This window comes from Pseudomonas fluorescens, assembly GCF_003732425.1.
GTDB classification, from domain to species: domain Bacteria; phylum Pseudomonadota; class Gammaproteobacteria; order Pseudomonadales; family Pseudomonadaceae; genus Aquipseudomonas; species Aquipseudomonas fluorescens_BE.
The window spans coordinates 1-56974 of the sequence record NZ_MOBX01000010.1 but is presented as its reverse complement, the minus strand read 5'-3'; the positions used below and the strand labels follow the sequence as shown (position 1 = coordinate 56974).

General features: G+C 59.3%; 53 protein-coding genes and 1 riboswitch (1 of these 54 cut by a window edge). Of the genes, 14 read left to right on the top strand and 39 right to left on the bottom strand.

Features of this window, described 5'->3' with window-relative positions; translation table 11 throughout:
• Both BK670_RS10310 and BK670_RS10305 read left to right on the top strand, forming a co-directional pair.
• A protein-coding gene (locus BK670_RS10310; protein WP_095124955.1) for a TetR/AcrR family transcriptional regulator crosses the window boundary here: on the top strand, positions 1 to 525 show its 3' portion. Its footprint begins 18 nt before the window's first position; 525 of the gene's 543 nt are visible here — the last part of the coding sequence; the start codon falls outside the window, past its left edge; it ends in the stop codon at positions 523 to 525.
• A gap of 258 nt (positions 526 to 783) precedes the next feature.
• Positions 784 to 4254: a hybrid sensor histidine kinase/response regulator gene (locus BK670_RS10305; protein WP_123449676.1), complete on the top strand. Its 3471-nt coding sequence runs from the start codon at positions 784 to 786 to the stop codon at positions 4252 to 4254.
• A gap of 153 nt (positions 4255 to 4407) precedes the next feature.
• On the opposite strand, the gene BK670_RS10300 is transcribed toward BK670_RS10305, so the two are convergent.
• Together BK670_RS10300 and BK670_RS10295 are read right to left on the bottom strand one after the other, a co-directional pair.
• Positions 4408 to 5772, bottom strand: coding sequence for a DNA recombination protein RmuC (locus tag BK670_RS10300; protein ID WP_162483043.1), 1365 nt, complete (start codon positions 5770 to 5772; stop codon positions 4408 to 4410).
• A gap of 175 nt (positions 5773 to 5947) precedes the next feature.
• Complete coding sequence (locus BK670_RS10295) at positions 5948 to 6271, bottom strand: SEL1-like repeat protein (RefSeq protein WP_123449675.1); 324 nt, start codon at positions 6269 to 6271, stop codon at positions 5948 to 5950.
• 962 nt (positions 6272 to 7233) lie between these two features.
• On the opposite strand from BK670_RS10295, the gene BK670_RS10285 reads away from it, so the two are divergent.
• The 3 genes from BK670_RS10285 (at position 7234) to BK670_RS10275 (ending at position 9634) form a co-directional block, all read left to right on the top strand.
• Positions 7234 to 7458, top strand: coding sequence for a hypothetical protein (locus BK670_RS10285; RefSeq protein ID WP_123449674.1), 225 nt, complete (start codon positions 7234 to 7236; stop codon positions 7456 to 7458).
• Between the two features lie 275 nt (positions 7459 to 7733).
• A complete protein-coding gene (locus BK670_RS10280) occupies positions 7734 to 8216 on the top strand; it encodes a hypothetical protein (RefSeq protein ID WP_123449673.1) in 483 nt (160 codons plus the stop codon).
• A 146-nt stretch (positions 8217 to 8362) separates the two neighbouring features.
• A complete protein-coding gene (locus BK670_RS10275; RefSeq protein ID WP_123449672.1) occupies positions 8363 to 9634 on the top strand; it encodes an OmpP1/FadL family transporter in 1272 nt (423 codons plus the stop codon).
• A 213-nt stretch (positions 9635 to 9847) separates the two neighbouring features.
• On the opposite strand, the gene BK670_RS10270 is transcribed toward BK670_RS10275, so the two are convergent.
• From BK670_RS10270 to cobO, 14 genes are all read right to left on the bottom strand, one after another.
• On the bottom strand, positions 9848 to 10408 hold the full coding sequence (locus tag BK670_RS10270) for a glutathione peroxidase (protein WP_123449671.1): 561 nt from the start codon (positions 10406 to 10408) through the stop codon (positions 9848 to 9850).
• A 55-nt stretch (positions 10409 to 10463) separates the two neighbouring features.
• Positions 10464 to 10586, bottom strand: a complete 123-nt coding sequence (locus tag BK670_RS29870) for a hypothetical protein (protein ID WP_259697546.1) — start codon at positions 10584 to 10586, stop codon at positions 10464 to 10466.
• A complete protein-coding gene (locus BK670_RS10265) occupies positions 10583 to 11791 on the bottom strand; it encodes an MFS transporter (protein WP_123449670.1) in 1209 nt (402 codons plus the stop codon). Before BK670_RS10265 ends, BK670_RS29870 begins: the two co-directional genes overlap by 4 nt.
• A gap of 53 nt (positions 11792 to 11844) precedes the next feature.
• Complete coding sequence (locus BK670_RS10260) at positions 11845 to 12249, bottom strand: MarR family winged helix-turn-helix transcriptional regulator (RefSeq protein ID WP_007919794.1); 405 nt, start codon at positions 12247 to 12249, stop codon at positions 11845 to 11847.
• Positions 12250 to 12426: 177 nt separating this feature from the next.
• Entirely contained in the window at positions 12427 to 13158 is a 732-nt protein-coding gene (locus BK670_RS10255; RefSeq protein WP_123449669.1) for an adenosylcobinamide-GDP ribazoletransferase, read from the bottom strand.
• Between the two features lies 1 nt (position 13159).
• On the bottom strand, positions 13160 to 13735 hold the full coding sequence (cobC, locus tag BK670_RS10250; protein WP_123449668.1) for an alpha-ribazole phosphatase family protein: 576 nt from the start codon (positions 13733 to 13735) through the stop codon (positions 13160 to 13162).
• On the bottom strand, positions 13732 to 14787 hold the full coding sequence (gene cobT / locus BK670_RS10245; RefSeq protein WP_123449667.1) for a nicotinate-nucleotide--dimethylbenzimidazole phosphoribosyltransferase: 1056 nt from the start codon (positions 14785 to 14787) through the stop codon (positions 13732 to 13734). Before cobT ends, cobC begins: the two co-directional genes overlap by 4 nt.
• A complete protein-coding gene (gene cobU, locus BK670_RS10240) occupies positions 14784 to 15305 on the bottom strand; it encodes a bifunctional adenosylcobinamide kinase/adenosylcobinamide-phosphate guanylyltransferase (RefSeq protein ID WP_123449666.1) in 522 nt (173 codons plus the stop codon). The genes cobT and cobU overlap by 4 nt, the downstream gene beginning before the upstream one ends.
• Positions 15306 to 15454: 149 nt before the next feature.
• Positions 15455 to 16906 (bottom strand): cobyric acid synthase, encoded by a 1452-nt coding sequence (locus tag BK670_RS10235; protein WP_123449665.1) that lies wholly within the window; start codon positions 16904 to 16906, stop codon positions 15455 to 15457.
• Positions 16903 to 17895 (bottom strand): threonine-phosphate decarboxylase CobD, encoded by a 993-nt coding sequence (cobD, locus tag BK670_RS10230; protein ID WP_123449664.1) that lies wholly within the window; start codon positions 17893 to 17895, stop codon positions 16903 to 16905. Before cobD ends, BK670_RS10235 begins: the two co-directional genes overlap by 4 nt.
• Complete coding sequence (gene cbiB, locus BK670_RS10225; protein ID WP_123449663.1) at positions 17888 to 18796, bottom strand: adenosylcobinamide-phosphate synthase CbiB; 909 nt, start codon at positions 18794 to 18796, stop codon at positions 17888 to 17890. Before cbiB ends, cobD begins: the two co-directional genes overlap by 8 nt.
• Positions 18793 to 19443, bottom strand: coding sequence for a 5,6-dimethylbenzimidazole synthase (gene bluB / locus BK670_RS10220; RefSeq protein WP_123449662.1), 651 nt, complete (start codon positions 19441 to 19443; stop codon positions 18793 to 18795). The genes cbiB and bluB overlap by 4 nt, the downstream gene beginning before the upstream one ends.
• The gene (locus BK670_RS10215; RefSeq protein ID WP_123449661.1) at positions 19440 to 20840 is read right to left on the bottom strand and encodes a cobyrinic acid a,c-diamide synthase CobB; all 1401 of its coding nucleotides are present in this window, start codon (positions 20838 to 20840) and stop codon (positions 19440 to 19442) included. Before BK670_RS10215 ends, bluB begins: the two co-directional genes overlap by 4 nt.
• Entirely contained in the window at positions 20837 to 21448 is a 612-nt protein-coding gene (cobO, locus tag BK670_RS10210) for a cob(I)yrinic acid a,c-diamide adenosyltransferase (protein WP_123449660.1), read from the bottom strand. The genes BK670_RS10215 and cobO overlap by 4 nt, the downstream gene beginning before the upstream one ends.
• A gap of 81 nt (positions 21449 to 21529) precedes the next feature.
• Positions 21530 to 21755, bottom strand: a riboswitch (cobalamin riboswitch).
• Between the two features lie 163 nt (positions 21756 to 21918).
• On the opposite strand from cobO, the gene BK670_RS10205 reads away from it, so the two are divergent.
• Both BK670_RS10205 and BK670_RS10200 read left to right on the top strand, forming a co-directional pair.
• Positions 21919 to 22503: a hypothetical protein gene (locus BK670_RS10205; protein WP_123449659.1), complete on the top strand. Its 585-nt coding sequence runs from the start codon at positions 21919 to 21921 to the stop codon at positions 22501 to 22503.
• Between the two features lie 66 nt (positions 22504 to 22569).
• Positions 22570 to 23883 carry a PQQ-dependent sugar dehydrogenase gene (locus tag BK670_RS10200; RefSeq protein WP_123449658.1) on the top strand — a complete coding sequence of 438 codons (1314 nt, stop codon included), beginning with the start codon at positions 22570 to 22572 and terminating at the stop codon, positions 23881 to 23883.
• A 136-nt stretch (positions 23884 to 24019) separates the two neighbouring features.
• Here BK670_RS10200 and BK670_RS10195 read toward each other — a convergent pair whose 3' ends face one another.
• The 5 genes from BK670_RS10195 to BK670_RS10175 form a co-directional block, all read right to left on the bottom strand.
• Positions 24020 to 24556 (bottom strand): C40 family peptidase, encoded by a 537-nt coding sequence (locus BK670_RS10195; RefSeq protein ID WP_123449657.1) that lies wholly within the window; start codon positions 24554 to 24556, stop codon positions 24020 to 24022.
• A gap of 220 nt (positions 24557 to 24776) precedes the next feature.
• The gene (locus BK670_RS10190; protein WP_007919826.1) at positions 24777 to 25394 is read right to left on the bottom strand and encodes a C40 family peptidase; all 618 of its coding nucleotides are present in this window, start codon (positions 25392 to 25394) and stop codon (positions 24777 to 24779) included.
• 214 nt (positions 25395 to 25608) lie between these two features.
• Positions 25609 to 26313, bottom strand: coding sequence for a DnaA regulatory inactivator Hda (gene hda, locus BK670_RS10185; protein WP_007919828.1), 705 nt, complete (start codon positions 26311 to 26313; stop codon positions 25609 to 25611).
• A 206-nt stretch (positions 26314 to 26519) separates the two neighbouring features.
• The gene (locus BK670_RS10180; RefSeq protein ID WP_123449656.1) at positions 26520 to 27593 is read right to left on the bottom strand and encodes an AI-2E family transporter; all 1074 of its coding nucleotides are present in this window, start codon (positions 27591 to 27593) and stop codon (positions 26520 to 26522) included.
• Between the two features lie 31 nt (positions 27594 to 27624).
• A complete protein-coding gene (locus tag BK670_RS10175; RefSeq protein WP_123449655.1) occupies positions 27625 to 28683 on the bottom strand; it encodes a DUF2066 domain-containing protein in 1059 nt (352 codons plus the stop codon).
• Positions 28684 to 29056: 373 nt separating this feature from the next.
• Here BK670_RS10175 and purM point away from each other — a divergent pair, with 373 nt between their 5' ends.
• The 3 genes from purM to BK670_RS10160 are packed head-to-tail and all read left to right on the top strand — an operon-like array spanning position 29057 to position 31487.
• On the top strand, positions 29057 to 30115 hold the full coding sequence (purM, locus tag BK670_RS10170; protein ID WP_034156237.1) for a phosphoribosylformylglycinamidine cyclo-ligase: 1059 nt from the start codon (positions 29057 to 29059) through the stop codon (positions 30113 to 30115).
• Entirely contained in the window at positions 30115 to 30765 is a 651-nt protein-coding gene (purN, locus tag BK670_RS10165) for a phosphoribosylglycinamide formyltransferase (RefSeq protein ID WP_123449654.1), read from the top strand. Before purM ends, purN begins: the two co-directional genes overlap by 1 nt.
• Positions 30766 to 30773: 8 nt before the next feature.
• On the top strand, positions 30774 to 31487 hold the full coding sequence (locus tag BK670_RS10160) for a DUF3108 domain-containing protein (RefSeq protein ID WP_102900814.1): 714 nt from the start codon (positions 30774 to 30776) through the stop codon (positions 31485 to 31487).
• A gap of 278 nt (positions 31488 to 31765) precedes the next feature.
• Here the strand turns inward: BK670_RS10160 and BK670_RS10155 are convergent, their stop codons facing one another.
• Positions 31766 to 33391 carry a methyl-accepting chemotaxis protein gene (locus tag BK670_RS10155; RefSeq protein WP_123449653.1) on the bottom strand — a complete coding sequence of 542 codons (1626 nt, stop codon included), beginning with the start codon at positions 33389 to 33391 and terminating at the stop codon, positions 31766 to 31768.
• Positions 33392 to 33521: 130 nt separating this feature from the next.
• On the bottom strand, positions 33522 to 34577 hold the full coding sequence (locus tag BK670_RS10150; RefSeq protein ID WP_123449652.1) for an amidohydrolase family protein: 1056 nt from the start codon (positions 34575 to 34577) through the stop codon (positions 33522 to 33524).
• A 129-nt stretch (positions 34578 to 34706) separates the two neighbouring features.
• Here BK670_RS10150 and BK670_RS10145 point away from each other — a divergent pair, with 129 nt between their 5' ends.
• The gene (locus BK670_RS10145) at positions 34707 to 35123 is read left to right on the top strand and encodes an OsmC family protein (protein WP_008082948.1); all 417 of its coding nucleotides are present in this window, start codon (positions 34707 to 34709) and stop codon (positions 35121 to 35123) included.
• A gap of 61 nt (positions 35124 to 35184) precedes the next feature.
• Positions 35185 to 36048 (top strand): pirin family protein, encoded by an 864-nt coding sequence (locus BK670_RS10140; protein ID WP_123449651.1) that lies wholly within the window; start codon positions 35185 to 35187, stop codon positions 36046 to 36048.
• A gap of 161 nt (positions 36049 to 36209) precedes the next feature.
• Here the strand turns inward: BK670_RS10140 and BK670_RS10135 are convergent, their stop codons facing one another.
• The 4 genes from BK670_RS10135 to BK670_RS10120 all read right to left on the bottom strand — a co-directional run bounded on the left by BK670_RS10135 (position 36210) and on the right by BK670_RS10120 (position 39919).
• Positions 36210 to 36938 (bottom strand): dienelactone hydrolase family protein, encoded by a 729-nt coding sequence (locus BK670_RS10135; protein WP_123449650.1) that lies wholly within the window; start codon positions 36936 to 36938, stop codon positions 36210 to 36212.
• Between the two features lie 68 nt (positions 36939 to 37006).
• On the bottom strand, positions 37007 to 38911 hold the full coding sequence (htpG, locus tag BK670_RS10130) for a molecular chaperone HtpG (RefSeq protein ID WP_123449687.1): 1905 nt from the start codon (positions 38909 to 38911) through the stop codon (positions 37007 to 37009).
• A gap of 82 nt (positions 38912 to 38993) precedes the next feature.
• The gene (locus BK670_RS10125; protein WP_123449649.1) at positions 38994 to 39446 is read right to left on the bottom strand and encodes a PaaI family thioesterase; all 453 of its coding nucleotides are present in this window, start codon (positions 39444 to 39446) and stop codon (positions 38994 to 38996) included.
• Positions 39443 to 39919 carry a PaaI family thioesterase gene (locus BK670_RS10120; protein WP_123449648.1) on the bottom strand — a complete coding sequence of 159 codons (477 nt, stop codon included), beginning with the start codon at positions 39917 to 39919 and terminating at the stop codon, positions 39443 to 39445. The genes BK670_RS10125 and BK670_RS10120 overlap by 4 nt, the downstream gene beginning before the upstream one ends.
• 158 nt (positions 39920 to 40077) lie before the next feature.
• Between BK670_RS10120 and BK670_RS10115 the strand changes: the two genes are divergently transcribed.
• Entirely contained in the window at positions 40078 to 40314 is a 237-nt protein-coding gene (locus BK670_RS10115; protein WP_007959016.1) for a hypothetical protein, read from the top strand.
• A gap of 78 nt (positions 40315 to 40392) precedes the next feature.
• Here BK670_RS10115 and BK670_RS10110 read toward each other — a convergent pair whose 3' ends face one another.
• From BK670_RS10110 to sdhC, 12 genes are all read right to left on the bottom strand, one after another.
• Entirely contained in the window at positions 40393 to 40794 is a 402-nt protein-coding gene (locus tag BK670_RS10110) for an MAPEG family protein (RefSeq protein WP_123449647.1), read from the bottom strand.
• Complete coding sequence (locus BK670_RS10105) at positions 40794 to 41531, bottom strand: DUF599 domain-containing protein (RefSeq protein WP_123449646.1); 738 nt, start codon at positions 41529 to 41531, stop codon at positions 40794 to 40796. Before BK670_RS10105 ends, BK670_RS10110 begins: the two co-directional genes overlap by 1 nt.
• Positions 41532 to 41797: 266 nt before the next feature.
• Entirely contained in the window at positions 41798 to 43111 is a 1314-nt protein-coding gene (gene brnQ, locus BK670_RS10100) for a branched-chain amino acid transport system II carrier protein (RefSeq protein WP_123449645.1), read from the bottom strand.
• Positions 43112 to 43473: 362 nt separating this feature from the next.
• Positions 43474 to 44355, bottom strand: coding sequence for a succinate--CoA ligase subunit alpha (gene sucD / locus BK670_RS10095; protein WP_007919877.1), 882 nt, complete (start codon positions 44353 to 44355; stop codon positions 43474 to 43476).
• Entirely contained in the window at positions 44355 to 45521 is a 1167-nt protein-coding gene (gene sucC / locus BK670_RS10090; RefSeq protein ID WP_007919879.1) for an ADP-forming succinate--CoA ligase subunit beta, read from the bottom strand. Before sucC ends, sucD begins: the two co-directional genes overlap by 1 nt.
• 199 nt (positions 45522 to 45720) lie before the next feature.
• Entirely contained in the window at positions 45721 to 47157 is a 1437-nt protein-coding gene (lpdA, locus tag BK670_RS10085; protein WP_007919881.1) for a dihydrolipoyl dehydrogenase, read from the bottom strand.
• A gap of 97 nt (positions 47158 to 47254) precedes the next feature.
• Complete coding sequence (gene odhB / locus BK670_RS10080; protein WP_123449644.1) at positions 47255 to 48472, bottom strand: 2-oxoglutarate dehydrogenase complex dihydrolipoyllysine-residue succinyltransferase; 1218 nt, start codon at positions 48470 to 48472, stop codon at positions 47255 to 47257.
• A 44-nt stretch (positions 48473 to 48516) separates the two neighbouring features.
• On the bottom strand, positions 48517 to 51348 hold the full coding sequence (locus tag BK670_RS10075; RefSeq protein WP_123449643.1) for a 2-oxoglutarate dehydrogenase E1 component: 2832 nt from the start codon (positions 51346 to 51348) through the stop codon (positions 48517 to 48519).
• 251 nt (positions 51349 to 51599) lie between these two features.
• Positions 51600 to 52304 (bottom strand): succinate dehydrogenase iron-sulfur subunit, encoded by a 705-nt coding sequence (locus tag BK670_RS10070; RefSeq protein WP_038364054.1) that lies wholly within the window; start codon positions 52302 to 52304, stop codon positions 51600 to 51602.
• Positions 52305 to 52315: 11 nt separating this feature from the next.
• Complete coding sequence (gene sdhA, locus BK670_RS10065; RefSeq protein WP_123449642.1) at positions 52316 to 54088, bottom strand: succinate dehydrogenase flavoprotein subunit; 1773 nt, start codon at positions 54086 to 54088, stop codon at positions 52316 to 52318.
• Between the two features lie 3 nt (positions 54089 to 54091).
• Positions 54092 to 54460: a succinate dehydrogenase, hydrophobic membrane anchor protein gene (gene sdhD, locus BK670_RS10060; RefSeq protein ID WP_007919900.1), complete on the bottom strand. Its 369-nt coding sequence runs from the start codon at positions 54458 to 54460 to the stop codon at positions 54092 to 54094.
• Positions 54454 to 54828, bottom strand: coding sequence for a succinate dehydrogenase, cytochrome b556 subunit (gene sdhC / locus BK670_RS10055; protein ID WP_038363944.1), 375 nt, complete (start codon positions 54826 to 54828; stop codon positions 54454 to 54456). Before sdhC ends, sdhD begins: the two co-directional genes overlap by 7 nt.
• Before the next feature lie 362 nt (positions 54829 to 55190).
• Between sdhC and gltA the strand changes: the two genes are divergently transcribed.
• Positions 55191 to 56480, top strand: a complete 1290-nt coding sequence (gene gltA, locus BK670_RS10050) for a citrate synthase (protein WP_003222994.1) — start codon at positions 55191 to 55193, stop codon at positions 56478 to 56480.
• The last annotated feature ends 494 nt before the right edge of the window (positions 56481 to 56974 follow it).

The following is a 56974-nucleotide window of genomic DNA, read 5'->3' as shown; positions in this document are numbered from 1 at the left end:
TTACGCCCCGGCGGCCGCAGTGCCCGGGTGCAAGATGCAATTCATTCGGCAGTCCGTGCACTCCTGCAAGAACAGGAGCGCTCGAGCGTGACCGTCCCGCAGATCGCCGCGCGTGCAGGCGTTACACCGTCGACGATTTATCGGCGCTGGGGCGATCTGTCGGCGTTATTGGCCGACGTCGCCCTCGCCCGCATGCGCCCGGACAGCGAACCGGCGCAAACCGGCAGCTTGCGCAGTGATATTCGTGCGTGGGCCGAACAGTATCTCGACGAGATGAGTTCCGAGCCCGGGCGCAACATGATGCGCGATGTGCAGGCCAGTGCTACGCCGGGCTATTGCGTGACGATCATTGGCGCGCAATTGCAGACGATCATTGAGCGGCATCCGGATGAAGCGGCACCGAGTGTCGATCGGCTGATCAATCTGGTGGTGGCGCCGGTGGTGTTCCGGATTCTGTTTTCGGCGGCGGCGCTGGAGGTGGATGAGCTGCATCGGCTGATCGATATTGCGCTGCGTCAGGACTGACACCGATATTCATGTAGGAGCTGCGGCACGCTGCGATCTTTTGAACTTGATTTGAAAAGTCAAAAGATCGCAGCCTCGTTTCACTCGACAGCTCCTACAGGGTTTGATGCCTGGCAATGTCAACGCACAACCCCACCCATTCAAACCTGCGACACCCCGCCACGCCACGACCTTGGTCGACACTGACTAACCGCCCCGCGCATGCGAGACTGTCCGCCCGGGCAGGATTGCCGGGGAGTCTTTTGTCGGGAGTGTTGCATGTCGCTGTCCACCGGGCTGATCGCCGCCGTCGCCCTGGCCTATATGGCCATCATGTTCGCCATCGCCTTCTACGGCGACCGCCGCAGCACGCCGTTGCCGCCGCGCGTGCGTGCCTGGGTATACAGCCTGTCGCTGGCGGTTTATTGCACCAGCTGGACGTTCTTCGGCGCTGTCGGTCAAGCCGCCGAGCAATTGTGGTCATTCCTGCCGATTTACCTCGGACCGATTCTGCTGCTGGTCGGCGCGCCGTGGGTCCTGCAGAAAATGGTGATGATCAGCAAACAGGAGAACATCACCTCCATCGCTGACTTTATCGCCGCGCGCTACGGCAAATCGCAATCGCTGGCGGTGGTCGTGGCACTGATCTGCCTGGTCGGCGTCCTCCCCTATATCGCCCTGCAACTCAAAGGCATCGTCCTCGGCGTGAACCTGTTGATCGGCGCCGGTGCCGACGCCATGGGCACCCGCGCCCAGGACACCGCGCTGATCGTGTCGCTGGTGCTGGCGTTGTTCACCATTGTTTTCGGTACGCGCAACCTCGATGCCACCGAGCACCACCGCGGCATGGTGCTGGCGATTGCTTTCGAATCGCTGGTCAAACTGTTCGCCTTTCTCGCCGTCGGCGCCTTCGTCACTTTTGGCCTGTATGACGGTTTCGATGACCTGTTCAACCAGGCCATGCTCGCCCCGCGCCTTGAGGAGTACTGGAAAGAAACCATCAACTGGCCGTCGATGGTGGTGCAGACCGGTGTGGCGATGATGGCGATCATCTGTCTGCCCCGGCAGTTCCATGTCACCGTGGTGGAAAACATCGACCCGCAAGATCTGCGCCTGGCCAAATGGGTGTTTCCGGCCTATCTGGCCTTGGCCGCGCTGTTTGTAGTGCCGATCGCTCTGGCCGGTCAGATGATGCTGCCGAGCGACGTACTGCCCGACTCCTTCGTGATCAGCCTGCCACTGGCTCAGGCGCATCCGGCGCTGGCGATGCTGGCGTTTATCGGTGGCGCGTCGGCGGCGACCGGCATGGTGATTGTCGCCAGTGTGGCGTTGTCGACCATGGTCTCCAACGACATGCTGTTGCCGTGGCTGCTGCGGCGCAATAACGCCGAGCGCCCGTTCGAAGTGTTCCGCCAGTGGATGCTCTCGGTGCGCCGCGTCAGCATCGTGGTCATTCTGTTGCTGGCCTACGTCAGCTATCGCTTGCTCGGCTCGACCGCGAGTCTGGCGACCATCGGTCAGATCGCGTTCGCTGCCGTGACCCAATTGGCGCCTGCCATGCTCGGCGCGCTGTACTGGAAACAGGCCAACCGTCGCGGTGTTTTCGCTGGTTTGGCCGCCGGTACTTTCCTGTGGTTCTACACGTTGATCCTGCCGATCGCCGCGCACAGCCTTGGCTGGTCGCTAAGCAGTTTCCCGGGGCTGGCGTGGCTGCACAGCAATCCGCTGAACCTGCCGATCACCCCGCTGACCCAAGGCGTGGTGCTGTCGCTGGCGGGTAACTTCACCCTGTTCGCCTGGGTTTCGGTGTTATCCCGCACGCGCGTGTCGGAACACTGGCAGGCCGGGCGTTTCATTGGTCAGGAAATCAGTGCACGACCGAGTGCGCGCTCAATGCTGGCGGTGCAGATCGACGATTTGCTGCAACTGGCCGCGCGCTTTGTCGGTGAAGAGCGAGCGCGGCAGAGCTTTATCCGCTTCGCCTATCGTCAAGGCAAAGGCTTCAACCCGAACCAGAATGCCGATGGCGAATGGATCGCCCATACCGAGCGTTTGCTGGCCGGTGTGCTCGGTGCTTCCTCGACCCGCGCGGTGGTAAAAGCCGCGATCGAAGGCCGGGAGATGCAACTGGAGGACGTCGTCCGCATCGCCGACGAAGCCTCGGAGGTGCTGCAGTTCAACCGCGCCTTGCTGCAAGGCGCGATCGAGAACATCACCCAAGGCATCAGCGTGGTCGATCAGTCGCTGAAACTGGTGGCCTGGAACCGGCGGTATCTGGAGCTGTTCAACTACCCGGACGGCCTGATCAGCGTCGGTCGACCGATTGCCGACATTATTCGCTACAACGCCGAACGTGGTTTGTGTGGCCCCGGCGAAGCGGAAGTCCACGTTGCCCGGCGTTTGCACTGGATGCGTCAGGGCCGCGCGCACACCTCTGAACGGCTGTTTCCCAACGGCCGGGTGATCGAGCTGATCGGCAACCCGATGCCCGGTGGCGGCTTCGTCATGAGTTTCACCGACATTACCGCGTTCCGCGAGGCCGAGCAGGCACTGACTGAAGCCAATGAAGGACTGGAACAACGGGTCAGCGAGCGCACCCAGGAACTGTCGCAACTCAACGTCGCGCTGACCGAAGCCAAGGGCACTGCCGAAGCCGCCAACCAATCGAAAACCCGCTTTCTCGCGGCGGTCAGCCATGACTTGATGCAGCCGTTGAACGCCGCCCGGCTGTTCTCCGCCGCCCTCTCCCATCAGGACGACGGCTTGAGCAGCGAGGCGCAGAAACTGGTGCAGCACCTCGACAGCTCACTGCGTTCGGCTGAGGACTTGATCAGCGATCTGCTGGACATTTCCCGCCTGGAAAACGGCAAGATCAACCCCGATCGCAAGCCGTTTGCGGTCAATGAGCTGTTCGACACTCTCGGTGCCGAGTTCAAGGCGCTGGCCCAGGAACAAGGCTTGACCTTCCGTGTGCGCGGCAGTCATTTGAGCATCGACAGCGACATCAAATTGCTGCGGCGGATTCTGCAGAACTTCCTCACCAACGCCTTCCGTTATGCCAAGGGCCCGGTGTTGCTCGGTGTGCGTCGACGTGGCGGCGAACTGTGCCTGGAGGTGTGGGATCGCGGGCCGGGGATTCCGGAAGATAAACAGCAAGTGATTTTCGAAGAGTTCAAACGCCTCGACAGTCATCAGACCCGCGCTGAAAAAGGCCTCGGCCTGGGTTTGGCAATTGCCGATGGTTTGTGCCGGGTGCTCGGTCACACCCTGCGGGTGCGCTCGTGGCCGGGTCGCGGCAGTGTGTTCAGCGTCAGCGTGCCGCTCGCCCGCTCGCAGGCCCAGCCGGCAAATGCTGCCGCCGAAATGAATGGCAAGTTGCCAAGCGGCGCGCGGGTGCTGTGCATCGACAATGAAGACAGCATTCTGATCGGCATGAACAGCCTGCTCAGTCGCTGGGGTTGTCAGGTGTGGACAGCGCGCAATCGCGAAGAATGTGCTGTGCTGTTAAATGACGGCGTGCGGCCGCAACTGGCGTTGGTCGACTATCACCTCGACCACGGCGATACCGGGACGGAGCTGATGGCGTGGTTGCGCACAAGCCTCGGTGAGCCGGTGCCGGGGGTGGTGATCAGTGCTGACGGGCGACCGGAGATGGTTGCGCAGGTGCATGCGGCGGGGCTGGATTATCTGGCCAAACCGGTGAAGCCGGCAGCGTTGCGGGCGTTGTTGAGTCGGTATTTGCCGCTGTAACAATCCCCCCCTGTGGCGAGGGAGCTTGCTCCCGCTCGACTGCGCAGCAGTCGCCAATCCATTTAACGCGGTGTATCAGGCACATCTGGATTTAAGGTTTTGGGGGCGCTTCGCCCCCCAGCGGGAGCAAGCTCCCTCGCCACAGAACCGGGTTTATTCAGGGAGTTCGACGAGGCCATCGACGTCGGTCATCGCCCGCTCCAGCAAGTCCGCCGGCAGGCTCTTGCTCGCCCGTGCGCCGAGCAATTTGAGCTGCTCACTGCGACTGACCAGATTACCGCGCCCTTCTGTCAGCTTGTTGCGCGCTGAACTGTAGGCTTTGTCCAGCTGCTGCAGGCGATTGCCGACCTCATCCAGATCCTGAATGAACAGCACGAACTTGTCGTACAGCCAACCGGCGCGCTCGGCGATTTCCCGGGCGTTCTGGCTCTGGCGCTCCTGCTTCCACAGACTGTCGATCACCCGCAAAGTCGCCAGCAACGTCGTCGGGCTGACGATGACGATGTTGCGGTCGAAGGCGTCCTGAAACAGGCTCGGCTCAGCCTGCAACGCCGCCGAAAACGCCGCTTCGATCGGCACGAAGAGCAAAACGAAGTCGAGGCTGTGCAGCCCTTCCAGACGCTTGTAATCCTTGCCGGCCAGGCCTTTGACGTGATTGCGCAACGACAATACATGCTGCTTGATCGCGATCTGCCCGAGGGTGTCGTCGTCGGCCGCAACGTATTGCTGATAGGCGGTGAGACTCACCTTGGAGTCCACCACCACTTGCTTGTCACCCGGCAGGTAAATGATCACGTCAGGCTGGAAGCGCTCGCCATCCGGGCCTTTGAGATTGACCTGGGTCTGGTACTCGCGACCCTTCTCCAGACCGGCGTGTTCGAGCACACGCTCAAGAATCAGCTCACCCCAGTTGCCTTGGGTTTTCTGGCCTTTGAGGGCGCGGGTCAGGTTGGTGGCTTCGTCGCTCAGGCGCAGGTTGAGCGCCTGCAAGCGCTCCAGCTCCTTGGCCAGCGAGAAGCGCTCGCGGGCCTCGGCCTGATAACTTTCTTCCACCCGTTTTTCGAAGGATTGAATGCGTTCTTTCAGCGGATCGAGCAGTTGACCGAGCCGTTGCTGACTGGTCTCGGCAAAGCGCTGCTCGCGCTCATCGAAGATCTTTCCGGCCAGCTCGGCAAACTGCGCACGCAGTTCATCGCGCGAGCCTTGCAGGTCGTTAAGGCGTTGCTGGTGGCTTTCCTGTTGCTCGCGCAGTTCGGCGTTCAGTGAAGCAGCCTGGGCGTCGAGGCGACGCAGCTCAGCTTCCTTGTTCGCCCGTTCGAGGTTCCAGGCGTGGGAGGCATCGCGGGCGTCATCACGCTCGATCTGCAGCAGTTCGACTTCCCGACGCAGTGCTGCCAGGTCAGCCTGCTTGGCGGCATTGGCCTGGCCGAGATCGGCGATTTCATCGCGGCTGGCATCGAGCTGCGCGTTGAGTCCGTCCTGTGCCAGTTGCGCCATGGCCAGCCGCTCTTCGAGCAAGGCGACCTCGGCCTGGCCATTGCTCGCCCGGCGTTGCAGTTGCCAGGCCAGCGCCAGCAGCGGCAAGCCCGCCCCTGCAAGCCCCAGCAATACGCTGGTCAAGTCCATCGCCATAGCCACTCCCGCCGATCTTAGAAAGCCTGAAGGTTAACCAAGGTGTCAGGTCTTGGACAGCTCAGTCTTCGAGCAGACCGAGTTCCTGCTGCGCCCGACGGTCACCGGCACGGGCGGCCTGGCGCAGCAGGTCCTGACCGATGCGACGATCCCGGGCATTACCGCACTCGCGGCACATCAACTGGCCGAGACGGCTTTGCGCAGCCACCACGCCTTCACGCGCCGGTTGCTTGAGCAGGCGGCCAGCGAGGTGTTTGGCATTATGACTGTCGCTCAGGCGCGGGCTGTCGAGCAGCCATTCTGCCACGCGAACGGAAAATCGCTTGGGCGGGATAACAGGAGAAGGTTGTGAGGTAACAGCGTCTGATACTGAGCGAAACTTCATAAAGCACTGTGGGACGAATCGGAAGGCGCGCCACTCTACTCTCTTTTTCTTACAGGTAAAGTCGAAAAACAACCCGGCACGCCCGTCCTAGAGCAAGCGCTCGGGACAATCCACAGAAGCTGTGGATAACTCAGTGGACAACCGCCCTCCAACCGTCGCAAAGCCTTATGGAATGGGGCTCGCAGTCAAACTGACGATTTTTTCACCAACAAAAAAAAGCGATGTTTTTCATTGACTTAAACTTTCGATGCAGGCAGCCAGTGGAGTCAGGATCGGTATGACAGTGCCGTTACAACTTGCGCAACTAATGTGCACAAGTACCTGTTACCCGGTTATATCGATGCGCTTTTTCGAGTCGTTTTGCTAACCGGTCTGGGGATAAACCGGTCTGGCGCGCGGCTTGATGAACAAATCTTCACCGATCGACGGTCAATAGCTGTGCTAAATGCGGGCGATTCTGCGAACCCCAAAGCAGACTCAATCGGCGCCTGCAATCTTTTTCTACACGAAGTTTGCTTTACCCGTTTCGATCCGTTACTATCCGCGGCGTTAGTACCAAGCTGAAAGTCAATTCCGGTCGAACACATCCCCACGGTCAGCCTTCTTCCAAGAAGCCCTACCGAAAAAAGCGGGAACGACCCCTCGATGGTTTCCAGGTAAATCTTGCGCCAACACGGCCTTCCAATGATGTGAAGGGTGTTGCGAAGAACACTTACTCTGACCGAACCAACCTGCAAATTGATCAGGATCTTCACCCCGGGCCCAGAACCTTTGCCCTCGTTGTGATGCCTGCCCTCCTAAGTACCTACCTGCCAGCCCAAGCGCGCCAATTTAATTGCGCTTCAAACTGGCTGCTTTGTTCCAGTCGGGTTCTTCGTTCGACCAATGGTGGTCGACGTTACTGGAACGTTTTAACGTTGCACGGTTCTTATCCGTGTCATTTGTAGGAACACCTAATAACTATGTCTACTCAAATCCACACTCAGGATGCCATTCGCACCCTAACCAACGCTTTTGCACCAATGAACTGCCTGATCATGGCCGCTCGCAAAGGCTGCTTCAGCTTCACCATCGTCAATGAACACGGGATCGCCCGCCACAGCGAGCGTCTGTACCCCGATCAATACTCCAGCGCCGAACCGCTGCAGGCCGTGATCGACCGTACCCGTCAGGCATTGATTGCCTGAGAGCCGAAAAGGCTGCAAAAGCAAAAGCCCCGCACACAATGCGGGGCTTTTTATTGCCTGATGTTTCACTTTTGGCCGCCAGCGCTTAAGCACCAACCGATATAACGGTTATAACTCGAAGCCGGAAATATTTTAAAAACAGGCCTTTACGTCGCGAATATGACACTACACTTCAACTCAAGCGGCGTGATCCGCTTGCGGCGAGCCTGAACCGATCCACTGCTGCCAAGCCCCCCCTTCAGGACTCGCCATTAATAACAAGAACCGAGGGTTTTATGGGTATCGCTGCCAGCGAACTGTGCCGCTACGTGATCCGTCCTACGCTGATCTACCTGGGACGCCACAGCGCAACTGCCGAATCTCTGCTGCTGGGCATTGCCGCCAGCCAGTCAGCCCTGGGCTCCGCCCTGCATGACCGCCGTGGTCACGGCCTCTACCGCATTGCCGAACAACGCCACCAGGCCCTTTGGGATGATTATCTGGCGCTCGACCCGGAACGCGCCAGCCTGGTTCGTGGCCTCGCCAGCCAGCATGCTTTCCTGACCGGCCCGCACCTGGAACTGACGGTCAATCTGCGTTACGCCACAGCCATTGCCTGGCTGCTGGTAGAAGAACAAAACCCCACACTCCCCGATTCCAGCGATTTGCTGGGAATGGCGCGCATCTGGCGCCAGACCTTCCAACCCCAAGGTCGTCTGCGCGACTTCACTTACGCCTGGCACACCTGTGTTTCAACGGTGAATCAGGTCGCTTGCTGACCGTCTGGTTTCAAAAGATCTGCCAACAGGTCGCGAATCTGGTCGGATTGTCCTACAAAACCGCTCTAAATCAAGGCATACGAGCTATAGCGCTAGGGCGAAAATGTTGGTAATTTTCGCCCCGGTGATCACCAGGAGTTCTAATAATGAAAAAAGTCATGCTCAAAACCACCCTTAGCCTCGCCGTTACCATGGCATCCACCCAGATCTTCGCAGCTGGCTTTGCCATCAACGAACACAGCATCAGCGGGATGGGCACTGGTTACGCTGGGCGATCTTCTTCTGCCGACGACGCAAGCACTGTTTATGGCAACCCTGCCGGCATGTCGCGCCTCAAGCGCGAACAAGTCACTGGCGGCGTTGCATTCCTCGATGCAAAAACCGATATCAGCGATGCCAGCTCCAGCCCTAACGGCGGCAGCAACAAAGGCGACATGGTGCCCTTCACCTCCGTACCTATGGGCTTCTACGTCAAACCGATCGATGATCATTGGGCATTCGGCCTGGGCGTGTACGTGCCGTTCGGCCTGATTACCGACTACGAAAAAGGCTTTGCCGGCCGTTACTTCGGCAGCAAGTCCGAAGTACAAGTGATCACCTTCCAGCCAACCGTCAGCTACGCCTTCAACGACAAGGTGTCGATCGGTTTTGGTCCGACCATCAACCGCATCGACGGTACGCTGGAATCCAACCTGTCGATCACACAGGCCCTGCCGGACGGCAAGGTCAAGATCAAGGGTGACGACACTGCACTGGGCTACAACGTCGGCCTGCTGGTACAGGCCACCGACACCACTCGCGTCGGCCTGACGTACCACTCGAAAGTCGACTACAAGCTCGAAGGCGACACCAAGGTCAACTACGGCGCGCTCGCCGCAGTCGGTCTGGGCGCCAACCAGAAGTACGACGCTTCGCTGAAGATCACCACACCTGAATCGGTCGACCTCTCGGTCACCCAGGCGATCAACGACCGCTGGAACGTGTATGCCGGTACCACCTGGACCCGCTGGAGCCAGCTGGAAAAAATCACCGTGAAGAACTCCGGTGTCCAGCCGCTGCTGGCCGGTCAGTTCGGCGAAATCACCGAAGACCAGAACTGGCACGACTCCTGGGCTTACGCCGTGGGTACTTCGTATCAGTTGAACAAGGAATGGGTACTGCGTACCGGTCTGACCTTCGACCAGTCGCCGACCAACAACGTCGACCGTTCGCCACGTATTCCTACCGGCGACCGGACCATCTTCAGCATCGGTGCCGGCTGGAGCCCGACCGAAGACCTGACCATCGACGTTGCCTACTCCTACCTGAAGGAAGAGTCGGTCAAGATCCGCAACGAAAACAATCGTGGCCAGACCTACGACGCCAAGTATGAAAACTCGGCAAACGGTTTCGGTGTCGGCGCGACCTACCGCTTCTGATGCTGCACGGCGAGGCTAACCCCTCGCCCACAAAAAAGCCCCGCTCTCTTTGCAGAAAGCGGGGCTTTTTATTGCCTTGAGTTTGCTCACCACCACAACACAATTCCCATGTGGGAGCGAGCCTGCTCGCGAAGGCGGTGTATCGATCAATACACATGTCGACTGGCAGACCGCTTTCGCGAGCAGGCTCGCTCCCACAAAAAGTTCAGCGCATCAGGGTTTCAGCGGTTTCGAGGCAATAGCCTTCTCGATCGCGGCGATAAACTCAGGATCATCCGGCTTGGTCAGGCTGGAGAAGTTGGCGACAACCTTGCCCTGGCGATCGACCACGTATTTGTAGAAATTCCACTTCGGCGCACTGCTCTGTGCAGCCAGCACCTGAAACAGATGCGTAGCGTCATCACCACGAACCTTTTGCGGCTCGGTCATATTGAACGTCACGCCGTAGTTGGCGTAGCAGACCTTGGCGGTCTCGGCGCTGTCCTTGGACTCCTGCTTGAAGTCGTTAGAGGGCACGCCAAGCATTTCCAGCCCCTGCCCTTCATAACGCTTATGCAGTGCCTCCAGGCCTTCAAACTGTGGCGCGAACCCGCAGAAGCTCGCGGTATTAACCACCACCAACGGTTTGTCGGCGTACTGCTTGCACAGATCGATGGATTCCTTGGCTCGCAACTTGGGTAGCGAGCCTTGCAGCAATTCGGGACAGTCGGCGGCCTGAGCCAGGCCAGTCAACGCCATCAGCAACGCGGGAACAGCACACCAGCGCATCAGCATGTCGAGCATCCTTGAGCAGTCGTTCAGAATTCGACGTTACTCGTCATGCCCGCTTCTAGCAAATGCTCATGCCCAACTGCATCAAGGCCAGGCCGCCCTGCTGCCAGCCCCACCACACCAGCGCCAGCACAGCCGCGCCGAGTGCAGTGATGGCCAATCGTGGCCAGAGCCCACTCATGCGGCGCTCGCTGCGGCTTGCAGACGTGCGACCGGTCGCTCGCGCACCGGCCAGTTCAGCGCGGCCGCCAACAGGCTCAGCAGAACTGCCACTTGCCAGATCAAGTCATAACTCCCGGTTCGGTCATACACCACCCCGCCCAGCCAGCCGCCGAGGAACGATCCCAACTGATGGAAGAGGAACACGATGCCCCCGAGCATGGACAGGTTTCGCACCCCGAACAAGGTCGCCACCGTACCGTTGGTCAACGGCACCGTCGACAGCCACAGGAAGCCCATGGCCATGCCAAACAGGTACGCCGACGTAGTCGTCACCGGCAGCCACAGGAACAGCACGATCACCACCGCGCGCAACAGGTACAAGCCCGTCAGCAAGCGTGGCTTGGACATGCGCCCGCCAAGCCAGCCGGCGGTGTAGGTGCCAAAGATATTGAACAGCCCGATCAACGCCAGCACTGTGGTACCGACACTGGCCGGCAGATGCTGATCGACCAGATAGGCCGGCAGGTGCACACCGATGAACACCACCTGAAAACCGCAGACGAAAAAGCCAAACGCCAGCAGCCAGAACCCGGAATGCGAGCAGGCTTCGCGCAGCGCTTCGGACAGGGTTTGTTCATGGCCAAGCACCGGCAGCGGCTTGTCCTTGAGCATGCTCACCAGCGGCACGATTAGCGCCACCAGCAAGCCCAAGACCAACAGCGCCGCCGACCAGCCGAGCCAGCCAATCAAGCCGAGGGTGCCCGGCAACATGGCGAATTGGCCGAAAGAGCCGGCGGCGCTGGCAATGCCCATGCCCATGCTGCGTTTCTCCGGCGGCACCGCGCGGCCGACGACGCCGAGGATCACCGAGAACGAGGTGCCGGACAGACCGATACCGATCAGCAGACCGGCGCTCAGCGACAGCGTCACCGCCGAATCGGACAAGCCCATGCACACCAGGCCCAGCGCATACAGCACGCCGCCGATCAGCACCACTTTGGCTGCACCGAAGCGGTCAGCGAGTGCCCCGGTGAACGGCTGCGCCAAGCCCCAGATCAGGTTCTGCAAGGCAATGGCGAAGGCAAACACCTCGCGCCCCCAGCCAAACTGCGCGCTCATCGGTGACAGAAACAACCCGAAGCCGTGCCGCACGCCCAATGACAACGCCAGGATCAGCGCACTCCCCAGCAACACCCAACCGCACGTACGCCACATCGATGTCATTGTTATTCTCCGCTTGCGGGTATATACCCGCTTGAGTTTGGAAAAAACCGGCCTCAGGCCAGTTCATCCAGCAATCTGAGCAAGGTTTCACGCTTCTCGGCGCCCAGTCGGTCGATCAACCGCTGCTGCGCCGCTTCCCAGGCCGGCAGTGCCGCTGCCAGGCGTTGCACGCCGGTCTCGGTGAGTTTGACGATGCGGTTGCGCATGTCCTCGCCTTCGGCAAGCGCCACCAGCCCCTCGCCTTCCAATACCCGCAGATTGCGCCCGAGGGTGCTGCGGTCCAGGCCCATGGCTTCGGCCAGTTCGGAAATGCTCGGCTGATCCAGACGCTGCAGATTGCACAGCAAAGAATACTGGGCAACGTTGATCCCGAAGCCGTCGAGAGCGCCGTCGTAATGCCTGCTGACGCCACGAGCGGCGCGACGCAGGTTGGTGCACAAACACTGAGAAGGAAGCATGATGCGTGTATATACCCGTGACTGTGTTAAATCAAGTTACAGATGAGTTTACCCATAACATTTGTACTGCCTCTGACAAACCGCTTTCGCGAGCAGGCTCGCTCCCACATTTGCAATACGATCCCCTGTGGGAGCGAGCCTGCTCGCGAAGAGGCCAGCACAGACAATCCAAAACTGTCAGACCAAAACCAATCCAGCCAACACCACCATCTCCAGCAATTCCAGCAACGCCCCCGCCGTATCGCCGGTCGTTCCGCCCAACCGCCGCATCATTACCTGCCGCAACCAGACAAACACAACAACCGAAATCACCAACGCAACAACTGCGCCAAATCCGGCGATCAGCAAGCAGGCCAGCGCACTACCGCCCAACACCCACCACCCGGCCTTGCGCGGCAAATGATCCGCCAACGCCTGCCCCAACCCACCCGCACGCACATACGGCGTGGTCAGAAACAACCCCAACAGCGCCGCCCGCCCGAGCAGCGGCACGATGATCAACGCCAGCCCGTGCCCTTGCTCAATCAAAGCCAGCAATGCCGCAAACTTGAGTAGCAACACCAACACCAGCGTCACTACCGCAATCGGCCCGCTGCGCGGGTCTTTCATGATCGTCAGCGTACGCTCGCGATCACCAAAACCGCCGAGCCAGGCATCGGCGCTGTCGGCCAGACCATCCAGGTGAAGTGCCCCGCTGAGCAACACCCACACCGTCAGCAGCAACGCCGCATGCAGCAGCAACGGCGCCCCCGCCAACGCCAGATTCAGCGCCCAAAGAATGACGCCGAACAGCAACCCCACCAGCGGATAAAACAGCAGCGACCGCCCCAACTGTTCCGGCTCAGGCATTCCCGGCAAACGAATCGGCAGGCTGCTGAGAAATTGCAGGGCGATCCACAGCGGCAACATGTCAGTGACCTTCCTTGAGCGAACCATCAGCCTGGATCGTCAGCGCAAACAACGCGCCGTGAGCGACTTCGACATTGAGCAGTTGCTCACGCGGCAACCCTCGCGCCTGCGCCAACAACAAGCGCATCACACCGCCGTGACTGATCAGCAACACCCGCTCACCGACATAGGCGCGGTGCAGGCGTGCAACCGCTGCCAACACCCGAGCGGAAAACTCGCTGACCGGCTCACCCTGCGGCGGCGTGAACGAATACGGATCAGCCCAGAACAGCCCCAAGGCCTCGGCATCCGTTTCCATCAACGCCGCTGCGCTCTGCCCCTCCCATGCGCCGAAATGCAGCTCCTGCAGATTCTTGTCCAGTTGCACCGGAAGATTCAGCTGTTCGCCCAGTTCGGCGGCGAAGCGTGCACAACGCTGCAACGGCGAACTGACAATCCGCTGCCACGGCCCACCCTCGACCACCGCCGCACGCATCTGCGCCCAACCCTGTTCGGTCAGTGCATCGTCAAGGCTGCCGCGCAGGCCACCGCCCAACTCCGTCTCACCGTGGCGCAGCAGGTCCAGATGCAAGGTCATGCCGGACGATCCGCCACCGCCGCTTCGGCGAACGTCGCCATCTGCCCGTGCAGATCGCAAGCCAGACGCAACAGCGGCACCGCCAACGCGGCGCCACTGCCCTCGCCCAGACGCAGACCGAGTTCGAGCAACGGCTCAGCCTTCAGCGTTTCCAGCACATGGCGATGGCCCGGCTCGGCGCCCCGGTGACCGAACAGCAACCACTCGCGGCAGTCCGGATTCAAGCGCACCGCAACCAGCGCAGCGACCGTGCAGATAAAACCGTCGACCAGCACTGCAAGGCCTTCTTGAGCCGCCGCCAGATACGCGCCGACCAGCGCAGCGATTTCAAAACCACCGAGATTGAACAGGGTCTGCAAGGCATCACCGCGCTGCGCGGCGTGCAACGCCAATGCGCGCTCGATCACTTGCGCTTTATGGCTGACGCCTTCGGCATTCAATCCAGTACCGGGGCCCGTCAGATGCGCCACCGGGCAATCGAGCAAGGCACAGGCCAAGGCGCTCGCGGCGGTGGTGTTACCGATGCCCATTTCGCCACCGATGAACAACTGCGCGCCTGTGGCCTTCGCCCGCAACAGACTGTCGCGACCGGCCTGCAATGCCAGCTCGCCTTGAGCCTGAGTCATCGCCGCGCCCTGCACGAAGTTGGCCGTGCCCGGGCCGATGTTCAAGTGGCGCACACCTGCAAGGTTCAGCACTGGATTCACCGTGCCCAGATCAACCACTTCCAGCTGCGCACCGAGCTGCCGCGCCAGCACGCTGATCGCCGCGCCACCGCTGACAAAGTTGAGCAGCATCTGCCCGGTGACTTCCTGCGGGAATGCCGAAACACCTTCAGCGACCACGCCGTGATCGCCGGCAAAAATCGCGATCCAGACCTGCGCCAGCGTCGGTTTGACCTGACCTTGCAGACCCGCCAGTTGCACTGCGACCGATTCCAGACGCCCCAGCGAACCCGCCGGTTTGGTCAGTTGCTGTTGCCGTGCCGTCGCTTGTTCAACGACGTTGAGATCGACCGGTTTGCACGGGTTCAGCCACCAGGTTTGAGTCATAACGCAGGTCCTTTCAAAGTCAGGGGCAGGCCGGCGACAGTCAGCACGACACGCTGACAGCGCTCAGCCAGAGCTTGATGCAGCCAACCGGCTTCATCGACGTAGCGGCGAGTCAATTCGCCCAGCGGCACGACACCCATTCCGGTCTCGTTGCTGACAAAAATGATTTCACCCGGCAAGGACGCCAGGCAGTCGAGCAAGGCTTCGCGCTCGGCGGCGAGGCGTTCGGCGTCATCGAGCATCAGCAAGTTGGTCAGCCACAGGGTCAGGCAATCGACCAGCAGGCAACGCTCGGCGCTGGCGGATTCGCGCAGGACGCGCGCCAGTTCCAGTGGTTCTTCGATGAGTGCCCATTCGGCGGGACGGCGCGCGCGGTGATGGGCGACGCGGTCGCTCATCTCACCATCGAGGGGTTGGCTGGTGGCGATGTAGGTCACGGCCAGACCGCTATCGCTGGCGAGCTTTTCCGCCAAGCGACTTTTGCCGGAGCGGGCGCCGCCGAGGATCAGTTGGAGCATGGGTTCATCCAGGAAAATGTCTAGTGAGGCGGCCGCCGCCTTCGCGAGCAGGCTGGCTCCCACAGGGTTATGAGTGGTGCTCAAATTTTATGGCTAACCGCATTCACTGTGGGAGCGAGCCTGCTCGCGAAGAGGCCCATACAGCCACCTCAAATCCCACAGAGCTGACGCAATAAGCCGGTATCCAGATGCTTTTCCACCAGATCCGCCAAGCGCTCGATATCGCGCTCGCGCAAGCCGTGATAATCCACCGCCTGCACATCGCTCAACCCGGCCCAGCGCAGCAACGCCGCACTCGCCGCCGGCGATTCGAACAAGCCATGCAGATAGGTGCCAAACACCTGCCCGTCAGCACTCTGCGCACCGTCGCAACGACCGTCATCAAGATGCACCGCTGCGTTCTCCAGCGCCGCTCCCGTGGTCACGCCCGCATGAATTTCATAGCCACTGACTTCGGCATCTTCCAGCGCCAGCCGTCCACGCACATTGCGCAACTGCTTCTCGGCTTCAAGCGTGGTGTCGAACGCCAGCAAGCCCAAACCGGCACTCGTGCCCGGCGCACCTTCGAGGCCAAGCGGGTCATGCACCTGCTCACCGAGCATCTGCAGACCTCCGCAAATCCCCAGCACTTTACCGCCGTAACGCAGATGCCGATTGATCGCGGCATCCCAGCCATTGGCACGTAAATAAGCCAGATCACTGCGCACGCTTTTCGAGCCCGGCAGGATGATCAGATCGGCCGCCGGGATCGCCTGCCCCGGGCCGACGAATTGCAGATCAACCTGCGGATGCAGGCGCAGCGGATCGAAGTCGGTGTGGTTGCTGATGCGCGGCAGCACCGGCACCACCACTTTCAGCACTCGTTCGGCCTTGTCGGTCTGGCGCTGATCGATGCCGTCCTCGGCCTCCAGATGCAGATCCATCACGTAGGGCAACACACCCACCACCGGTTTGCCGGTGCGCTGTTCGAGCCAGTCGAGGCCCGGTTGCAACAAGGCGATGTCGCCGCGAAAACGGTTGATGATGAAGCCTTTGACCCGCGCCTGTTCACTCGGCGCCAGCAACTCCAGCGTGCCGACCAGATGGGCAAAAACCCCACCGCGATTGATGTCGGCAATCAGCAAGACCGGGCAATCCACCGCCTCGGCGAAGCCCATGTTGGCGATATCGCCGGCACGCAGATTGATCTCGGCGGGTGAACCCGCACCTTCGACCATCACCAGCGGATACGCGGCGCTGAGTCGTTGATGAGAGGCCAGCACGGCTTGCATCGCGATGGCTTTGTAGTCGTGATAGGCAACCGCGTTCATCGTGGTGACGGCACGGCCATGGATGATCACTTGCGCGCCAGTGTCGCTGTTCGGCTTGAGCAGCACCGGGTTCATGTCGGTGTGTGGTTCAAGCTTCGCAGCTTGCGCCTGCACCGCTTGCGCGCGGCCAATTTCACCGCCATCAGCGGTCACGGCACTGTTGAGCGCCATGTTCTGCGGTTTGAACGGTACGACCGCCACGCCCTGACGAGTCGCCCAGCGGCACAGTGCCGTCACCAGTGTGCTTTTGCCGGCGTCGGAAGTGGTGCCTTGCACCATCAGGGTGGTCATGGGTGGTCCTTGGTGAAGGCGATCAAAGCCTGTTCGAGACGCGCCTCTTCAGCCGCATCGGCGGGCAGGCCAAAACGCAGACTGCTGTTGTCGGTGAAGAGCCGCAGGAGGATGCCGCGACGGGCCATGAACTCATGCAGCGTTTCGGCATGCTCGGTGATCAGCCACTGGAACAGCGCGCAACCGCCCTGCGGTTTGAAACCGTATCGCTCCAACAATGCCGCCAGTCGCTCACTGGCTTCATCGCTGCGAATCCGTTGGCGGGTGTGCCCTTCGGTGTCTTGCAGACACGCTTGGCCCAGCACTCGGGTTGGCCCGCTCACCGCCCATGGCCCGACCTGTTCGGCGAGTAGTTTGAGCAACTTGCGCTCGGCCAGGACAAAGCCCAGACGCACCCCGGCCAGACCGAAAAACTTGCCGAACGAGCGCAACACAATCAGCCCGACTTGATGCGCATGGGGTGCCAGGCTCAACTGCGGCGTGTTGTCCATAAAGGCCTCATCGACCACCAGCCAGCCACCGCGCCGGGTAAGCCGCGCGTGCCAGTCAAGCAATCGTGCCGGGGTCAGGCTCAGGCCGGTCGGGTTGTTCGGATTGACCACCACCAGCACGTCGAGGCTGTCGAGAAAGAAGTCGACTTCCTGCTCCAGCACTTCGCGCACGATATAGCCGCTGCGCCGCCATGCCTCAGCATGTTCGGCATAACACGGGGACAACACGCCGACCTTGCCGGCCCGGCGCAAACGCGGCAGCAACTGAATGGCCATCTGCGAACCGGCCACCGGCAGCACTTGCACAGCGCCGTAGTAATCGCACGCGGCTTGCTCCAGACCGTCATCGGCTTCCGGCAGGCGCGCCCAGGCGCGCAGCGGGATTTCCGGGATCGGGAACGGCCAAGGCGCGAGGCCGCTGGACAGGTCGAGCCAATCCGCTTCGGCGATGTTGTAATCGAGTGCCGCCTTGCGCAGCCGGCCACCGTGCTCAAGCATAGAACTCAGCCCCCACGCAAAGAATCAGCAGCCATAACCATACCCCGCGCTGGACCAATTGCCAGCCGCGATCGATGGAATCTGCGTCAGCCGCTGCGCCTTCGCCGAGCTGAGGACGGTCGTGAAGCTCACCGTGATAGATCGCCGGCCCACCCAATTCCACGCCCAGCGCACCGGCCCCGGCAGCCATCACCGGGCCAGCGTTGGGGCTGTCCCACTTCGGCGCCTGTTTGCGCCAGCACTTCAACGCGAGTCGGGTTTTGCCCAGCAGCGCGTAGGTCAACGCCACCAGACGCGCAGGAATGTAATTCAACACGTCGTCGATTTTCGCCGCCGCCCAACCGAAACGCTCAAAGCGTTCGTTGCGATAACCCCACATCGCATCCAGCGTGTTGCTCAAGCGGTAGAGCACCACGCCCGGTGCGCCGGCCACGACAAACCAGAACAGCGCGGCAAACACCGCATCGCTGCCGTTTTCCAGCACCGACTCAGTGGCGGCGCGGGCGACGGCAGTGCTGTCGAGTTCATCGGTCTGGCGGCTGACCAGATAGCCGACACGCTTGCGCGCCTCGTCCAGATCATCCGCGCGCAACGCGGCGGCGACCGGCGCGACATGCTCGCCGAGGCTACGCATGCCAAGGGCGCAATACAGCGCGAGAATCTCGACGACCCAGCCCACGTATGGCGCCCAGGAAAACGCCGTGGCGAGCAAGGTCAGCGGCAGCACCGCGATCACCCACGCGGTGACGCCATGGCTGCGCCAGCCTCGGCCACCGGCGTTGAAACGTTGCTCGATGCGCCCGGCGAAATTACCGAACGCCACCAGCGGATGCCAGCGTTTCGGTTCACCCAACAGCGCATCCAGCGCCACTGCGGCGACACTCAACAACGCCACACTCATTGACTCACTCCCCAATAATTCTCAAACAGCAACTCATTGAGCGGACGCGCCTGCGCCCACCCTTCGAGTACCAGCATCGGCGCCGGATAGAATTCCTTGACCGGGCCCAGGCATAAAACCGCCAGCGGCTTGGCGCCTTCGGGCAGCTTCAGCAGATCCGCCAACGCTTGCGGCTCGAACAGCGAGACCCAACCCATGCCCAGGCCTTCGGCGCGCGAAGCCAGCCACAGATTCTGGATTGCGCAGGACAGCGAGGCCATGTCCATTTCCGGCAATGTGCGGCGACCGAAAATGTGCTTTTCGCGATCGTCCATCAGCGCGGCGACCAGTACTTCGGCGCAATCATTGATGCCTTCGACTTTAAGTTTCATGAACTCGTCGCTGCGCTCGCCGAGGGCTTCGGCTGTACGGACGCGTTCTTCTTCCACGAGGTTCTGGATCTGCCCGCGTAAAGTTCGGTCGCTGATACGGATGAAGCGCCATGGCTGCATGAGGCCGACGCTTGGGGCCTGGTGGGCGGCTTCCAATAGGCGGCGCAGCAGTTCCGGCTCGACGGTGCCACCGATGAAGTGGCGCATGTCGCGGCGTTCAGCGATGGCTCTATAAACCGCTTCGCGTTCGGCTTCGGAGAATGTGTTGTCGGTCATGGCCCTTTCGCGAGCAGGCTCGCTCCCACAGGGGATTGCATTGCTTCAGTCACCACCGTTTCAACCGTGGGAGCGAGCCTGCTCGCGAAGGCGCCTTCGGAGTCAGGTGCAAACAGTGCAGCGACAGCCGCAGGATTCGACGGAAAATAAAAGTGCACATAAGAAGCCGTCATCCGCCCATCGCGATAAACCGCCTCAGCCCCGCGCCCGCCATTCGGGCTCAAGCCACGGGCAATCGGCGTCAATTCGGTGGCGGTCAGGGAATGGTGATAAGTGTGCCCACGCAACGAACCTTCCGGCAGATCCACCGCTTGCAACGCCAGTGCCGCCAGACGCTTTTGCATGACCGCATCGCCCTTAAGCAGCCCGACCAGCTCGGCGCGGGTGCCTTCCACGTCAGTCAAGGAATCGAGCAGATAGAGCATGCCGCCACACTCGGCGAGCAACGGCTTGCCCGCCGCATGGTGCGCGCGAATCGCCTCCCGCATCGCGGTGTTCTGGGCCAGCGCAACGTGGTGCAGTTCCGGATAGCCACCGGGCAGATACAGACTGTCAGCGTCAGGCAATTGCGTGTCACGGATCGGCGAGAAGAAACTCAACTCCGCGCCCATCGCGCGCAACAGATCGAGACTCGCGCCGTAGGTGAAGGCAAACGCTTCATCACGGGCGACGGCAATTCGCACATCTTTCAGCAGCGGCTCGACGGCAATCACGTCCGGCGCGGCGAATTCCACGGCCGGTGGCAGCGCTACTTCGCAACTGCTGGCGAGGGCATCGGCGGCGGCGTCGAGGCGTACATCAAGGTCATTCAATTCACTGGCCTGAACCAGACCGAGATGGCGACTCGGCAGTTCGATACCGGTCTCGCGGGACAGCGCGCCGTACCAGCGCAGGCCTTCGGTGAGACTGCCTTCGAGCAATTGCGCATGACGCAAGGTGCCGACACGATTGGCCAACACGCCGGCAAACGGCAGGTCCGGTTGATACTTGGCCAGGCCCAGCGCCAACGCGCCGAAGGTCTGCGCCATGGCTGTGCCGTCAATCACCCCGAGCACCGGCACACCAAAATGCCGCGCCAGATCGGCGCTGGAAGGCGTGCCATCGAACAGGCCCATTACGCCTTCGATCAGAATCAAATCCGCCTCGGCGGCGGCTTCCCACAACAGACGACGACTTTCCTGTTCGCCGACCATCCACATGTCCAGTTGATACACCGGCGCACCGCTGGCGCGCTCGAGAATCATCGGATCGAGAAAGTCCGGACCGCATTTGAACACGCGCACCTTGCGCCCCTGATTGCGATGCAAACGGGCGAGCGCGGCGGTGACGGTGGTCTTGCCCTGACCGGAGGCCGGCGCGGCGATGAGGACCGCCGGGCAGTGACGTGGTTGATTCAAAGTTCGACGCCTTTCTGCGCTTTGATGCCAGCCTGGAAGGCGTGCTTGAGCATGCCCATTTCGGTGACCGTGTCGCCCATCTCGATCATTTCCGGCTTGGCCGCACGACCGGTGACGATCACGTGCTGCATCGGCGGACGCGCCTGCAAATCGCTGAGCACCTGATCGAGATCAAGGTAGTCGTGCTTGAGGGCGATGTTCAGTTCGTCGAGCACCACCAGACCGATCGACGGATCGCGCAGCAGTTCGCGGGAGACGGCCCACGCGGCTTCGGCGGCGGCGATGTCACGCTGACGATCCTGGGTCTCCCAAGTGAAACCCTCGCCCATCACGTGAAAACGCACTTGCTCGGGGAAGCGGCGGAAGAACAGCTCTTCACCGGTGCTGTTGCGGCCCTTGATGAACTGCACCACGCCGCACTGCATACCGTGGCCCATGGCACGGGCGAGCATGCCGAACGCCGAGCTGCTTTTGCCTTTGCCGTTGCCGGTCAGCACCAGCACCAGGCCGCACTCGTCAGGCGAGTTGGCGATGCGTTCGTCGATCACGGCTTTTTTGCGCTGCATACGCGCCAGATGGCGTTCGTCGCGCTCGGGGGAATCAGTCATGGGGGAGCTCTCCGTTGAGGCTGGATAACGGCGGGCAGGCACAAGAATAGACGGCAAAAAGCCTGGCATCGCCCACCGTGATGCCGCTGGATGGATCAGGCCGGTCTCCGGGCTCATGAGCGGCGTATGCCTGACTGCGCGCCTTCCCGCTGTTGAGCAGTGGCATTCGACGCAGTTTTCACTCATTTACCGTTGCGGGGGCAGCGCCGGGATCGTGGTGGTTCTTCGCTTGAAGACAACCCTCACCGGCTTCCCTGTTTCACTCTGTCGACACCGGTCACAGAGCACCTGAAACAAGCCGCGAAGGTTAGAGGGTTGGGGGTGGAGCGTCAATTAAAGAGGGGGCCATCGGGCGAATAACTGCCGTCGATCAATTATCTGACGCCAATCTTGTGCCACACTGATACAAATGATATCAAAGAGCCATGCTTTTCTCGAAAAGCCCACGACAACAATAAAGGATGATGACGATGCAAGGCATGATCATCAGCAACCCGCGCCTGGAATTCCTGCGCCCGGTGCTTGAACGCTGGTTTGACTGTATCGACCGCTACAACGCCGTGCGCGGCGACAGCGACACCCCTTACTGGCATGACGAGAAAGCCAATCTCGGATTGCTCTCGGCTGCGGCCTGGATGGCCGAGCTGGTCACTTTGAACGAGACTGCCACCCGCAAGCAGAATGAAGAAGGCGAACGCAACGCTCGCGCCGACTTGTTCCTCGCTGGTGCCGAAGACCGCGCCTTCATTCAGGCCACGCAACGCTGGCCACGGGTGACGAATCTCAATCTGACCCAAGCGCTGCTTGACATCACCAACGACGCCAAACGCATCAGCTACGCCAGCGATCTCAAGCTCGGCTGCCTGTTTGTCGCGCCGCAAAAAGCCCAGCAAAGCGCCAGCCCTGAAGAACTGCAAGACATGGTCGACGACCTGCAAAAGGAACACACCTGCGCCGTCGCCTGGTATTTCCCCTATGCCTACCGCAAATTACGCAGCGAAGCCGGCAACTATCACCCGGGCATCGCCGTGTTGTTCAAGGAAGCCCGCGGCTGAGCAGTTGAACCATCGGGCTTGCGCCCTCCTCTATGATTAGGAATGCATTCATAGGGAAGATCAGTAATGCGCAAGCCCCAGCTCGTTTTTGTCATCGCCTTCGCCGGAGGGCTCGCCGCCTGTGGTGAATCCTCCAGCCTGCAAGTCACCGACGGCACTGGCCCGTCACCCAAGCTGCCCGAACCGAACAAGACCCTGATCCCGACGGTGAACATCGCCCCGGCGATCGGCTGGCCCGAGGGCGGCAAACCGACCGCGGTGGCCGGCACCCAGGTCGCGGCATTCGCCGAAGGCCTCGATCATCCACGCTGGCTCTATGTGCTGCCCAACGGCGATGTGCTGGTGGCGGAAACCAACGCCCCGCCAAAACCCGACGACAGCACAGGCATTCGCGGCTGGGTGATGAAGAAAGTCATGGGCAAAGCCGGCGCCGGCGTGCCAAGCCCAAACCGCATCACTTTGCTGCGGGATGCCGACCACGATGGCGTGGCCGAGACCCGCACGGTGTTTCTGCAGAACCTCAACTCGCCGTTCGGCATGACCCTGGTCGGCAACGATCTTTACGTCGCAGACACCGACCGCCTGCTGCGCTTTAACTACGAACCGGGCGCGACCGAGATCAAGTCGCAGCCGATCAAAGTTGTCGACCTGCCGGGCGGGACGCTGAATCACCACTGGACCAAAAACGTCATTGCCAGCAAAGACGGCAGCAAACTGTACGTCACGGTCGGCTCGAACAGTAATGTCGGCGAAAATGGTCTGGACAAAGAAGAAGGTCGCGCGGCGATCTGGGAAGTCGATCGGGCTACCGGCAATCATCGCATCTTCGCCTCAGGCATCCGCAACCCCAACGGCCTGGCCTGGGAGCCCACCAGCGGCGCGTTGTGGACAGCGGTCAACGAGCGCGACGAGATCGGCAGCGATCTGGTGCCGGACTACATTACTTCCGTGAAGGACGGTGGCTTTTATGGCTGGCCGTTCAGTTATTACGGTCAGCATGTCGATGTGCGCGTTACACCGCAAAACCCGGAGCTGGTGGCTAAAGCCATTGCCCCGGATTATGCAGTCGGGCCGCACACCGCCTCGTTGGGCCTGAGCTTTGCCGAGGGCAACGCCCTGCCGGCGCAGTTCAAGGAAGGCGCATTCATTGGTCAGCACGGCTCGTGGAACCGCAAGCCACACAGTGGCTATAAAGTGATTTTCGTACCGTTTACTGCTGGCAAGCCGAGTGGCAAACCGGTGGACGTGCTGACCGGGTTCCTCGACAAGGACGAGAATGCATTAGGCCGCCCGGTAGGCGTTGTGATCGATCAGCAAGGTGGCTTGCTGGTGGCGGATGATGTCGGCAATAAGGTGTGGCGGGTGTCGGCCAGCAAATAATGTTTGCCTGACCTAAAACAACTGTAGGAGTGAGCCTGCTCGCGATAGCGCCATATCAGTCGACATCATCGTTGACTGAATGACCGTTATCGCGAGCAGGCTCACTCCTACATTATTGGATTGTGTGCGGCTTGAATTACGGGTTATGCGCCAGATGCTCCGGCTGCAACACCCGCTTGGCACTCAGATAAGCTTTCTGCCAATACGCCTTCGACAGGCTGTCCAGCTTCACCGTGCCGCCCGTGGCCGGTGCATGTACAAAGCGCCCCTCCCCGACGTAAATCCCTGCATGACTGACCTGCGAGCCGCCATTGGTGGCGAAGAAGATCAGGTCGCCGGTCTGCAAGCCTTCTTTACCGACGTTCGGTGCCTGCATCACGATCAACTCGCGCGTAGAGCGCGGCAGCGAAATCCCTGCCGCATCACGATAGACAAAACCAATCAGCCCGCTGCAATCAAACCCCGAATCCGGCGTGTTGCCGCCCCAGCGATACGGCGTGCCCACCAGGCCAAGCGCGCGGAACAGCACGTCTTCAGCAGCAGGCGAGAAAGATTGCGAAGGGCCGAACACGACCGGAGCGCGAACCACCGGCGCAGGTGGCGGTGTGCGACTCGCGCAGGCGCTGAGCAGCGCTGCGAAGAGCATCAATGTGAGGCGGGCCGACATCGTCATAAGCAGAACATCCTGATCTGGCTGCGGCTTTTTCTGCCGGTGGACAGAAAACAAAACCGCCTGCGTAAGCACGCAGGCGGTTTGCCATCAATATAGATTCAGGATTCTAGCGGCTACGCGGCAAACTTCAAGTAAGACTTTAACTTCACCTTGTAAAGTCTAGGTCTACTCCGTTGCCGGGAGCCTGATTGTCGCCGCGAACGCAGCGACATCGGGGGATTTACTTGCGAGCCGTGACTACCGTCGGAGCGTTGGCCAGAGCGCGTTTCGCTTCGATGAAGGTCTTGCTCCAGTAGCTGTCACCCAGGCTGTCGATGCGAACACCGCCACTGCGACGACTGCTGGAGTGAATGAACTGGTTGTCACCGAGGTAGATCCCGGCGTGACTGACACGACCGCGACGACCATTGGTGGCGAAGAACAACAGATCGCCCGGCTCAAGATTGCTGCGCGAAACCAGCGGCGCATCGACGTTGATCATTTCGCGGGTTGAGCGTGGCAGATTCATGCCGGCTTCTTCGCGGAACAGATAACCGATGAAACCGCTGCAATCGAAACCGGCTTCAGAGGTACCGCCGAAACGGTAACGGGTACCGATCAGGGACATGCCGCGTTCGAGGATACTATCGGCCAGAACAGGAAGCTGATAAGGCTTCTTGCCATTGAATTCGTTGAGTTCTTTTTCGGTGTCCAACTCTTCCTGGTAAATAACGGAAGACTGGGCCGTGGCAGAATTTTTAACCTGTTGAGGCTGCTCTTGAACTGGAGAATGAGCAGCACAACCGTACAACAGGGTGACGAGTGCGAGAGGCACGAGGGGTGCGAAGCGCTTTAGCATGGGCACGACCGTGGCTGATAGTTGTAAAGAAGCCGAGACTATGCCCGCTATCAGCCTCATTTGCAAATTCAATCGATCTTTTTGTGACTTCTCGGTTTCTCGTTTACATCTAAGCGCTTAAGCCCATTTGAACCGATACGCGGCCTGCACACCGTGCAGGAAAGCGGATTTCCTGGCGCCTGAAATATGCCGAAACACGCTGAAAGCCGCGCCGCTACCAGCCCAGCGTTTCTTTCAGGAAGGGAATGGTCAGCTTGCGCTGAGCCTGCAACGAGGCCTGATCGAGCTGTTCGAGCAAGTCAAACAGCGCACTCATGCTGCGGGTGCCGCGAGTCAAAATAAAATGCCCGACTTCATCGGTCAGGTGCAGACCGCGACGCGACGCACGCAATTGCAAGGCGCGCAATTTGTCTTCATCGGAGAGTGGGCGCATCTGGAAAATCAGCGCCAGAGTCAGGCGCGACTTCAAGTCAGCCAGTTTGACCGGCAATTCACGCGGAGAGGTGGAAGCGGCGATCAGCAGACGCCGACCGCTGTCCCGCAGACGGTTGAACAGATGAAACATCGCCTCTTCCCAGTCGGCCTTGCCGGCAATCACCTGCAAGTCGTCCAGGCAAACCAGTTCGTACTGTTCGAGGTTGTCGAGGATCTCGACGCCGCGATCCATCAACTCTGCCAGCGGCAGGTACACCGCGGGTTCACCCATCTGCTCGAATCGCAGACACGCCGCCTGCAACAGATGCGTACGCCCTACGCCGTGTTTGCCCCACAGGTAGATCAGGCTTTCTGTCCAGCCGGCGTCGGCTTCGCATAGACGCTCGACATAGCCGAGTGCAGCGGCATTGGCGCCTGGGTAGTAGTTGATGAAGGTGGCGTCGTCACGCAGACGCACACCTAGGGGCAGCTGAATCGGTTTCATGCTGACTGAACAGTTCTCAAGGAACCGTTAGTGGCCTCTGTGTAAAGTTTGCGAAGTTTATACCCGTGAAGCTGAGCGCACAATGCGACAGAGTCCAAGCAAAATCAAAGGTTTGCGTTAACACGCTGGTTTTATGACAGATTCTTTGGCGCCAGCGCCTGCAGGACACGGGCCAACCCGGCTATTCGCCGGGCCGCCCTGCTCCATTACAACTCCGGCTCGTCCACACCACTATAGATATCAGAGTCCTTGTACAAATCGTGGACATGGCGCACCAGCACCATGATCACCGCTGCCACCGGCAACGCCAACAGCACACCCGTGAAACCGAACAACTCGCCACCCGCCAGAATCGCAAAGATCACAGCCACCGGGTGCAGACCGATGCGATCGCCCACCAGCAGCGGCGTCAGCACCATGCCTTCCAGCGCCTGACCGACCATGAACACCGCGACAATGCCGACCATCGGGTACAGATCGCCACCGAACTGGAATAACCCGGCAATCAGCGCCGCGCCAATACCAATCACGAAGCCCATGTACGGCACGATCGCCGCCAGCCCTGCGATCAGACCGATCAACAGCCCCAGTTCCAGGCCGACAATCATCAAGCCCGCCGCATAAATCACGCCCAGCGCCAGCATCACCAGCAACTGCCCGCGAACGAACGCACCCAGCACTTCATGACATTCGCCGGCCAGCGCGACTACACGCTCCTCACGATCACGCGGCAGCAGACTGCGGATCTTGGCCATCATCACGTCCCAGTCGCGCAGCAGGTAGAAACTCACTACCGGGATCAGCACCAGATTGGCCAGCCAGCCGATCAGCGCCAGACTCGATGCGGTCGCCTGACTCAGCACCACACTGACAATATCCGTGGTCTGGCCCATGTGCTCGCTGATCGCGGCCTTGACCTTATCGAACTTCCAGAAGCCGTCCGAAAGACCCAACTTCGCCTGCGCCCACGGCAGCGCGGTGTGCTGCAGCCAGTCGAGCATTTGCGGCGCCAGCTCGTACAACCGCAGCAACTGCTTGGCGAGCATCGGCACCAACACCAGCAACAGCGCGGTGACGATCAAGGTGAACAGCGCAAACACCGCGATCACACCCCACGTGCGCGACAAACCGAGCCGCTCCAGACGATCCACCAGTGGATCGAACAGATAAGCCAGCAACAGCGCCACCAGAAACGGCGTGAGGATCGGGTGCAGCAACCAGACAAACGCGCAAAGCAGGACTACCCCACCGAGCCAGAACCAACGCCGCGTATCGGCCATTTACCACTCCTGCTTCTATATAAGGAAAGACTTACCAGCGAAACCGTAGCGACGGCGCTGTCGGTGTCGGGGCCGGTGCAGCGACAGGTGCTACACCGCCAGCTACCGGCTGTGGTGCTGCCACCGGAGCGGGCGCCTCGGCCGGCAGCTCCTGCAACTTCGCCAGCGACAACTGCGCACGCATCTGATCGGCACTGCCATTGACCCGATAGACGATACGATCGCCATCAACACTTTGCAGACGCACGCCAAACGGCTCGAGTAACCGCAACAGCGCCGCGTAATGCTCCAGATTCATACCCTGCACTTCCAGAGTCTGCTGCCCAGAAGCACCGGGCTTGGCCACAAATCGTGGCGCCAGACGCTCGGCCACCGCCAGCATCACCGCATCAGCGACAGCGGCCTGATCAGCGCCCTGCACACTGCCCGCCTCTTTCTGATCACCCAGCCACAAGTGCCACTTGGCTTGCCACTGCCCGCCTTCTTCGCGGGCATGCACCGCCAGCAAGGCGTCAGCGTTGTAGCGTTCGGAGGCACCGCGCAACGGCGCCGGATCCGTGCCTTCCAGCGCTGGCGCCGTGGCAACCAGTTGCTCGCTCAAGTCCGCCAGCGGCAAACGCAACGGCAATCCGCGATGTTGCGCCGCCGTACGCAACGGCGCCGCAGCAGCCTGACCATCACCGACCAGACTCGAACCTTCGGCCGAATCGTTCAGCCACCAACTCAGGATCGACGGGCGACTGGCGCCCCACAACGACAAGCCGGCCCGACGCAGCGCCTGCTCGGTGGTCGCTGGATCGAAATCGACCTTCAGCACCTCCGGCGGCCCGGCGTCGAAACCGAACTGACTGATAATTTGCTGCGGATCCTTGCGAATCGCCGCCAGCCCTGGATTCTGCGGGGCTTTCGGGTCACCGGTGAGGCGCAACACCAGCGTATCGAGCGCCGCCTGCGTGGCGCGATCACGCTCTTCCGGTGCCTGGCCATGGACCGGCTCACGCACTTGATAAAGGCCTTTGAGGTTTTCGGCGTGACTCGCCAGGCTGACCAGAGATAAACAACCCACAAACAACAATTTACACAAACGCATGGAAAATTCCCGTCGACAGGAGCGGCTGGAACAGGCCGCGTGAACCGGTTAAGCAAGGCTGTGACAATCTGCCAGCACCAAACATTCACACGACAGCGGTAAGTTTTTGCACAGTGATAACGATAGACGGTTAATCGCCACACCTTATACAGGCGTTCATAAGGCTCAATTGCAAAAAATTTCCGTGGATATGGCCCTGCCCGTCGGTGCGAGGATGGCCGCTGCCCCTCAAGCCTGATAAAATCGCGCGCCTTCGCAGACCGGCAACAGCCGGGCACCTCGAAACTCGCGTGAGGCCATCGCCCCCTCGATTTCGAAGTTCCCGCTGAACTCGGTCGTTACCCCTGAATCCCCTCCCCTAAAGGCCTGGATCATGAGCAAGCAACCCTCCCTGAGCTACAAGGACGCCGGTGTAGACATCGACGCCGGTGAAGCATTGGTCGAACGCATCAAGAGCGTCGCCAAGCGCACTGCGCGCCCGGAAGTCATGGGCGGCCTGGGCGGTTTCGGCGCCCTCTGCGAAATCCCGGCCGGCTACAAGCAGCCAGTGCTGGTGTCCGGCACCGACGGCGTCGGCACCAAGCTGCGTCTGGCGCTGAACCTGAACAAGCACGACAGCATCGGTATCGACCTGGTTGCCATGTGCGTGAACGACCTCGTCGTTTGCGGCGCTGAGCCACTGTTCTTCCTCGACTACTACGCCACAGGCAAACTCAATGTCGACACCGCTGCCCAGGTGGTAACCGGCATCGGCGCTGGCTGCGAACTGTCGGGTTGCTCGCTGGTTGGCGGCGAAACCGCTGAAATGCCAGGCATGTACGAAGGCGAAGACTACGACCTGGCCGGCTTCTGCGTCGGCGTCGTGGAAAAATCGGAAATCATCGACGGCTCGAAAGTCGCCACCGGTGACGCGCTGATCGCGCTGCCATCGTCCGGCCCGCACTCCAACGGCTACTCGCTGATCCGCAAGATCATCGAAGTCTCCGGCGCCGACATCGAAAACACCCAGCTCGACGGCAAACCGCTGACCGACCTGCTGATGGCCCCGACCCGCATCTACGTGAAGCCGCTGCTCAAGCTGATCAAAGACACCGGCGCCGTCAAAGCCATGGCCCACATCACCGGTGGTGGCCTGCTCGACAACATCCCGCGCGTTCTGCCAAAAGGCGCACAGGCCGTGGTTGACGTAGCTAGCTGGACTCGCCCTGCCGTGTTCGACTGGCTGCAAGAAAAAGGCAACGTTGACGAGACCGAGATGCACCGCGTGCTGAACTGCGGCGTTGGCATGGTTATCTGCGTGGCTCAGGAACACGTAGAAGTTGCGCTGAACACCCTGCGTGACGCCGGCGAACAGCCTTGGGTCATCGGTCAGATCGCTGCCGCTGCCGAAGGCGCTGCTCAGGTTGATCTGCAGAACCTTAAGGCTCATTAATGTCCGCAACCTGTGATGTCGTGGTGCTGTTGTCCGGCACCGGCAGTAACTTGCAGGCTCTGATCGACAGCACGCGGACCGGCGATAGCCCGGTCCGCATCGCTGCAGTGATTTCCAATCGCGCCGACGCCTACGGCCTGCAACGCGCCAGCGACGCGGGTATCGCCACCCGCTCGCTGGATCACAAGGCATTCGAAGGTCGCGAGGCCTTCGATGCTGCTCTGATCGAACTGATCGACGAATTCCAACCGAAACTCGTGGTGCTGGCCGGCTTCATGCGCATTCTCAGCGCTGATTTCGTTCGCCACTATCAGGGTCGCCTGCTCAACATCCACCCGTCGCTGCTGCCCAAATACAAAGGGTTACACACTCATCAGCGCGCGCTGGAGGCCGGCGACACGGAGCACGGCTGCTCCGTGCACTTCGTCACCGAGGAACTCGATGGCGGACCACTGGTCGTACAGGCAGTATTACCGGTAGAGTTGCACGACACGCCGCAGAGTCTGGCGCAGCGAGTCCACGCTCAGGAACACCTGATCTACCCGATGGCAGTACGCTGGTTTGCCGAAGGCAGACTGGCACTCGGTGAGCAAGGTGCTTTACTGGACGGCCAGTTACTCGCGGCCAGCGGCCACTTGATTCGAAACTAGGAGATATTATGCGTCGCGCCCTGCTCTTCGCTTGCGCTCTGCTCGCCCTGCCCTTCGCGCAGGCAGCCGAACTTCAACCGTTCTCCGCCAGCTACACCGCCGACTGGAAGCAACTGCCCATGAGCGGCACCGCCGAGCGCAGTCTGGTCAAGGAAGCCAACGGCGTCTGGAAGCTCAGCTTCAAGGCCTCGATGATGATCGCCAGCCTGACTGAAGAAAGCACCCTGACCCTGGACAAGGACACCCTGCTGCCGCAGTCCTACCACTTCGAACGTGGCGGCCTGGGCAAAGCGAAAAAGGCTGATCTGGATTTCGACTGGAACAGCAAAATGGTCACCGGCACCGACCGTGGCGACGCGGTGAAAATCCCGCTGAACCGTGGCATGGTCGACAAGTCCACCTATCAACTGGCACTGCAGCATGACGTCGCTGCCGGCAAGAAGACCATGAGCTATCAAGTGGTCGATGACGGTGAAGTCGATACCTATGACTTCCGCGTGCTGGGCTCGGAAAAAGTCGAGACCAAGGCTGGCAAGATCGATGCAATCAAGGTCGAGCGCGTACGCGACCCGACACAAAGCAAGCGCATCACCGTCCTCTGGTTCGCCAAGGATTGGGATTACCTGCTGGTTCGCCTGCAACAGGTTGAAACCGACGGCAAGGAGTACAACATCATGCTCCAGGACGGCACCGTCAACGGCAAAACCGTTAAAGGCAGCTGATCCGCCGCAAGAACAAAGAGCCCCGCAAACGCGGGGCTTTTTTTCGCCTGCGTTCAACCCGACTTTTTGTGTCACCTTCGCCCCTCACCCCAGCCCTCTCCCGAGGGAGAGGGAACTGACCGGGATGTCTGGCGCTATGTATCGACCTGAAAGATCGAGTCGATTATGGATGCACCAAAGAATACCCAGGTCGGCGTAACTCTTTAATCTCCCACGGTCAGTCCCCTCTCCCCCTGGGAGAGGGTCAGGGTGAGGGCTGCCTCAGGCTCACCCCACACTCAAACCGAAAACTTCGCCACCATGCTGTTCAAATCCACCGCCAACCGCGACAACTCCTGACTCGCCGCACTCGTCTGATTGGCACCCGCCGAGGTCTGCATCGCCAGATCCCGAATATTCATCAGATTGCGATCCACCTCCCGCGCCACCGCCGCCTGCTCTTCGGAAGCACTGGCGATCACCAGATTGCGCTCATTGATCAGAGTGAATGCCGAGGCGATGTCTTCAAGCGCAGTCCCGGCAGACTTGGCCAACTCCAATGTCGAACGCGCCCGTACATTGCTTTGCTGCATCGAACTGACCGCCGAATCGGTGCCCTGCTGAATCCCACCAATCATTTGCTCAATCTCTTGAGTCGACTGCTGGGTGCGATGCGCCAAGGCCCGCACCTCATCTGCCACCACCGCAAACCCGCGCCCGGCATCACCGGCCCGCGCGGCTTCAATCGCGGCGTTCAATGCGAGCAGATTGGTCTGCTCGGCAATCGAACGAATCACGTCCAGTACCTTGCTGATGCCATGAACCTTCTGCGCCAGATCTTCGACCTGCGATGCATTGTTGGTCACGTCTTCGGCGAGGAACTCAATCGACGAAACCGTTTGCCGCACTTGTTCACGACCATGCTGAGCGATACGGTCGGATTCACACGAAGCTTGCGAGGTCGCCACTGCATTGCTAGCCACCTCCTCCACCGCAGCGGTCATCTGATTGACCGCCGTGGCGGCCTGCTCGATTTCCAGGCTCTGCTGGTGCAACCCGCGGGTAGCGTCTTCCGTGACGCAACTCAGCTCCTCCGACGCCGAGGCCAGTTGGCTGGAAGACTCCGAGATTTGCCGAATCGTCTCGCGCAAGTTGTGCTGCATGCTCTTGAGCGCCTGCAACAGCCGCGCTGGTTCGTCCTTGCCGCTGATGCTGATATCGCCGGTCAGATCGCCACCCGCCACCACCTCGGCTACGCCCAACGACTGCGCCAGCGGCAACACGATGCTGCGCGTCAGCAACAGGGCCAGGCCGATGGTGATCAACGCGGTCACGCCGATCATCACCCCGACCCACACCCGCGAATTGATAAACACCAGTCGCGCCGCTTCAGTGGCGAGATTGGCGTTGTGTTTATTCAGCTCGACCAGTTCGCGCAGGATGACCGCGATTTCATCGGCCAACGGACTCATCTGGCCGTTGAGAATGGTCGCAGCCTCTTCCACCCGATTCTGCGCAGACAACTGCATGACCTGCGCCTGAAACTCCAGATACTGGTGCTCGGCGACTTTGAAGCGATCAAACAGCTTGCGCTCTTCTGGTAATACGATCAGCACGTCATAGCGCTGCTGGGCCTCACTCAACACCCCGCGCACGTCATTGAGCTTGGCGATATTCTGCTCCAGCGCCTGCGGATCGCGGTTGAGCAACAGGCGCATGGTCAACGCGCGCAGGCGCAGCATGTCCTGACTCATCTCGCCGACCGCCATGACACTCGGCAGCCAATTGTTATCGACCTCATCGGACTGCGCGCGCATGTTCGACATTTGCAGCAGGGCGAACGCGCCGAGGGCAAATACCATCAACGCCAACAAGCCAAACCCCAGGCCGGCGCGCGGGGCAATATTGAGACTACGGATACTCATTGCTCTGGTTCCTTCCAAAAGCGCTGCATCGACCCTGCAGCTGGTTGCTCTAGAAGGTATCGGCCTGGCGAAAATTTGCGTAAGACGAAAAGGCGATATCAAAAGGCCTTGATCCTTCGAACCGTTGGCATTAACGATTCAGCGTGCTTTTGCCGGACTTGAGCTCCGTTCGCGGCAAGATCGCCAGGAAGTTATCCCGAGCGACTTTTTTCGCAACGCCTTCAGGCAAGGCGTCGAGGAATGGCTTGAAGCTGTGCATTTCCTCACCGAGCTTGTTAAAGCGCCCGACCACGTCCGAACCGAGCATGAAGCGCTCCGGGTATTTCTCCACCAGCGCCAGCCACTCCGCTCGCGGCTTGCCCTGCTCGTCCAATAAATACGGGCTGAGCATGCTCCAGGACAGGTCGATAAACAGGTTGGGATAGGCTTCAAGCATGCGCGTCAGCGTAGGCAGGAGAAATTGCAGCTGCGTCTGATGCCGATGGATTTCAGCACTGGTGCCTGCGTGCGCCCAGATAAATCGCGTGTGCGGATGATTACGCAGCGGCTCTTCGATTTCCTTCAGGTACAGCGGATTTTTCTCACGCTTGGAGGTGATGTTCGAATGCAGCATCACCGGCAGATCATTCTCGGCCGCCAAGTGATAAATCTTGGTCATCGCTTCGTTATTGGCCCGCGGCGTGTCGCCGGAGGTCAGCGCAGTGAGGTCGTCATGCCGGGTGAACACCTCGCCGATGCCCTGCCACAGCCCAGGGTACAGGTCGAGCATGCGCTGGATGTGTGCGGCGGAGTTCTTGTCGTTGGGGTTGAAGCCGGACAGGAACGGATGAAAGTAGGGGCGCTGCTCGGCGCTGAGTTTTTGCACGGCATCAGCAACGATCACATCGGTTGCGCTGTACCAGTAGGCGTCAGCGTCATCCCCGGCGTAATAACGCGGACGCTTGGGTTCGTCTTCGTGCCATTTCTTCGCCACCGGAATACCGGAAATCATCACGTGCTCGACGGAAGCGTCCTTCATCGCCGTCAGCAGTTTCGCCATGCCTGCGCTTTCCTGGAAAAAATCCACGTAATGCAAGTGCGCATCGCTGTAGGTGTATTCGCGGGCACTGACGCTGCCGGCAACCAGCAGAAGGCAGGCAAGACTCAAACGATACAGGGACACAAGTAATCTCCGAGAAGTAGGCATAGCCTAGACCGCACCCTGACGACGAGGGTTCATCCCGCAGGAAAGTGGAACGCGTACCCGTGGGAATGCTCTATAACTGCAAGGTCTTTTTTGATCGAAACGACTTTTCCTACTGCCAGTGAGGTTCCCATGACCGTTACCGTCAATACCGTCTCCGCTGAAGGTTTTCGTCACACCGTACAAATTGATGACCATGAATTGTTTGCCGACGTGCCGAAATCCGCTGGCGGCGAAGGCTCCGCACCTGAGCCACACGACTACTTCGATGCCGCCCTCGGTGCCTGCAAAGCACTGACCCTGAAGATGTACGCGAAGAAGAAAGACATCCCGCTGACCGGCGTCGGGGTCGACGTTAAACGCGACAACAGTGAAGAGCAGAAAGGCAAATACGTCCTGCACGTCACCCTCACCCTTAAAGGCGTACTCACCGACGCCCAGCGTGAAGAACTGCTGCGCGTCGCTGACCGCTGCCCGATCCACAAGTTGATGACCACCAGCGAAGTGACGATCGAGACCCACGCCCCGCAAGGCTTCGATAGCCAGTAATCCTCCTGATGCCAGCGGCGGGTTATGCTTCTGGCATCACCCGCTCAGCCTGGAATGCACCATGGACACGCCACCTCTGATCATCCGCCCACGCGCCGAAGACGTCGAAGGCCAGCCGATTCTGCGTCCGCTGCCGTCAGCCAAATGCCGCAGTGTCGGGCCATTCGTATTTTTTGATCACATGCTCGAGACGGTTTATCCGACGGGCAAAGGCATGAACATCCGACAGCACCCGCACATCGGTCTGTCGACGCTCACGTATCTGTTTGAAGGCCAGATCCAGCACAAGGACAGCCTTGGCTCGGATCAAGTGGTCAGCGCCGGCGACGTCAGCTGGATGACCGCCGGCAGCGCGATTGCCCACGTTGAACGCACGCCTGAGCCGTTATGGGGCCAGACCTTCACAATGCACGGCTTGCAGATCTGGCTGGCGTCGCCCAAAGAACACGAGCAAGGCCCGGGACATTACAGCCATCACCCGGCAGAGACCTTGCCGGTCAGCGATAACCTTGGCGTTCAGATTCGTATGATTGCCGGGTCAGGCTTTTGCCTGGAATCGCCAGTGCCGGTGCTTTCTCCTACATTGTATGCAGAAGTGAAGATGCAAACGGCGACCACTCTGCTGATTCCGACCGAGCATGAAGAACGGGCGGTGTATGTGTTGAGTGGGGATGCGCAACTGAATGGCGAGACCATTGAAGCGTATGCGCTGGTGGTGTTGCCGGCCGGGGAAGAGTTGAGTCTGTTTGCCGAAAGTGATGTGCACGCCGTGGTGTTTGGAGGGGCGCCGCTGGACGGGCCTCGGCGGATTAACTGGAATTTTGTGGCGAGCGATCCGGCGGCGATCGATGAAGCGCGGCGCAAATGGGCGGCCGGTGATTGGCCGACGGTGCCGGGGGAAGTTGAGCGAATTGAATTGCCCTGAGTTTTGTAGAGCGGCTTAGTCAGTCTTCGCGAGCAGGCTCGCTCCCACAGTGATTGGTGGTGTGCCCAGAATACCTGGACACCCTATATCCCCTGAGGGAGCGAGCCTGCTCGCGAAAAGGCCCAGCCAGGCACCACAAAAGTCTGTGCCTGACAACTGAATCAGCCCTTGAACACTTCATCCAGCAAATCATGCATCGACTTGAAGGCGCGCTTGGCGGTCTTCGCGTCGTACATCATCTTGCCCGGCACATTGGCATGCGGATCGGTAAACGAGTGCACCGCACCGCCGTAGCTGAGCAACTGCCAATCCACCTTTGCCGCGTTCATCTCATCTTCAAACGCCGGCAATTGCTCTTTCGGCACCAACGGATCGGAAGCACCGTGCAGGACCAATACCGAGCCCTTGATGTTCTGCGCATCCGCCGGGTTCGGCGAATCCAGCGTACCGTGGAACGACACCGCAGCCTTGACCGGCGCACCGGTGCGCGCCAGATCCAGCGCACAGCAACCGCCAAAGCAGAAACCGAACACCGCCAGCTTCGACGTATCGACCGCCGCTTCGCCCTGCTTCTGCAACTGCTCGAACGCCGCTTGCATACGCTTGCGCAGCAGCGCGCGATCATCCTTCAGTGGCATCATCGCCGCGCCCGCCTGATCAGCGTTTTGTGGGCGCACAGCCTGGCCGTAAACGTCAGCAATCAACACCACGTAGCCCTTGGCCGCGACCGACTTGGCGATCTCTTCGGCACCGGCGCTGACGCCCATCCAGTTCGGCGCCATCAACAACCCCGGACGCGCGTCTTTGTGCTCGGCGTCGAACGCCAGACGACCTTCATAAGGCTGGCCGTCAATCTGATAGACCACGGAACGTACAGTGACTTGGCTCATTTCTGACTCCTGATTGGTTAAACACCAGAATGAAAAAACCCGCCGAAGCGGGTTTTTCTACAACTTGGTTAAACCGACAGTTCAACCAGCAGCTTGTTCAGACGGCGCACATAAGCGGCCGGATCTTTCAAGCTGTCGCCGGCAGCCAGCGCTGCCTGATCGAAGAGGATGTGCGACAGGTCGCCAAAACGCTCTTCGCTCTGCTCGCCATCGAGTTTCTCGATCAGCGGGTGGCTCGGGTTGAATTCGAAGATCGGCTTCGAATCCGGCACCTTCTGCCCGCTGGCTTCGAGGATCTGGCGCATTTGCAGGCCCAGATCCTGCTCGCCGATGGCCAGAATGGCCGGCGAGTCGGTCAAACGATGGGAGACGCGTACTTCAGCCACGGAATCGCCCAGCGCGGTTTTCAGACGCTCAACCAGACCTTCTTTGGACTTGGCGACTTCTTCTGCGGCTTTCTTGTCCTCTTCCGAGTCCAGGTTGCCCAGATCGAGGTCACCGCGGGCCACGTCGACAAAAGTCTTGCCGTCGAATTCGCTGAGGTAGCTCATCAGCCACTCGTCGATGCGGTCGGTCAGCAGCAGCACTTCGATGCCTTTCTTGCGGAAGACTTCCAGGTGCGGGCTGTTCTTGACCTGCGCGTAGGTTTCGCCGGTGAGGTAGTAGATCTTGTCTTGACCTTCCTTGGCGCGGGCCAGGTAGTCGGCCAGACCGACGATCTGCTCGCCCTCGTCGCCATTGGTAGATGCGAAACGCAGCAGACCGGCAATTTTCTCTTTGTTGGCGAAGTCTTCTGCCGGGCCTTCTTTCATGACCTGACCGAAGTTCTTCCAGAAGCCCTTGTATTGCTCAGGCTCGTTTTTCGCCAGTTTTTCCAGCATGTCGAGCACGCGCTTGGTCAGCGCGGTCTTCATCGAATCGATGATCGGGTCTTTCTGCAGAATTTCGCGCGACACGTTCAGCGACAGGTCGTTGGAATCGACTACACCTTTGATGAAGCGCAGGTACAACGGCAGGAACGACTCGGCCTGATCCATGACGAACACGCGCTGCACGTACAGCTTCAGGCCTTTCGGCGCTTCACGCTGGTACAGGTCGAACGGTGCGCGGGCCGGCACGTACAGCAGCGAGCTGTATTCAAGCTTGCCTTCGACTTTGTTGTGGCTCCAGGCCAGCGGGTTTTCAAAGTCGTGGGCGATGTGCTTGTAGAACTCCTGGTATTCCTCGTCCTTCACTTCAGTGCGCGGACGGGTCCACAGGGCGCTGGCGCGGTTGACGGTTTCCCATTCAACGGCTGGAGCTTCTTCGCCCTCGGCAGCGGCCACTTCTTTCGGCAACTCGATCGGCAAAGCGATGTGGTCGGAGTACTTCTTGATGATGTTGCGCAGACGCCAACCATCGGCGAACTCGTCTTCTGCAGCCTTCAGGTGCAGAACGATACGGGTGCCGCGTTCTGGTTTGTCGATGGTGGCGACTTCAAACTCGCCCTCGCCTTTCGACGACCAGTGCACGCCTTCGCTGGCTGGAGTGCCGGCGCGACGGCTGTACACGTCAACCTGGTCGGCAACGATGAAGGCAGAGTAGAAGCCCACACCGAACTGGCCGATCAGGTGCGAATCTTTCTTCTGATCGCCCGAGAGATTCTTCATGAAATCGGCAGTGCCCGACTTGGCGATGGTCCCCAGGTGGGTGATCACATCATCACGGTTCATGCCGATACCGTTGTCTTCGAGGGTGACGGTCTTGGCGTCCTTGTCGAAGCTCACACGGATTTTCAGATCAGCACCGCCCTCAAGCAACTCTGGCTTGGCCAGGGCTTCGAAGCGCAGTTTGTCGACAGCGTCAGAGGCGTTCGAGATCAATTCGCGAAGGAAGATTTCCTTGTTGGAATACAGCGAATGGATCATGAGGTGCAGCAGCTGCTTTACCTCGGTCTGGAAGCCCAGGGTTTCCTTTTGAGTTTCCACACTCATGGTCATCAAACTCCAATCAGATGGCAGTGGCCGCGACCCGAAATGGTCGGCGGCGGGTTGTCATGTGAGTTTGGGGCGCTGTTCAGGATTTCAAGGGCTCATCGATTTTGAAGTGCGCGCGAGCGGTGGCGATCGGTTCGCTTTCGGTGCTTTGCCAGGCGGTGATGGCAACATTGGCAACGCGCCGGCCCTGACGGCAGACCTGACACTTGGCCCAGGTATCGCGAAACTGCCCGGCGCGCAGGTAATCGAGGGAAAAGTCGATAATCTTCGGCACTCCGGGTGCACCGGTGAAAATCAGCAGATGCAGAGCGGCGGCCAGCTCCATGAACCCGGCAATCACCCCGCCGTGGATCGCGGGTAATAAAGGGTTACCAATGTTGTCCTTGTTCGCCGGCAGCTTGAACAGCAGCTCATCGCCAACGCGCGAACACTCGATGCCGATAAGGCCCGCATACGGGATCAGCTTCAGCAACGGCGCGTAATCGCCTTGTGCATGGGCCTGTTGCAGTTGCTGCTTGAGGTCATCGCTCACTGCTGCTCTCCCTTGATCGCGCCGCCGAATCCTTTTGTGCCTTTGATGTTTTTGCCCATGCGCATGAATGTGCCGACGACATGGGCGATCGGCTGCTCAGGATCATCCTGATAAGCAAATCCTCGGGCAAAAATCACATCGGTGGTTACCCGGTAGCACTGGGCGAAGCCATACACATCCTTGTTCGGCTCGGCGGCATGCATGTAGTCGATGCGCAGATCGAGGGTCGGACAGACCTCGAATTCCGGCAGCACACACAGAGTCGACATCCCGCAGGCGGTGTCCATCAACGAAGTAATCGCGCCGCCATGGATCACCCCGGTTTCGGGGTTGCCAACGATTTTCTGGCTATACGGCAGAATCACCGTGAGCCCTTCGCTGGAGGCGCTATGTACCTGCAAACCAAGGACCTGACAGTGCCGCAACGCTGACAGAAATCGCGTCGCACGCTCAAAAACGGTGTTTTCGGCCATTTGATAATTACTCTCGTTAGAGCCTTTTGCCAGTAGTATGCAAAACAGCAAAAGTTCCGTGTAAAAACAAACTTATATATCTGAAAGAAATGAGGAACTTAACCTGTAGCGCCAGGTTCTTAAGGCCAGTAGTTACTTTCCATAAGGAGAAACACCCCATGCGTAAGACTTTAGCTATTGCCTTGATGTTGACCGCTTCCCTCGGTCTCGCTGCCTGCGATAAAAAATCCGAGGACAAAGCTCAAGATGCCAACCAACATGCTGAACAAGCTCAGCAAGACATGAACAAAGCTCAGGATAAAGTGAACGACGCTGCGAAAGAAAACGCCGAAGCTGCCAAAGCTCAGGCTGAATCGAACGCCGCCGCTCAAGAAGAAGCTGCCAAGAAGCAATAATTCGCTTTTTGCTGCAGAAAAAAGAAAACCCGCCAAGTGCGGGTTTTCTTTTGCCTGTCATTTAACGCCAGGGTCGCTTTAGAGCAAGACAGTTCTAAAAGTCGGACTAATCATCAGCAACAACGAACAGACTAAACCAACTAGCCAGACCAGACTGCGCAGCTTGGGCAGATCGGCCAGATAGAACCACAAGAAGAGGATCCGCGCGATCACGAAGACGATCGCCAATGTATCGATCAGCCAGCCTGCCGTTTGCGTGGTGTGCGCCATCAACACACCGACTGCAAACAAGATGAAGGCTTCGATACTGTTCTGGTGAGCCGCCAGCGCCCTCGCGCCGTAACCAGTCAATTGCGCCTGTTGCTGACGCGGCAGGTGATTGTTGTAACCCCCCTGCTCTTTCATCGCTTTGCCTACCGGCATACGTGCGATATAGATCAACAGTGCACTGATAAACACACACCAGAACGGAATACTCATCAAGCGACCTCTCTGTTTGTTTCGGGAAGGGGGGCTTCTGTAGGGGTATAGACCATGACATCGAGCACGTCGGAGTGAAACTCGCGGCGATACAGCACAACGACGACGCCGGCGCTCATCAGCATGAACAACCACGGACTGACGAACCAGGCCAGCATGCTCATGCCGAAATAATAAGAACGCAAGCCGAAGTTGAACTGGTTGGCCGCCATTGAAATCACCCGCGCTGCCCGCAAGGCGAAGGCCTTGCGCTCCTGCTCCGACACCTGCCGCTCACCGATCATCGGCGCCGAACCCACCAGTACCGCCGCGAAGTTGTACTGACGTATGCACCAGCTAAAAGTGAAGAAGGCGTAGACGAACACCATCGCCAGACACAGCAACTTGATTTCCGACATGCCCTGCGACGCCTGCTGCACCATCGGGATGTCTGCCAGCAACGACACCGCACGCTCTGACGCGCCAAGCACGGTGAGAATACCGGCGAGAATAATCAATGTGCTGGAGGCGAAGAACGAGGCGTTGCGCTCCAGGTTACCGATCACACTGGCGTCGGCGATGCGGTTGTCACGCAGCAGCATGCGGCGCATCCAGTCTTCGCGGTACAGGTGCAACACGCTGGCCAGGCACGCAGTATCGCGGGCCTTCCAGGAAGCATAACGGGTATAACCACCCCAGCAGATGACAAACCAGACGGCGGCGAGCAGGTGGATCAGGTTGGCTTGGATGAACGACATGCAATTCCCTGTGAGGTGTGTACACGGCACTGATTACTTGTGGGAGCGAGCCTGCTCGCGAAAGAGTTGTGTCTGCCGCCATCAATGTTGCGTGATACGCCGCTTTCGCGAGCAGGCTCGCTCCCACATTAAGATTTCGGCAACCCTTCGACGTTAGCTCAGGGAAAAAGACACTGCATGACGCCCATAAAAAATGCCCCGTATCGATTGATACGGGGCATTTCTGTTTAATCGCTCGAGACCCGCTTGTGGCGGGCCAGCAAACGTCAGGCAACCGCTTCGCTGCGCTTGCCGAGCATGCGGTCGCAAACCACTGCAACCACCAGGGTCATCACACACGGCACCAGCCATGCAAGGCCCTGCTCGCTCAGCGGCAGGTGGGACAACTGCGATGGCATCCAGTCAGCCAGACCTGCGCCTTTCAGCGCGTCGATGGTGCCGAACACGAACGACACCAACATCACCGGACCGAGAATGCGCCCGTGTTCATTCCAGAAGTCTTTGCAGAAGCTCAGCGCCACCAGCACGATGCACGGCGGATAGATTGCAGTCAGCACCGGGATCGAGAAAGCAATCAGCTTGGTCAGGCCCAGGTTGGACACCAGCAGCGAGAACGCCGCCAGAATGATCACCAGGGTCTTGTAGGACAGTGGCAGCACACGGCTGAAGTATTCAGCGCAAGCACAGGTCAGACCGACCGCCGTTACCAGGCAGGCCAGCGAGATCAGCACCGCGAGGAAACCGCTGCCCAGCGAACCGAAGGTGTGTTGCACATAGGCGTGCAATACCGCTGCGCCGTTGGTCGCGCCCACGGCCACTTCATGGCTGCCGGAACCGAGACGGAACAGGCTGACATACACCAGCGCCAGACCGACACCGGCGATCAGGCCAGCGATGATGGCGTAACGGGTGATCAGCGCTGGCGACTCGACGCCACGGGAGCGGATCGCATTAACGATGACAATGCCGAACACCAGCGCGCCCAGGGTATCCATGGTCAGGTAACCATTGATGAAGCCTTGGGAGAACGGTGCCGCCACGTACTCAGGCGTGCCGTGGCCGATGTCACCCGCCGGCAAGGCGAATGCCGCGATACCGAGCACCGCCAGTGCGATGATCTTCAATGGCGCAAGGAAACGGCCCACGGTGTCCAGCAAACGTCCAGGGTAGAGCGAGATGAAGAACACCAGCAGGAAGTACACCGAACTGTAGAGGAACAGTGCCAGCGGGCTTTCGCCAGTCAGCGGCGCCAGACCCACTTCGAAGGACACGGTCGCGGTACGCGGAGTGGCGAACAACGGGCCGACCGCCAGATAGCACGCCGCAGCCAGAATGCCGCCAGCGATCTTGCCGATCGGGCTGCTCAGTGCATCCATCGCCCCACCGACCTTGGCCAGCGCAACGACGGTGATCACCGGCAGACCCACTGCGGTGATCAGGAAGCCCAGCGCGGCCATCCAGACGTGAGGTCCGGCCTGCAAGCCGACGATAGGCGGGAAAATAATGTTGCCAGCCCCAACGAACAGGGCAAATGTCATAAAACCAAGTGCCAGGATGTCCTGACCTTTCAAAACTTTCATTAAGGTAATACCACACTACTGAATCGGAATTTAGAGGGGGATTGCCCTGTGTAATTAGGGAAATGCTGTCGATCCGTATGGGACTGACCCTTAAAGCGCGTTGCATGCCTTGTGGGCGGCAGACGCAAAAATGGCTGCTAGCCTAACGAATTTGGCTGGCGAACGCACTGTTAGAGGGCGAACTATCCGATACGCGACGTTTCTGTGTCGCGTTTATGTATGAAAAGCAGCTGCAAGCTACAAGTTTCAAGCTGCAAGAAAAAAGCTTGTCGCTTGAAACTTGCAGCTTGCAGCTGCTCTTGAACGACAAAGGCCACCCGAAGGTGGCCTTTGTTTGGTAAAGCGTCAGCTAAGCGCGAGGCTTACTTGACAGCCCAACCGGTCAGCTCGGCCAGGGCCTTGCCGATGTCTGCCAGCGAACGCACGGTTTTAACGCCTGCGTCTTGCAGTGCAGCGAATTTCTCGTCTGCAGTGCCTTTGCCGCCAGAGATGATTGCGCCAGCATGGCCCATGCGCTTGCCCGGAGGAGCAGTCACACCAGCGATGTAGGAAACAACCGGCTTGGTCACGTGTGCCTTGATGTAGGCAGCCGCTTCTTCTTCAGCCGAACCGCCGATCTCACCGATCATCACGATCGCTTCGGTCTTCGGGTCTTCCTGGAACAGCTTCAGGATGTCGATGAAGTTCGAACCCGGGATCGGGTCACCACCGATGCCGACGCAAGTCGACTGACCGAAACCGGCGTCAGTAGTTTGCTTAACAGCTTCGTAGGTCAGGGTGCCGGAACGCGAAACGATACCGACCTTGCCTGGCAAGTGAATGTGACCTGGCATGATGCCGATCTTGCATTCGCCTGGAGTGATCACGCCTGGGCAGTTAGGGCCGATCAGGACTACGCCCAGCTCGTCGCACTTAACTTTAGCGTCCAGCATGTCCAGGGTAGGAATGCCTTCGGTGATGCAGACGATCAGCTTGATGCCGCCGAATGCCGCTTCCAGGATCGAGTCTTTGCAGAAAGGAGCCGGAACGTAGATCACGCTGGCGGTAGCGCCAGTGGCCGCTACTGCGTCTTTGACGGTGTTGAACACTGGCAGACCCAGGTGCTCGGTGCCGCCTTTGCCCGGAGTTACGCCGCCAACCATCTTGGTGCCGTATTCGATGGCTTGCTGGGTGTGGAAACTACCTTGCGAACCGGTAATACCCTGGCAGATAACTTTGGTGTCTTTATTGATCAGGACGCTCATTATTTGCCCTCCGCAGCTTTGACAACTTGTTGAGCAGCGTCGGTCAGGCTGGTAGCAGCGATGATGTTCAAACCGCTTTCTGCCAGTACTTTAGCGCCCAGCTCAGCGTTGTTGCCTTCAAGACGAACAACAACCGGGATTTTCACGCCGACTTCTTTCACAGCGCCGATGATGCCTTCGGCAATCATGTCGCAGCGAACGATGCCGCCGAAGATGTTGACCAGTACTGCAGCGACATTGGTGTCGGACAGGATGATCTTGAACGCTTCAGTTACGCGTTCTTTGGTAGCGCCACCACCTACGTCGAGGAAGTTGGCTGGCTTGCCGCCGTGCAGGTTGACGATGTCCATGGTACCCATGGCCAGGCCAGCACCGTTGACCATGCAGCCGATGTTGCCTTCCAGTGCTACGTAGTTCAGTTCGAACTTGGCAGCGTGCGCTTCGCGCGGATCGTCTTGCGACGGATCGTGGAAAGTCTTCAGCTTAGGCTGACGGTACATGGCGTTGGCGTCGATGTTGATCTTGGCGTCCAGGCAGTGCAGATCGCCGTCAGCCTTGATCACCAGCGGGTTCACTTCCAGCAGAGCCAGGTCGTGATCCTTGAACAGTTTGGCCAGACCTACGAAGATCTTGGCGAACTGAGCAACCTGCTTGCCTTCCAGACCCAGCTGGAATGCCAGCTCGCGACCCTGGAATGGCTGAGCGCCAACCAGTGGATCGATAGTGGCTTTCAGAATTTTTTCTGGAGTGTCGTGAGCGATTTTCTCGATGTCCACGCCACCTTCGGTGGAAGCCATGAACACGATGCGACGGCTCGAACGGTCAACGACAGCGCCCAGGTACAGCTCTTTAGCGATATCAGTGCACGATTCAACCAGGATCTTGGTGACTGGCTGGCCATTGGCGTCAGTCTGGTAAGTCACCAGACGCTTGCCCAGCCACTGCTGTGCGAAGGCTTTGGCGTCTTCTTTGCTGCGAACCAGCTTGACGCCGCCCGCTTTACCGCGACCACCGGCGTGGACCTGGGCTTTGACAACCCACTCGCTGCCGCCGATTTTGTCGCAAGCTTCTGCTGCTGCTTCCGGGGTGTCTACTGCATAACCAGTGGAAACTGGCAGGCCGTATTCAGCGAACAGCTGCTTACCCTGATACTCGTGAAGATTCATGCTTTTTACCGTCTTCGTTAGGTACTGCGCATTCGGCGCTGCGCTCGTTTGAGTGCCGCGCCACCTGTGACTGCTGCTTGCGTAGCCTTTCCGGATACCCGGTGCAGCTACGCAAGACTGCGTCCAGCGGACATTCCGCGGTGAGACTTGCTCGCAAGGCTCACGACGGGCCGTTACCGCCGTGGTTTCTTATTGTGTCTTAACGCTTCTTGCGGTTGGCAATGTGGATGGCGCCGCCATTCACAGCCAGAGCAGCTTCGTGCAAGGCTTCAGACAGGGTCGGATGGGAGAAAACCATCATGCCCAGGTCTTCAGCGCTGGTGCCGAATTCCATACCGATCGCGCCCTGCTGAACCAGTTCTGCAGCGCTCGGGCCAATCACGTGCACGCCCAATACGCGGTCAGTCTTGGCATCAGCGATGACCTTGACGAAACCACCGGTATCGTTGGCGGCCATGGCACGGCCGGAAGCGGCGAACGGGAAGGTGCCGACGTTAACTTCAACGCCTTCAGCTTTCAAGGCCTGCTCGGTTTTGCCAACCCACGCGATTTCCGGGTGAGTATAAATAACCGAAGGGATCAGGTCATAGTTCATCTGGGCTTTGTGGCCCTTGATGCGCTCGACAACCATGATGCCTTCTTCGGATGCCTTGTGAGCCAGCATCATGCCGCGAACCACGTCACCGATGGCGAAAACGCCCGGTACGGTGGTCGCGCAGTGATCGTCAACGTGCACGAAGCCGCGCTCGTCGAGGGTCACGCCGCTGTCGGCAGCCAGCAGATCAGTGGTCACCGGACGGCGACCAACGGCTACGATCAGCTTGTCGAAAGTGATGGTCTGTTCGCCGTTGGCATCGGTGTAGTTCACAACGACTTCGTCGCCGTTCACTTTCGAGCCAGTGACGCGAGCGCCCAGTTTGATGTCCAGACCCTGTTTGGTCAGGGTTTTCAGCGCTTCCTTGGAAACAGCGGTGTCCGCTGCCATCAGGAAGGTGTCCAGTGCTTCCAGGACGACTACTTCAGAACCCAGACGCGACCACACCGAACCCAGTTCCAGACCGATCACGCCAGCGCCGATCACGCCCAGACGCTTAGGTACGGACTGGAATTCCAGAGCGCCAGTCGAATCAACGATGACTTTCTGATCAACCGGAGCCGGTGGAATGTCGATCGGACGCGAGCCTGGAGCCAGAATGACGTTTTCAGCTTCGATAACTTCAACCGAGCCGTCTGGCTTGGTGACTTCGACTTTCTTGCCAGCCAGCAGTTTGCCGTGGCCCTGGATCGAAGTAACGCCGTTGGCCTTGAACAGAGTGGCAACGCCGCCGGTCAGGTTCTTGACGATGCCAGCCTTGCGGCCAACCATCGCAGCGACGTCCATTTTGACTTCGCCAGTCGAGATACCGTGAACGTTGAAGCTTTCTTTCGCTTCCTTGTATTTCCAAGAACTGTCGAGCAGCGCCTTGGAAGGAATGCAGCCCACGTTCAGGCAGGTGCCGCCCAGGGCTTGCTTGCCTTCAGCGTCGGTGTACTTCTCGATGCAGGCAGTGGTCAGACCCAGCTGCGCCGCCTTGATGGCAGCCACGTAGCCACCAGGGCCAGCACCGATCACTACTACGTCAAATTTCTGCGACATTCAAAAAATCCTCTTTAGCGAAAAGCTTCAAGCCGCGCGCTCCAAGCCAAGCTGCCCTTTCGTGCAGCTTGAAACTTGAAGCCCGCAGCTGCTTCTATCAGATATCCAGCAACAGACGAGCCGGATCTTCCAGCAGGTTCTTGATGGTCACCAGGAAGGTTACAGCTTCTTTGCCATCGATCAGACGGTGATCGTAGGACAGTGCCAGGTACATCATCGGACGGATAACGACCTGACCGTTGATGGCCATAGGACGCTGGATGATGTTGTGCATGCCCAGAATCGCTGCCTGCGGCGGGTTGACGATCGGGGTCGACATCATCGAACCGAAGGTACCACCGTTAGTGATGGTGAAGGTACCACCGGTCATCTCGTCCATCGACAGTTTGCCGTCACGGGCTTTCTTGCCGAAGGTGGCGATGCCGCCTTCGATTTCAGCCAGGCTCATCAGTTCGGCGTTACGCAGAACCGGTACAACCAGACCACGATCGCTGGAAACGGCAACGCCGATGTCCGCGTAGCCGTGGTAAACGATGTCGCCGCCGTCGATCGACGCGTTGACAGCCGGGAAGCGTTTCAGCGCTTCAGTAGCGGCCTTGACGAAGAACGACATGAAGCCCAGGCGTACGCCGTTGTGGGACTTCTCGAACAGATCCTTGTACTTCGAACGCAGGGCCATGACTTCGGTCATGTCGACTTCGTTGAAAGTGGTCAGCATCGCCATGTTCGACTGTGCTTCAACCAGACGCTTGGCCACGGTGGCACGAACGCGGGTCATCGGTACGCGCTTCTCGATGCGGTCGCCAGCGGCGAACACCGGAGCGGCAGCCGAAGGCGCAGCAGCCTTGGCAGGCGCGGCAGCCGGAGCGGCTTTCTTCGCAGCAACAGCAGCCACCACGTCTTCCTTGGTCACACGACCGCCTTTGCCGGTGCCGGCAACGGAAGCGATGTTGATGCCGTTTTCTTCAGCCAGCTTGCGCGCAGCCGGAGCAGCAACAGGATCGTCTTCACCTTCGCCAGCAGCTGGAGCGGCAGCAGCAGCCGGAGCAGCAGCGGCGGCTGGAGCAGCGGCAGCGCTGCCCTCTTCGATCGAGCCCAGTACCTGGTTGGAAAGAACGGTATCGCCTTCGTTGGCAACGATTGCGCCCAACACGCCGTCAGCTTCAGCCAGGACTTCGAGTACGACTTTGTCGGTTTCGATGTCGACAATCAGGTCGTCACGCTTGACGGCCTCACCTGGTTTCTTGTGCCAAGTGGCAACGGTGCCATCGGCAACCGATTCCGGGAATGACGGGGCTTTGATTTCGATAGCCATTATCTGTGGGTCCTTAAAATTCGGTTTCAGTCAGCGCGAAGGCGTTAAACAGTGAAAGCATCTTGCAGCAGTTTTTCCTGCTGCTCGGCGTGCATCGATGCGTAACCACAAGCAGGTGCAGCAGAAGCCTCACGGCCCGCGTACTCAAGTACGAGAGACTTGTCGAGGTTACCGATGCTGCGACGCAAGTGATGTTGGCTGCAGTACCAAGCGCCCTGGTTCATCGGCTCTTCCTGACACCAAACGGCATGTTTGACGTTGGTGTATGGAGCCAGGACTTCTTTCAAGTCGTCCTCAGGGAACGGATACAGCTGCTCGATCCGCACGATGGCGATATCTTCACGGCCTTCGGCACGGCGTTTTTCCAGCAGGTCGTAGTAGACCTTGCCGCTACACAGAACAACACGCTCGACCTTTTTCGGGTCCAGAGTATCGATTTCCGGGATCACGGTCTGGAACGAACCTTCGGCCAGATCTTCCAGGGTCGAGATGGCCAGCTTGTGGCGCAGCAGCGACTTTGGAGTCAGCACGATCAGCGGCTTGCGCAGCGGACGAATGACCTGACGACGCAGCAAGTGGTAGATCTGTGCTGGCGTGGTCGGCACGGCGACCTGAATGTTGTGCTCGGCGCACAATTGCAGGTAACGCTCAAGACGTGCCGAGCTGTGCTCAGGACCCTGACCTTCGTAACCGTGTGGCAACAACATGGTCAGACCGCAAAGACGGCCCCACTTGTGCTCGCCGCTGGTGATGAACTGGTCGATTACAACCTGTGCACCGTTGGCGAAGTCGCCGAACTGGGCTTCCCAGATCACCAGCGCATCCGGCGTGGTGGTCGAATAACCGTATTCGAACGCCAGTACCGCCTCTTCCGAGAGGAACGAGTCGTACAGGTCAAAACGTGGCTGACCGTCGTACAGGTGCTGCAGCGGAATGTAGGTGCCCGCGTCTTTCTGGTTGTGCAACACAGCGTGACGGTGCGAGAACGTACCGCGGCCGATGTCCTGACCGGTCATGCGGATCGGGTGACCTTCGAACGCCAGGGTCGCGTACGCCATGGTTTCGGCGTAACCCCAGTTGATCGGCAGGCCGCCGGCTTGCATCTTCTGACGGTCTTCGTAGATCTTCGAAACCTGACGCTGAACCACGAAGCCTTCCGGAATTTCCAGCAGCTTGGCGGACAGTTCTTGCAGGGTCTTCAGATCGAAACGCGTGTCGTGACGCGCAGTCCAGGCGTGGCCCAGATACGGACGCCAGTCTACGAACAGTTCTTTGTTCGGCTCTTTGACCAGCGATTTCACGACGTGCAGACCGTTGTCCAGCGCGTTACGGTATTCGTCGACTTTCGCCTGAACACGCTCTGCGTCCAGTACACCGCCCTGGGTCAGACGATCAGCGTACAGCTCACGGGTGGTGCGCTGTTTGGTGATCTGCTGATACATCAGAGGCTGGGTACCGCTTGGCTCGTCGGCCTCGTTGTGGCCGCGACGACGGTAGCAGACCAGGTCGATTACCACGTCACGCTTGAACTGCATGCGGTAGTCGATGGCCAGCTGGGTCACGAACAACACGGCTTCCGGATCATCACCATTCACATGGAGGATCGGTGCCTGGATCATCTTCGCAACGTCGGTGGCGTACTCGGTGGAACGCGAGTCCAGCGGGTTGCTGATGGTGAAACCGACCTGGTTGTTGATCACGATGTGCACGGTACCGCCGGTCTTGAAACCGCGGGTCTGCGACATCTGGAAGGTTTCCATGACCACGCCCTGACCTGCGAATGCAGCGTCACCGTGGATGGAGATCGGCAGAACCTTCTCACCGGTCGGGTCGTTACGACGATCCTGACGGGCGCGAACCGAACCTTCTACCACCGGGGAAACGATTTCCAGGTGGGACGGGTTGAACGCCATGGCCAGGTGAACTTCACCGCCGGCGGTCATCACGTTGGACGAGAAGCCCTGGTGGTATTTGACGTCACCGGAACCCAGCTCGACCTTCTTCTTGCCTTCGAACTCGTCGAACAGCTCGCGCGGGTTCTTGCCGAAGGTATTGACCAGCACGTTCAGACGACCACGGTGGGCCATGCCGATGACGACTTCCTTGGTGCCGTAGGAACCGGAACGCTGGATCAGTTCGTCGAGCATCGGAATCAGGCTTTCGCCGCCTTCCAGACCGAAACGCTTGGTGCCCGGGTATTTGGTGCCCAGGTATTTTTCCAGGCCTTCACCGGCAGTCACGCGCTCAAGCAGGTGGCTCTTGATGTCGGCGGAGTAAGTCGGACGACCACGCACGCTTTCCAGACGCTGCTGGAACCACTGGCGCTGCTCGGAATCGGTGATGTGCGTAAATTCAGCGCCGATGGTGCGGCAATATGTCTGCTGCAACGCTTCGTGAATTTCGCGTAGGCTCGCTTCCTCTTTGCCGATGAACAGGTCGCCGGCACGGAAGGTCGTATCAAGATCGGCATTGGTCAAGCCGTAATGATTGATCGACAGGTCTGCAGGTGCAGGACGCTGCCACAGTCCCAGCGGGTCAAGCTGGGCTGCCTGGTGGCCACGCATACGGTAGGCCTGGATCAATCGCAGCACTTCAACTTGCTTCTTCTCGTGCTCACTGCTCACGCTGCCGGCGGAAACCGGTTGGGCGCGGCGCTGGTTCTTTGCCAGCAGCACGAAATGATCGCGAATTGTGGAGTGCGAAACATCAGTGGCAGAGTTGCCGTCGGCAGGCAACTTCTGAAAGTAGGTGCGCCACTCTTCTGGCACAGCGTTAGGGTCGTGCAGGTAGAGCTCATAAAGCTCTTCCACATAGGCAGCGTTTCCACCTGAAAGGTAGGCGCTGTTCCACATGCGCTGCATCACGCTTTCTTGCATGCTTGGTCACCCTCGGTTAGGGGAACACCATCGGTGTCGACACCGAGCAAACTTGCAGAAGTCCGAATGCAGCGACTAAAACAAGCCACTTAGGATCACACTGATAGTCCGGGTACCAGCCCGGATGCCCCTGCTTGTCTCATTTCTTCAAAATAAGAGCGGCAGCTTGTGGCTACTGCTCTGGTTATAGCCATGACGCGGGTTGAAGCCCGCGCCACAGCCTCTACGGTACAGCGGTTACAGCAGCTGAATCACACGCCGCTCGAAAGCAGCATGTTACGGATGTGACCGATGGCCTTAGTCGGGTTCAGGCCTTTCGGACATACGTTGACGCAGTTCATGATGCCCCGGCAGCGGAAGACGCTGAACGGGTCATCGAGCGAAGCCAGACGCTCGTTGGTCTTGGTGTCACGGCTGTCTGCCAGGAAGCGGTAGGCTTGCAGCAGCGCAGCTGGACCCAGGAACTTGTCCGGGTTCCACCAGAAGGACGGGCAAGAGGTCGAGCAGCAAGCGCACAGGATGCACTCGTACAGACCGTCGAGTTTTTCACGCTCTTCTGGCGACTGCAGACGCTCGATGGCCGGAGCCGGCGTGTCGTTCTGCAGGTAAGGCTTCACCTTCTCGTATTGCTTGTAGAAGATGCTCATATCGACGACCAGGTCACGGATAACCGGCAAACCTGGCAGCGGACGAACGATCAGCTTGTTACCTTTTACAACGGCGGACAGCGGCGTGATGCACGCCAGACCGTTTTTGCCGTTGATGTTCATGCCGTCGGAGCCGCAGACGCCTTCACGGCAAGAGCGACGATAGGAGAAACCCTCGTCCTGCTCTTTGATCAGGGCCAGCACGTCCAGCACCATCAGGTCTTTACCACCGGTATCGACCTGGAATTCCTGCATGAACGGCGCAGCGTCCTGATCAGGGTTGTAGCGATAAACACTGACTTGCAACATGGCGGTCACCCTTAATAAGTCCGGACTTTAGGTTCGAAAGTCGGAACAGTCTTCGGCGAGAAGTTCACGGCACGCTTGGTGACGCGCTTGTCACCCGGGAAGTACAGGGTGTGGCACAGCCAGTTTTCGTCGTCACGGTCTTCAAAGTCTTCACGGGCGTGAGCACCGCGGGACTCTTTACGTACTTCGGCCGCGATGGCGGTAGCTTCAGCCACTTCCAGCAGGTTTTGCAGTTCCAGCGCTTCGATACGGGCAGTGTTGAACGCCTGCGACTTATCGTTGATCTTCACGTTGGCGATACGCTTGCGCAGATCGGCCAGCTGAGCAATACCCTTCTGCATGTATTCGCCAGTACGGAATACACCGAAGTAGTTCTGCATGCAGCTCTGCAGCTCGCGACGCAGGGTAGCGACGTCTTCGCCGTCGGTACGGCTGTTCAGCGCGTTCAGACGCGACAGGGCTGCTTCGATATCGGCTTCGGTAGCGTCGTCGTATTCGATGCCGTCGGTCAGTGCTTTTTCCAGGTGCAGGCCGGCAGCGCGGCCGAATACCACCAGGTCGAGCAGCGAGTTGCCGCCCAGACGGTTGGCACCGTGTACCGATACGCAAGCCACTTCACCTACTGCGAACAGACCAGGAATGATCTGATCGACGCCGTCGGCGTCCTGGGTGATCGCCTGACCATGAATGTTGGTGGCAACGCCGCCCATCATATAGTGGCAAGTCGGAACAACCGGAACTGGCGCAACAACCGGGTCAACGTGAGCGAAAGTCTTCGACAGTTCGCAGATGCCTGGCAGACGGCTGTGCAGCACTTCCTCGCCCAAGTGGTCGAGTTTGAGCATTACGTGGTCGCCATTCGGACCGCAACCGTTGCCGGCGATGATTTCTTTAACCATCGAGCGAGCAACCACGTCACGACCGGCAAGGTCTTTGGCGTTCGGAGCATAACGCTCCATGAAACGCTCGCCGTGCTTGTTGATCAGGTAACCACCTTCACCACGGCAACCTTCTGTAACCAGTACACCGGCGCCGGCGATGCCGGTCGGGTGGAACTGCCACATTTCGATGTCTTGTACCGGTACGCCAGCACGCAGAGCCATGCCGACGCCGTCACCGGTGTTGATCAGGGCGTTGGTGGTGGAAGCGTAGATACGACCTGCACCGCCGGTAGCCAATACAGTGGCCTTGGCGCGGATGTAGGTGGTTTCGCCGGTTTCGATGCAGATCGCGATCACACCGACGAATTCGCCTTCCTGGTTTTTCACCAGGTCGACAGCGTAGTACTCGTTCAGGAACGTGGTACCGGCTTTCAGGTTGCCCTGATAAAGGGTGTGCAGCAGCGCGTGACCGGTACGGTCGGACGCCGCGCAAGTACGTGCAGCTTGACCGCCCTTGCCGTAGTCCTTGGACTGACCACCGAACGGACGCTGATAGATACGGCCTTGCTCGGTACGCGAGAACGGCAGACCCATGTGGTCCAGTTCGAAAACGGCAGCCGGGCCTTCCTGACACATGTATTCGATAGCGTCCTGGTCACCGATGTAGTCGGAACCCTTGACGGTATCGTACATGTGCCAGCGCCAGTCATCGTTCGGGTCAGCGGACGCGATTGCGCAGGTGATACCGCCCTGGGCGGATACAGTGTGCGAACGGGTCGGGAAAACCTTGGTGATCACGGCAGTCTTGTGACCGCCCTGTGCCAGTTGCAGCGCAGCGCGCATGCCGGCACCGCCACCACCAATAATGATGGCGTCGAAAGAAATCGTTGGAATGTTAGCCATGACTCAGATACCCCAGAGAATCTGCACACCCCAGACGAAGTAAGCGAACATCGCGATGCCGCAAACTGCCTGGAAAAGGAAACGTACTGCGGTCGCGGACTTGCCCAGCGCCATTGGCGTCAGGTAGTCGGTCGCGATGGTCCACATGCCGACCCAGGCGTGAGCGCCAAGGGCAACGAGGGCCAGCAGACTGAAGATACGCATCCCGTTGTGAGCGAACAGGCCGTGCCACTGGTCGTAGCCAATGCCCGGATTCGCTGCAAGGTATCCGATCAGGAAAATGAAATAAGCCGCGAGAACAACCGCAGACACACGTTGCGCCATCCAGTCATAGAGGCCCGAACGCGAAAGGTTCGTAACGCTGGTTACCATATCCAAACTCCTGCCAGAACGATCAGCACCACGGAAATGGCGATGATGATTTTCGAGCCCAGGCGGCCGCCTTCCAGCGTCTCACCGATGCCCATGTCCATGATCAAGTGGCGCACACCGGCTACCAGGTGATACAGCAGAGCGGACAGGAGGCCCCATGCTACGAACTTGGCCAGCGGGCTGGTCAAGCATGCCTTCACTTCGGCAAAACCTTCCTCGGAACCCAGAGACTTGCCCAATGCATAAAGCATGAAGCCGATACCCAGGAAGAGGATGATGCCGGAAACACGGTGAAGAAACGACGTAACGCCGGTGATGGGGAGTTTGATGGTCCTTAGGTCTAGGTTTACAGGTCGTTGGCTTTTCACGGCTTTTTTTTCACACTGAAGAGCCCCTAACAATCAGGGCAAAGTTGTTGGGGAGTGCACTGGTCAGGTAACCACCACCCAGGGATGCGACCCCCAATAAAGCAGGCCCAAAAGCCCATGGCGGTCGGTGGCCGAGTATAGACAGTTAGGCTACTAATGACAACGCAATCACCTACCCCAAATAGCTGATTGCACAACTCGTATAAAAGGCGTAAATGGCAGTCAATTTCGAGGAAAAAGTGCGCTTAAAGCCTTCTGGAGCAAGACTTTAGGCAAATTGACATTCGAATTTATCTCACTATAGTGGTGCGGGCCCTGCGTGGGGGGTCTGTCTGATGGTTCAAGCATAAATAGGAGGCCACATGGCTGACAAAAAAGCGCAGTTGATCATCGAGGGCGCAGCCCCCGTCGAGCTGCCCATTTTAACCGGCACCGTTGGTCCCGATGTAATCGATGTTCGGGGCCTGACGGCCACGGGCCGCTTCACTTTCGACCCAGGCTTCATGTCGACCGCCTCGTGCGAGTCGAAGATCACCTATATCGACGGCGACAACGGCATTCTGTTGCACCGCGGCTACCCGATCGAACAACTGGCTGAAAAGTCGGACTACCTGGAAACCTGCTACCTGCTGCTCAACGGCGAACTGCCGACCGCAGAACAGAAGGCCCAGTTCGTCAGCACCGTGAAAAACCACACGATGGTTCACGAGCAGTTGAAAACCTTCTTCAACGGTTTCCGTCGCGACGCCCACCCGATGGCCGTCATGTGCGGTGTAGTCGGCGCCCTCTCGGCCTTCTACCACGACTCCCTGGACATCAATAACCCGCAGCATCGCGAAATCTCCGCGATCCGCCTGGTTGCCAAGATGCCGACCCTGGCAGCGATGGTTTACAAGTACTCCATGGGCCAGCCCATGATGTACCCGCGCAACGACCTGACGTACGCGGAAAACTTCCTGCACATGATGTTCAACACCCCGTGCGAGATCAAACCGATCAGCCCGGTGCTCGCCAAGGCCATGGACCGGATCTTCATCCTCCACGCCGACCACGAGCAGAACGCATCGACCTCCACCGTGCGCCTGGCCGGCTCTTCGGGTGCCAACCCGTTCGCCTGTATCGCCGCTGGTATCGCCGCACTGTGGGGCCCTGCCCACGGCGGTGCGAACGAAGCCGTATTGACCATGCTTGACGAGATTGGCGATGTGTCGAACATCGACAAGTTCATCGCCAAGGCCAAGGACAAGAACGATCCGTTCAAACTGATGGGCTTCGGTCACCGCGTTTACAAGAACCGCGACCCTCGCGCGACTGTGATGAAGCAGACCTGCGACGAAGTACTGAAGGAACTGGGCATCAACAACGATCCGCAACTCGAACTGGCCATGCGCCTGGAAGAGATCGCGCTGACCGACCCGTACTTCATCGAGCGCTCGCTGTACCCGAACGTCGACTTCTATTCGGGGATCATCCTCAAGGCAATCGGCATTCCGACTAGCATGTTCACCGTGATTTTCGCGCTGGCACGTACTGTTGGCTGGATCTCCCACTGGAAAGAAATGCTCTCCAGCCCGTACAAGATTGGCCGTCCGCGCCAGTTGTACACCGGCTATGAGTCGCGTGACATTACCAAGCTGGAAGACCGCAAATAAGACTTGTCTTGCGATAATTTCTTAGCGTTGTACCGGGAACGGCCTCTATTTATATAGGGGCCGTTTTTGTTTGTGCTTTCGCGGTTTTGTAATTGGGGACATATCCGTTGCTGCGGGTGCTGCCGCTGGCGGTTTCGCTCTTACAGCGAGTCCCTTTTTCAAACGCCAAAAAGGAACCAAAAGGCTTTGCCCCTGGCGTACGGCACTTCGCTGAGGCTCAGTGTTCCCTCGCTACGGTGTCCATCCGGGGGCATCGCCTACGGTTTGCTTCGCTGCACCTCCTCTCGATGTATGCGGCTACGCCGCACGGCGCTGCGCGCCTAACCCCCGGATGAACACCTTCGCTCGGCCTGCCGATGGGGCAAAAAATCAAAAGCCACATCAAGATCAAAAGCCAAAGCCAAAGCCAAAGCTAAAGCTAAAGCTAAAGCCAGATCAAAGGCCCCTCACTGTAGAGACCGGTACATCCTTTACAAATTAGACCGGGGACATCG

Excerpts from the sequence above, each read along its gene's own strand:
- BK670_RS10305 (WP_123449676.1), top strand. The coding sequence starts at position 784 with ATGTCGCTGTCCACCGGGCTGATCGCCGCCGTCGCCCTGGCCTATATG.
- BK670_RS10120 (WP_123449648.1), bottom strand. The coding sequence starts at position 39,919 with ATGGCCGAAAACACCGTTTTTGAGCGTGCGACGCGATTTCTGTCAGCG.
- BK670_RS10270 (WP_123449671.1), bottom strand. The coding sequence starts at position 10,408 with ATGCTGATGCGCTGGTGTGCTGTTCCCGCGTTGCTGATGGCGTTGACT.
- BK670_RS10180 (WP_123449656.1), bottom strand. The coding sequence starts at position 27,593 with ATGGCCGATACGCGGCGTTGGTTCTGGCTCGGTGGGGTAGTCCTGCTT.
- BK670_RS10190 (WP_007919826.1), bottom strand. The coding sequence starts at position 25,394 with ATGCTAAAGCGCTTCGCACCCCTCGTGCCTCTCGCACTCGTCACCCTG.
- BK670_RS29870 (WP_259697546.1), bottom strand. The coding sequence starts at position 10,586 with ATGAGTGGGCTCTGGCCACGATTGGCCATCACTGCACTCGGCGCGGCT.
- odhB (WP_123449644.1), bottom strand. The coding sequence starts at position 48,472 with ATGGCTATCGAAATCAAAGCCCCGTCATTCCCGGAATCGGTTGCCGAT.
- BK670_RS10295 (WP_123449675.1), bottom strand. The coding sequence starts at position 6,271 with ATGAAGTTTCGCTCAGTATCAGACGCTGTTACCTCACAACCTTCTCCT.
- BK670_RS10275 (WP_123449672.1), top strand. The coding sequence starts at position 8,363 with ATGAAAAAAGTCATGCTCAAAACCACCCTTAGCCTCGCCGTTACCATG.
- hda (WP_007919828.1), bottom strand. The coding sequence starts at position 26,313 with ATGAAACCGATTCAGCTGCCCCTAGGTGTGCGTCTGCGTGACGACGCC.
- cobD (WP_123449664.1), bottom strand. The coding sequence starts at position 17,895 with ATGCTTGAGCACGGTGGCCGGCTGCGCAAGGCGGCACTCGATTACAAC.
- BK670_RS10265 (WP_123449670.1), bottom strand. The coding sequence starts at position 11,791 with ATGACATCGATGTGGCGTACGTGCGGTTGGGTGTTGCTGGGGAGTGCG.
- purM (WP_034156237.1), top strand. The coding sequence starts at position 29,057 with ATGAGCAAGCAACCCTCCCTGAGCTACAAGGACGCCGGTGTAGACATC.
- sdhA (WP_123449642.1), bottom strand. The coding sequence starts at position 54,088 with ATGGCTAACATTCCAACGATTTCTTTCGACGCCATCATTATTGGTGGT.
- BK670_RS10150 (WP_123449652.1), bottom strand. The coding sequence starts at position 34,577 with ATGCCTACTTCTCGGAGATTACTTGTGTCCCTGTATCGTTTGAGTCTT.
- BK670_RS10105 (WP_123449646.1), bottom strand. The coding sequence starts at position 41,531 with ATGTCGTTCATCCAAGCCAACCTGATCCACCTGCTCGCCGCCGTCTGG.
- BK670_RS10255 (WP_123449669.1), bottom strand. The coding sequence starts at position 13,158 with ATGTTGCCGCTGTGGATCGCCCTGCAATTTCTCAGCAGCCTGCCGATT.
- htpG (WP_123449687.1), bottom strand. The coding sequence starts at position 38,911 with ATGAGTGTGGAAACTCAAAAGGAAACCCTGGGCTTCCAGACCGAGGTA.
- BK670_RS10140 (WP_123449651.1), top strand. The coding sequence starts at position 35,185 with ATGGACACGCCACCTCTGATCATCCGCCCACGCGCCGAAGACGTCGAA.
- cbiB (WP_123449663.1), bottom strand. The coding sequence starts at position 18,796 with ATGAGTGTGGCGTTGTTGAGTGTCGCCGCAGTGGCGCTGGATGCGCTG.
- cobC (WP_123449668.1), bottom strand. The coding sequence starts at position 13,735 with ATGACCTTGCATCTGGACCTGCTGCGCCACGGTGAGACGGAGTTGGGC.
- BK670_RS10155 (WP_123449653.1), bottom strand. The coding sequence starts at position 33,391 with ATGAGTATCCGTAGTCTCAATATTGCCCCGCGCGCCGGCCTGGGGTTT.
- BK670_RS10070 (WP_038364054.1), bottom strand. The coding sequence starts at position 52,304 with ATGTTGCAAGTCAGTGTTTATCGCTACAACCCTGATCAGGACGCTGCG.
- purN (WP_123449654.1), top strand. The coding sequence starts at position 30,115 with ATGTCCGCAACCTGTGATGTCGTGGTGCTGTTGTCCGGCACCGGCAGT.
- BK670_RS10260 (WP_007919794.1), bottom strand. The coding sequence starts at position 12,249 with ATGCTTCCTTCTCAGTGTTTGTGCACCAACCTGCGTCGCGCCGCTCGT.
- BK670_RS10195 (WP_123449657.1), bottom strand. The coding sequence starts at position 24,556 with ATGACGATGTCGGCCCGCCTCACATTGATGCTCTTCGCAGCGCTGCTC.
- BK670_RS10135 (WP_123449650.1), bottom strand. The coding sequence starts at position 36,938 with ATGAGCCAAGTCACTGTACGTTCCGTGGTCTATCAGATTGACGGCCAG.
- sucD (WP_007919877.1), bottom strand. The coding sequence starts at position 44,355 with ATGAGCGTCCTGATCAATAAAGACACCAAAGTTATCTGCCAGGGTATT.
- BK670_RS10110 (WP_123449647.1), bottom strand. The coding sequence starts at position 40,794 with ATGAGTATTCCGTTCTGGTGTGTGTTTATCAGTGCACTGTTGATCTAT.
- BK670_RS10145 (WP_008082948.1), top strand. The coding sequence starts at position 34,707 with ATGACCGTTACCGTCAATACCGTCTCCGCTGAAGGTTTTCGTCACACC.
- BK670_RS10075 (WP_123449643.1), bottom strand. The coding sequence starts at position 51,348 with ATGCAAGAAAGCGTGATGCAGCGCATGTGGAACAGCGCCTACCTTTCA.
- cobO (WP_123449660.1), bottom strand. The coding sequence starts at position 21,448 with ATGACTGATTCCCCCGAGCGCGACGAACGCCATCTGGCGCGTATGCAG.
- lpdA (WP_007919881.1), bottom strand. The coding sequence starts at position 47,157 with ATGTCGCAGAAATTTGACGTAGTAGTGATCGGTGCTGGCCCTGGTGGC.
- BK670_RS10115 (WP_007959016.1), top strand. The coding sequence starts at position 40,078 with ATGCGTAAGACTTTAGCTATTGCCTTGATGTTGACCGCTTCCCTCGGT.
- sdhD (WP_007919900.1), bottom strand. The coding sequence starts at position 54,460 with ATGGTAACCAGCGTTACGAACCTTTCGCGTTCGGGCCTCTATGACTGG.
- BK670_RS10200 (WP_123449658.1), top strand. The coding sequence starts at position 22,570 with ATGCGCAAGCCCCAGCTCGTTTTTGTCATCGCCTTCGCCGGAGGGCTC.
- brnQ (WP_123449645.1), bottom strand. The coding sequence starts at position 43,111 with ATGAAAGTTTTGAAAGGTCAGGACATCCTGGCACTTGGTTTTATGACA.
- cobU (WP_123449666.1), bottom strand. The coding sequence starts at position 15,305 with ATGCTCCAACTGATCCTCGGCGGCGCCCGCTCCGGCAAAAGTCGCTTG.
- BK670_RS10235 (WP_123449665.1), bottom strand. The coding sequence starts at position 16,906 with ATGACCACCCTGATGGTGCAAGGCACCACTTCCGACGCCGGCAAAAGC.
- sucC (WP_007919879.1), bottom strand. The coding sequence starts at position 45,521 with ATGAATCTTCACGAGTATCAGGGTAAGCAGCTGTTCGCTGAATACGGC.
- BK670_RS10280 (WP_123449673.1), top strand. The coding sequence starts at position 7,734 with ATGGGTATCGCTGCCAGCGAACTGTGCCGCTACGTGATCCGTCCTACG.
- BK670_RS10175 (WP_123449655.1), bottom strand. The coding sequence starts at position 28,683 with ATGCGTTTGTGTAAATTGTTGTTTGTGGGTTGTTTATCTCTGGTCAGC.
- bluB (WP_123449662.1), bottom strand. The coding sequence starts at position 19,443 with ATGACCGACAACACATTCTCCGAAGCCGAACGCGAAGCGGTTTATAGA.
- BK670_RS10205 (WP_123449659.1), top strand. The coding sequence starts at position 21,919 with ATGCAAGGCATGATCATCAGCAACCCGCGCCTGGAATTCCTGCGCCCG.
- gltA (WP_003222994.1), top strand. The coding sequence starts at position 55,191 with ATGGCTGACAAAAAAGCGCAGTTGATCATCGAGGGCGCAGCCCCCGTC.
- BK670_RS10285 (WP_123449674.1), top strand. The coding sequence starts at position 7,234 with ATGTCTACTCAAATCCACACTCAGGATGCCATTCGCACCCTAACCAAC.
- BK670_RS10160 (WP_102900814.1), top strand. The coding sequence starts at position 30,774 with ATGCGTCGCGCCCTGCTCTTCGCTTGCGCTCTGCTCGCCCTGCCCTTC.
- cobT (WP_123449667.1), bottom strand. The coding sequence starts at position 14,787 with ATGACTCAAACCTGGTGGCTGAACCCGTGCAAACCGGTCGATCTCAAC.